Consider the following 57,282-nt stretch of genomic DNA (forward strand, 5'->3'; position numbering starts at 1 on the left):
CTGCTCACGCACGTGGCCGCGCGGATCGTGCTGGACGGGGGCGCGTACGCCTCCTCGACCCCGGCCGTGGTCGGCAACGCGGCCTCGCTGGGCATGGGCCCGTATGTCTGCGACACGGCCGCCATCGAAGTCCTCGGCCTCTACACCAACAATCCGCCCTGCGGGGCGATGCGCGGCTTCGGCGCGGTGCAGGCCTGTTTCGCGTACGAGTCGCAGATGGACAAGGTGGCGGCCGGACTGGGCCTGGATCCGGTGGAGTTCCGGCAGCGCAACGCGATGGAGCAGGGCGCGGTGATGCCCACCGGACAGGTCGTGGACTCCCCCGCGCCAGTGGCCGAACTGCTGCGCAGGGTCCGGGAGTTGCCGCTTCCTCCGGTGGAGCCGTGGACCGCGGCGGGCGCCACGGCCGATCTGCGGGAGCTGCCCGGCGGCCTGTCCAACACCACGCACGGCGAAGGGGTCGTGCGGGGCGTGGGCTATGCGGTCGGTATCAAGAATGTCGGGTTCTCCGAGGGCTTCGACGACTACTCGACCGCACGCGTCCGGCTTGAAGTGATCGCAGGGCAGCCGGTGGCGACCGTGCACACCGCGATGGCCGAGGTGGGCCAGGGCGGGGTGACGGTGCACGCGCAGATCGTCCGTACAGAGCTGGGCGTCTCGCAGGTGACGCTGCGGCCGGCCGACACCTCGGCGGGCAACGCGGGGTCCACCTCGGCCTCGCGGCAGACGTATGTCACCGGGGGCGCGATCAAGCACACCTGTGAGGCGGTACGGGAGGCCGTACTCGCCCTGGGGCGGCGGAAGTTCGGCTGGCGCAAGGACGGGCTGCAACTCGTGGGCGGCAAGGTGGCCGGGCCCGACGGGACCGTGCTCGCCGACCTCGTGGACGTACTGGGAGAGGAAGCCGTCGACCTGGAGCGGGAGTGGCGGCACCGGCCCACCCAGCCCTTCGATCCACATACGGGGCAGGGTGACGGGCACGTCCAGTACGCGTTCGCGGCGCATCGCGCCGTGGTCGAGGTGGACGTGGAGCTCGGCCTGGTGAAGGTGGTGGAGCTGGCCTGCGCGCAGGACGTGGGCATGGCGCTCAACCCGCTGTCGGTGGTGGGGCAGATCCACGGCGGCTCGACGCAAGGGCTCGGGCTCGCGGTGATGGAGGAGATCGTGGTCGACCCGGCGACCTCCCTGGTCCGCAACCCGTCCTTCACGGACTATCTGATCCCGACGATCCTCGACACCCCGCCCATGCCGGCCGAGATCCTCGAACTCGCCGACGAGCACGCCCCGTACGGCCTGCGCGGAGCGGGCGAGGCACCGACGCTCTCCTCGACCCCGGCGATCGTCGCGGCGATCCGCCAGGCGACGGGACGTCCCTTGACGCGGGTGCCGGTCCGCCCGGAACACATCACGGGGACGTGAGCTCCCGCGTCCCGGCCCGCGCGGGGCGGGGCAGCAGCAAGGGCGTGGCGAGCAGCAGCACCCCCGCCACGGCGAGCGCCGCGCGCGGTCCGACCAGTGCGGCCAGCAGTCCCCATACGGCGACCAGCACGGCGGTGGTCCCCTTGGCGGCCACCGACCAGGCGGACAGCACGCGGGTGACGTGATCGGCGGGCAGCGCGGTGAGGCGGCGGGTGGCGAGCACCGGACTGTAGACCGCCGCGCAGGTGATGAGGGCGAACTCGACGGCCATGACGAGCGCGAGACCGCTCGCGCCGGAGTGCACGAAGGCAAGACCGAGCGGCCAGCAGGCACGGAGCACCCCGGCCGTCCGGAGCACCTTGTCCTCGCCGTACCGCGGGACGAGCCGGCGCGCGAGCCGCGAGCCGAGCAGACCACCGAGGCAGGGCACGGCGAAGGCGAGGCCGTACTGCCAGGGTGCGAAGCCGAGCGGACCGAGCATGAGGACGGCGAGCAGCGGGGCGCCGGTCATGATCAGCGCGTTCACGAGCACCGTGTTGAGGAACAGCGGGCGCAGGGCCGGATGGGCCCACAGGAACCGGAACCCGTCCCCGAGCCGCGCCCGGCCCTTGGCCGCCGCGTGCGCGGGCGGCTCCTCGTCGCCGCCGATCGCGCGGATCCCCAGCGCGGACAGCAGAAAGCTCACCGCGTTGACCGCCACGGTGAGCACCGGCCCGAAGATCCCGACGACGGCCCCGCCCACCGGCGGTCCGACCAGGGTCGCGGTCCACATGGTCGACTCGAACCGGCCGTTGGCGGCGAGCAGCTGATCGCGGGGCACGAGCGCTTTGAGGGTGGCGCCACTGGCCGCCGTGAAGGCGATGTCCGCCGCGCCGACCACCACGGAGACGACCAGGAGCTGGGCGAGCGTGAGCACATCGAGCACGTACGCGAGCGGAACGGTGAGCAGCGAGGCGCACCTCACCGCATCCATCCCGATCATCACGGGCCGCTTGCGCCGGAACTCCATCCACGGCCCGAGCGGCACCGCCACCACAGCCGCCACGGCGGGTCCGACGGCGGCGAGCGCGGAGACCCCGGCGGGCCCCGTGTGCAGCACGAGCACGGCGATCAGCGCGAAGGCGTCGAAGGCGAGCCAGGTCCCGAAGATGCTGACGGCGTAGGCACCCCAGAGCCGGCGGAACGCCGGGCCGAGCGCCTGGCCGTTGACGCCCTGCTTCGCGTGCTTCACACCCTTCTGCGCGTGCGTCACGACCTTCCGCCCGCCCTTCAGGCCCATACGCACTTGACCACTGCGTGCCCGGAGACTGCTGCCCGGGCGTAGAACGCCGTCAGGTTTCTGTGCTGCGCGAGGAGGAAATTCCTGGCCGGCTCGGCTCCCCCGAAGCCACTGCCCAGCTCGGCACGGGCGGCCGTCCACAGCGCATCGAAGGAGACCTGACCGAGGAAGTCCGCCGCCTGCGACACCCCCGGTGGCTCCAGCAGCATCAGAGGCGGATCGGAAGGGTCGGCCCCGGGCCTGTGCGGCACCGGGCGACCGCCGTAGACGGGCAACGCCCACGGCTGCCCGCCCTCGGCGTGGGCACCCGGACGTGCGGCCGCGGCGTACAGCCGGTCGACGAACTCCCAGACCTTCTCGACCGAGGTGGCGATACCCGCCTCAACCTCAGCGGCGTGAGCGCCCCACGCCCGGCCCATGAACTCCGCCAACCACCCGTGATCGTCCCGGACCTCCGACTTCGCGACCGCACGAAAGTGCAGATGAATGCTCACCCCGACAGCGCTCCCGCATCGGCAGCCCGCCGATCGGGCCGAACGCACAGAACCTAGACGACGGCACTGACAACCGGCCGGCCGGCCGGTCACCATCCCCTGGTCCCCTGATCCCCAGGCCGCCCTGGCCTCCAGTCCCCCGGTCCCAGGTCCCCGACGCACAGCCCGAGGCACTGAACGGGCGCGGCCCGCGGGCACGGCCGTAAGCTGGCGACCGTGCCCGACCATGTGACGCCCGACCAGCTGACGCCCGCCCGCCGGACGCCCGACCATGTGACGCCCGCCGACGTGACGACCCCGTCCACGGACCGCGAGATCGAGACGCTCGCAGAGTTCGACGCGGTGCTCGCCCGCGGTTCCCTCGCCCACCACCGCATCCAGGGCGTGGACCTCACGGAGCGCACCTTCGCGCTGCTCGGCACGGACACCGAAGGCGCCGTCTTCCTCGGCTGCGCGATGGAGCCGGACGCGGCGGCCAAGGTGCGCGCGGGCGGCGCCCTCGTGTTCCCGCCGGTGCCCGGCCTGCCCTTCGACCCGTACCGCGGTCATCTGTACACGCCGGACGAGCTGTTCCAGGGCCTGTCCACCTCGTACGAGGCGACGCCCGACGCCCGCGCGTACCGCTGGTTCCAGGAGACGAAGACCGACGGGGACGTGTTCGCGTCGATGCTGCGCGCGGTGCACGACGACTCGATCTCGGACGCCCTGGACGAACTCCTCGTCGGCGCACGCGTGGTGGGCGTGATGGGCGGGCACGCGATGGCCCGCGGCACCGAGGAGTACGCGGGGGCGGCCCGGCTCGGCCGCACCCTGACCCGGCACGGGTTCACGGTCGCGACCGGCGGCGGACCCGGGGCGATGGAGGCGGCGAACCTCGGCGCGTACGCGAGCGTGCACGAGGACGCCATGCTGGACGAGGCCCTCGAACTCCTCGCGAAGGCACCCTCGTTCACCCCGTCCGTCACGGACTGGGCCCAGGCCGCCTTCGCCGTACGGGAGCGCCGACCGGGCGGGGGCGCGTCGGTCGGCATCCCCACGTGGTTCTACGGCCACGAACCGCCGAACGCGTTCGCGGCCCACATCGGCAAGTACTTCGCCAACGCGACCCGCGAGGACGGCCTGCTCGCCCGCTCGAACGCGGGCGTGATCTTCCTGCCCGGCGCGGCCGGCACAGTGCAGGAGATCTTCGACAACGCCACCCCCAACTACTACTCCTCCCGCGGCGAACCGACCCCGATGGTCTTGGTCGGCCGCGCCCACTGGACCGAGAAGCTCCCCGCCTGGCCGCTCCTCCAGGCCCTCGCGAAGGACCGCGCGATGGAGCCGCGGATCGCCCTGGTGGACTCGGTGGACGAGGCGGCGGAGACGTTGCAGCGGCTGTGACGCATGGCCGGCCGGTCCGGTAATGACCCGCTTGCGCACCGCAGTTGGGGACCGACGGTCAAGCCGGGGTCAAGACTGCACCCCGGCTCTCCTCAGTGCATTGACGCTGCGTCATCGGCGCTTGTAAACGTGTGGGGACCGTGAGGGTGCTGAGGCCGGAGCTGCGCGCTCCCCCCTCTCGCGCTCTCTCTCCTGTTCTGACCCCACGAAGGACGACCGTGTCCGTATCCCCCCGTATATCCGCACGCGCCGCGCGCCTGGCCGGTGTCGCGGCCGCCGCCACGGCCCTCACGCTGGGCGCGGCCGGCTCCGCGCTGGCGTGTGACATCAGCGAGTTCAGCGCCGCCGCCACCTGCACCGGCGAGCAGGGCGTCATCACCGTCACCGACAAGGACCCGTCGGGCGTTCCGGCGACCGTCACCGTCTTCCGGCAGACCGGCGACGGCGCCGAGAAGCTGATCGGCAGCCAGGAGGTGAAGGGCAGCCGCGAGGGCACCACCATCACGTTCGCGGAGGACTGGCAGCCGAAGGCCACCTACCGCGTGCACGTGAAGGCCGGCGACCAGGTGGACGCGGACATCGAGCCGCACCTCACCACCCCCGACAAGGGCTGCAAGGCGGACAAGCCGAGCGAGCCCGCGACGCCGAGCCCGTCGACCCCGGCCCCGTCTACACCGGCCGAGACGGCCACACCGACGCCGTCGGCGCCCGCGCAGCCGGAGGAGCCCACCTCGGAGCCGTCCCCGGCGGGTGACTCCAACCTCGCCGAGACCGGCTCCAACAGCAGCACCGGCCTGATCGCCGGACTCGCCGCGGCGTTTGTCGCGGCCGGCGCGGGCGTGATGTTCGCCCTGCGCAAGCGGGGCTCGAGCAGGGGCTGAGGTTCCGGTCCGGACCGGCACACCGGTCGTACGGGGAGGGCCGTGCCCGCCGCGTACGACCGGTTCTGCTTCCCCCGCCCGCCGCGTACGACCGGTTCCGCTTCCCAAGCCCGCCGCGTACGACCGGTTCCGCTTCCCAAGCCCGCCGCGTACGACCGGTTCCGCTTCCCAAGCCCGCCGCGTACGACCGGTTCCGCTTCCCAAGCCCGCCGCGTACGACTGGCTTCAGGCCTCGCCCCGCGCCCTCGGTCCCGGGCCGCCCGCCCCGAGCACCACGATCTCCCCGGCGTCGAACGCCACCCCCACCTCGCTCCCGGGTTCGGGCGCGTCCCGCAGCGCGCACGCCGCCTCCAGGCGGGGCGCGTCCGAGGGGTGCAGGTGGAGGGCGACGTGGGTGCCGCGGAAGGTGCGGGCCGTGACCGTGCAGGTCAACTGGGCTTCGGCGGCGGGCACTACGCGTACGCCGGCCGGCCTGATCAGGAGCTCGCACGGGCCCGACGGCGTGCCCGCGGGCACCGGGACCTTGCCCCAGACCGTGTCGGCCGCCTCGCCGGTGACCGTCGCCTCGACCACGTTGTCGAAGCCGAGGAAGCGCGCCACGAAGGCGTCGGCCGGGCGCTGCCACACGTCGAGCGGCGCCCCGACCTGGGCGATCCTGCCGTCGCGCATCACCACGACCCGGTCGGCGAGCGCGAAGGCCTCGCCCTGGTCGTGGGTGACGGCGAGGACGGTGGTGCCCAACTCGGCGAAGAGCTCCCGCAGTTCGACAACGAGGCGCTCCCTGAGCGAGCGGTCCAGCTGGCCGAGGGGTTCGTCCAGCATCAGGAGCCGGGGCCGGGGCGCGAGGGCACGGGCGAGCGCCACGCGCTGCTGCTCGCCGCCGGAGAGCGAGCCCACGGCCCGCCGCCCGGCGCCGGGCAGGCCGACGAGCTCCAGCAACTCGGCCACGCGCGCGGCCTGTTCGGCCTTGGCGGCCCCGTGCATCCGGAGCCCGAACGCCACGTTCCCGCCCACGTCCCGCTGCGGGAACAGCTGATGGTCCTGGAACATCAGGCCCACGCCCCGCCGGTGCGCGGGCACCCCGCGCTGGTCGCGCCCGTCCAGCAGGACACGTCCGGCGTCGAGGTCCTGGAGGCCCGCGACGACCCGGAGCAGCGTGGACTTGCCGGACCCGCTGGGCCCGAGCACACAGACGATCTCGTGCTCGGCCACCTCCAGGTCCACGGTGTCCAGAGCCGTATGGCCCTTGAAGCGGACCTCGGCTCCTTGCAGGGCGAGCAGGCTGTCCGCGCCCCGCTCGGCGCGCCGCTTGCCGGTGTCGACGGTCATCAGAACTCCCCGGTCCGGTCGGTACGGATCCGCTCGAGCAGCAGCAGCGCCACCGCGCACACCAGCATCAGCAGGGTCGAAAGGGCCATCGCCTGGCCGTAGTTGAGCTCACCGGCCCGGCCGAGCAGCGTGGCCACGGCGACGGGCAGGGTGGGGTTGTCGGGCCGCGCGATGAACACCGTGGCCCCGAACTCGCCGAGCGAGACGGCGAAGGCGAACCCGGCCGCGATCAGCAGGGCGCGGCGCACCAGCGGCAGGTCGACCTCGCGCCACACCCGCCAGGGCGAGGCCCCGAGCACCGCCGCGGCCTCGCGCAGGCGTCCGTCCACCGCGCGCAGCACGGGCAGCATGGTGCGTACGACGAAAGGCACCCCGACCAGGGCCTGGGCCAGCGGCACCAGGATCCACGAGGCCCGCAGGTCGAGCGGCGGCTCGTCCAGCGTGATCAGGAAGCCGAAGCCGACGGTCACGGCGGAGACGCCGAGCGGCAGCATCAGGAGCGCGTCGAAGCCCCGTACGAAACGGCCCGCGCGGCGCGTGAGCGCGATGGCCGCGAGCCCGCCGATCAGCACGGCGATGGCCGTCGCGACCACCGCGTACTCCAGCGAATTCCATACGGCGTCGATCGGCGGCACGAGGAAGGCCCCGCCCTCCGCCGAGGTGAGCGCACGGAAGTAGCCGAGCCCGAAGCCGTCGGCCGTGGCGAAGGAGCGCTGCACGAGCACACCCAGCGGCAGCACGATCAGGAGCGCCACGGTCAGCAACACCCCGCCCAGCAGCGCCCATTGGCCCGCGCCCTCGGGCTGGCGGGAGGTGCGCGCCGGGTCGACCAGCTTCAGCGTGGCCTCGCGGCGCCGCACGGTCCAGGCGTGCACGGCGAGGATCCCGCACACCGCCACGAACTGGATCATCGTCAGGACGGCGGCGGTGTCCAGGGCGAGGAGCTGGGCGGTCTGCCGGTAGATCTCGACCTCGAGGGTCGCGAACGCGGGCCCGCCGAGAATCAGCACGACCCCGAACGAGCTGAAGGTGAACAGGAACACCATCAGCGCGGCCGCCGCCACCGCGGGCCCGAGCGCGGGCAGCGTCACCTTGCGCCAGGCGGCGAACCGCGAGGCGCCGAGCATCCGCGCGGCTTCCTCCTGCCGGGGGTCGAGCTGCGCCCACAGGCCGCCCACCGTCCGTACGACGACGGCGTAGTTGAAGAAGACATGCGCGAGCAGGATCGCCCACACCGTGGTGTCCAGGCGTACGCCCCAGGTCTCGTCGAGCAGCCCGCCGCGCCCGAGCAGCGCGAGGAAGGCGGACCCGACGACGACGGTGGGCAGCACGAACGGCACGGTGACCACGGCCCGGAGCAGCTGCTTGCCGGGGAAGTCGAAACGCGCGAACACATACGCACCCGGCAGCGCGACCAGCAGCGTCAGCGCGGTCGAGGCCAGCGCCTGCCAGGTGGTGAACCAGAGCACCTGCCCGATCGCCGGATCGGTGAGCACCTCACCGAAGCGGCCGAGCTGCCAGCCCGCGTCCGTCTTCAGCCCGCGGCCGACGATCGCGGCGACCGGGTAGGCGAAGAACAGCGCGAAGAACGCGACCGGCACGGCCATCAGACCGCACCGGATCGCGCTCCCGCGCAGGTCCCGTACCCGGGGCCCTACTTCACGACCAGCGACTGCCACGTCTTGACCCAGTCCTCACGGTTGTCCGCGATCTTCTTGGGGTCCATGGTCTGCGGGTCGTCGACCTTCGCGCCGAACTCGGTGAACAGGCTCGGCAGCTTCGCGTCCTCGATCACCGGATTCACGAACATCTGCAGCGGCATGTCCTCCTGGAACTTCTTCGAGATCAGGAAGTCGATCAGCGCCTTGCCGCCGGCCGCGTACTTCGCGCCCTTGAGCAGTCCCGCGAACTCGGTCTGCTGGAAGCAGGTCCCGGTGGAGACGCCGGTGGGCGCCTCCTTGGGCTTGTTCTCGGAGTAGAGCACCTCGACCGGCGGGCTGGAGGCGTACGAGACCACGAGCGGCCGGTCGGCCTTGGCCTTCTTGCCGCCGGCCGAGCCGGAGAACTCCTCGTTGTACGCCTGCTCCCAGCTGTCGACGACCTTGACGCCGTTGTCCTTCAGCTTGGACCAGTAGTCCTGCCACCCGTCGTCGCCGTACTGGGCGGCGGTCCCGAGCAGGAAGCCGAGCCCGGGTGAAGAGGTCGCCGCGTTCTCCGTCACCAGCAGATCCTTGTACGCGGGCTTGACCAGATCATCAAACGACTGCGGCGGCGCGAGCTTCTCCTTCTCGAAGTACGCCTTGTCGTAGTTGACGCAGATGTCGCCGGTGTCGACCGGCGTCACGCGGTGCTCGCCCTGGTCGAGCTGGAGCGCGGCGGGGACCTTGTCCAGGCCCTTGGCCTCGTAGGACTCGAAGATCCCGTTGTCGAGGGCGCGCGAGAGCAGGGTGTTGTCCACGCCGAAGAAGACATCGCCCTGCGGGTTGCCCTTGGACAGGACGGCCTTGTTGACGGCCGACCCCGCGTCCCCGCTCTTGAGGACCTGGACCTTGTAGCCGCTCTCCTTCTCGAACGCGGCGAGCACGTCCTTCGAGGCGTTGAAGGAGTCATGGCTGACGAGGGTGACGGTCTTGGAACCGCCACCGGAGCCCGTGTCCGAGCCGGACGAGGACGAACCGGAGTCGCTGCCGCACGCGGCGAGCGCGACCATGCCGAGGCCGGTGGCCACGGCGGTGATCACATACTTGTTGCTCTTACGGGTGGTGCTCACTGATTCCTCCTGGAAGTGACCAGGAAGAGACGCGGCCCTGCCCCGAAGCCGATGATCGACTTCAGGGCAGGGCGCAACAGCTCGAGTGGTGACCGAACTTCCTACCCAGAATGACCTGGGCGAGGTTCAGAGGGTCTGCGGCGGCCCGGGCTCGTGCCCTGCGGCGTCCGCACTCTCAGCGCTGTGGCGCTCCCCTGTCGGAATATGCAGTTGGTTTTCAGCCAGGCTACCTGCTGGCAACCGGACGTCCGTACGAGTCTCAGCGCTCGGACGCGGCCAGCTGACCGCAGGCCCCGTCGATCTCCTGACCCCGGGTGTCCCGAATCGTCACCGGCACACCATGGGCGGCGATCGCCTCGACGAAGGCCTTCTCGTCCTCGGGCCGCGAGGCGGTCCACTTGGAGCCCGGCGTCGGGTTCAGCGGAATGAGGTTCACATGGACCCGCTTGCCCTTGAGCAGCCGCCCGAGCCGGTCACCGCGCCACGCCTGGTCGTTGATGTCCCGGATGAGCGCGTACTCGATGGAGATCCGCCGCCCGGACTTCTCCGCGTACTCCCACGCGGCGTCGAGCACCTCGCGCACCTTCCACCGCGTATTGACCGGTACGAGGGTGTCGCGCAGCTCGTCGTCCGGGGCGTGCAGCGACACCGCGAGCCGGCACTTGAACCCCTCGTCGGCGAACCGCAGCATCGCGGGCACGAGCCCGACCGTCGACACGGTGATCCCGCGCTGGCTCAGCCCGAGCCCGTCCGGCTCGGGATCGGTCAAACGCCGAATCGCCCCGACCACCCGGTTGTAATTGGCGAGAGGCTCCCCCATGCCCATGAACACGATGTTGGAAAGCCGCGCCGGACCACCGGGCACCTCACCGTCGCGCAGCGCGCGCATGCCGTCCACGATCTGGTGCACGATCTCGGCGGTCGACAGATTCCGGTCGAGCCCGGCCTGCCCGGTCGCACAGAACGGACAGTTCATCCCGCACCCGGCCTGCGACGAGATGCACATGGTGACCCGATCCGGGTACCGCATGAGCACGGACTCGACGAGCGTCCCGTCGTGCAGCTTCCACAGAGTCTTGCGGGTGGTGTCCTGGTCGGTCGACAGATGCCGCACGACCGTCATCAGCTCGGGAAGCAGCGCCTCCTGGAGCTTGCCGCGCGCGGCGGCCGGGATGTCGGTCCACTCGGCGGGGTCATGGGCGTACCGCGCGAAGTAGTGCTGCGACAGCTGCTTCGCACGAAACGGCTTCTCCCCGACCGCGGCAACCGCCTCCTTGCGCTCGGCAGGCGTGAGATCGGCAAGGTGCCGCGGCGGCTTCTTGGCTCCGCGGGGGGCTACGAAAGTGAGTTCTCCGGGCTTAGGCATGGCTGTACCAGTGTCGCAGATCATCTCCGGGAGCCCAGGCCAGAGCGGGGTGTGGGTGGTCACCCGTGGGTGCCGACTGTCAGCGCTGGTCGGCCTCGGACGGCCCAGGGACGGCCCGGGGCTCAGTCAGCCCCCGACCGGCCGTGCCCAGGTAGCTGCGCCACCGACCGTCACTGCAGCTTCACGGGAGCGACCGGGAGCTGTTCCTTGTAATGCCATGTGAAGGTGCGGTCAGGTTCGAGGTGGGCGTCCCCCCAGTGGATGGCGTGGATGCCGCTTTCGGCGTCGGCTGTGAGGAACACGCAGACCAGCGTGGTGGAAGCTCCCAGTTCCTCGAACCCTTCGCGCAACCCCAGGTACTCCTCGGTCGCCAGGTCCTCGTCGACGTCGAACAAGCCTTCCGGAGGCTGCGGCCCGTGCGCCCGGAAAAGCCGGTGCCGAGTGGGCGACGTGTTGGCCGGCAACCGGGCTCGATCCAGAGGCCTCTGCCTGTCCGCGTACCGGAACGGAAACAGTGCGTGATCGTTGATCACCGCATACTCGTATCCGCGCACGTCTCGCACGGCTTCTCCCAGCTCACGCGCCGTCTCCGCCAGGTTCTCGCGGACCAGCCCTGCAAGGGCGACGCCATAGGGACTCCGCTTCTTCAGCCCCACAGCAAGGTGCGCGGCATGAGCCTTCCCATGTGCCTTGGCCAGCTGCTCAGGGACCGCAGCTGCAAGCGCGCCAGCGTGCCGCCCAAACCGCTCGACGGCCCAGGCCGACGGCCCTGCCGGATAGCCACCCAACACCGACATGCAGTGCTCCCCTCCCCCAGGTCCCGCCTCTGAACTGTGTGACACGGAAACGAAGGGGCGCACAAGGGAGCGATCTGGCCAGGGCACGACCGCAAACGCTCGCTTCACAGGACAGCCACAACTGATCAACGGCGGCCGCGACCTGCGGCCGTTTTGTCGGTCGAGGTCCTGATCTGCTGTCGAACTGTCGGCACCTGTCGACGTTGGTCACCATTGAGCGTCCTTCCACGGCCCGGGAGGGCGCTCGCGCGTTGGGGAGACAGCCGCCTTGTAAGTTCACTGTCGTCCCGGTGCCGTCACGTCCAGCACGACCACGGGTGGTCGTACATGACTGTCGGTTAGTGCAGCCATTCGGGGTCGTTGACATCAGCGTTGGATGCCAGCGGGGACTGTGGCGCCTTAGCACATCGTGGCCAGGTTCGGCTGCATCGTCTGCTCGATGTCAGTGCCTTCTGCCATGCTCGGCAGTGTCATATCAAGACCCGTAACCCAGGGGGGGGCTGTGGCGAAGAAGACGCGGCCGGAAACGCGGAAAAAGAAGCAGCGAGAAGGCGTAGCGATCTATCATGACATGAAGGTATACGAAAACTTCGAACGCTGCGCCATTCGGATTTTCGAGTGCATTAAGCAAGCAGAAAAGAGTTCACCCGGCGCCCCGCGTTCTCTCTACATCGACATCCAGGGGCACAGGAATGAGGCTGGCGGGTTTGATCATGACGCGTTTGAATTGATCAAGGACTTTGCACTCGGATTCCTCGGGGATTACCTAACGGAGATTCACACTCCGCTCTACCATGTCCGGAATCCGGGTAAGCAACGCAATGACATCCCGGAGGTCTTGCAGATCAACCATCCGGATGATGGCAGCAAGTACGGGTACGACGCTGGATCCTTAGGCATCCAGCCTCGCGAGAAGAAACCGGTCACCCGGAAGACGGCACCAACGGTTCGGGCGATTGCTGACTACCTAGGCCTAGAGGAAGCCGCCTGCTTGGTGTGCTGGCGCAAGCCTGTGGAGCGGGCACACGTAGTACCCAGCTCATTGGGAGGCTCCATGGATGTCAGGAACTTCGCACTACTATGCTCCGAGCATCACGCCGAGGCCCCAGATGTGGCAGATGCGGAGAGCTTCTGGGCCTGGATTGACTACGCCGAACTCAGAGACAGTCCCGACAAGTGGGCAAACGCCTCTGACGAAGTAAAAGACTTCCTCCGAAAGCATAATATCCAGATAGGGAAGGAGACTCGCGAGTCTCTGCCTTTTTTCTCCGCCGTGAAGGGCGAACTGAAGTCACTCTACGGATGGACGGATAACGATCTAAAGAAGGCCGATTGGCTGGAGCTCATGGATGAGTTCCATCGCGTCCTGGACACTGCGACGGGACGACACTTCTCAATCGACAAAAAGGCCTCCACGTACGCCTGGGCCTACGACATCGCTCTGCGGAGAATTAGGGGAACCAGCAGCTCCGTCATACGTGAGAGCCCATGACGAAGGTCGGCGGAGCGGCTTTGGGCTGGAGCTGCTTTGGGGCGAGTGATCTTGGCCCCGTAAGCCTCCGGCGAGTCGGGCAGCCTGTTGACCTGCCCGTTAAAGCACGACGCTGGGGCCAAGATCTTAGAGGCTCGCGCCAAAGTGGCTGCCTAAAGTCGCGAAGCCGACCGCCTCAGCCACAGCGGGTGTCCCCACCTCATACCCACACACGCAAGCGCGCCGCCGTGCGCGGGCTCTTGATGAAATTGAAGACCGCGCCCGGTTGGAACAGACGCGGCCCGAACGATTCGAAGGAATCGAAGCCATGTCGAATCGATCTGCCTCAATCCTGACAGGAGACCGGGCACCCGCGAACGAGCGTCTGCGGGCGTCCACGGCCGCTCGCCCCGGAGAACACAATGGCCTCCCTGGAGCTGGCGGCTGACCGCGGGGCGGACTGGGTCGAGACCGATGTGCAGATCACCAAGGACGGCGTGCCGGTGCTCATGCACGACGACACGGTGGACCGTACGACCAACGGCACCGGGCGCGTGGACGAACTCACCGCCGCGCAGATCGCCGAGCTCACCGTGGACGGCGGCGGCCGCGTCCCCACGCTGGCCGAGCTGCTGGCTTCCCTGAAGACGAGGACCCCCCGGCTCCTGCTGGAGGTGAAGGGGCCCCAGACGTCGGCGGCGGTCGACAAGGTGCTCGAACTCGTCGCCAACGCGGGGATGAGCGAACGCACGATGCTTCAGTCCTTCGACGAGAACATCGTGCGGGCCGCGGCCACCTCCCCCTGGCAGACCAAGGTCGCGCTGCTCCGCTCCACACTCGACGCGGATCCCGTCGCGACGGCCCGCGCGCTCGACGTGGACGCCTACGCGGCGAAGGCCGGCGCGCTCGCGACCCGGCCCTCGGCCGTGGCGGACCTCAAGAAGGCCGGCTTCGAGGTGTTCACCTGGACCGTCAACAGCGAGAGCGAATGGCAGAACGTGGCCTCGTGGGGCGTGAGCGGCGTCATCACCGACCGCTTCGACCAGTTCCTTCAGTGGCGGTCGGCGCACTGCATCGAGATGTGACGCTCAGGGCCGCGGCAGGCAGGGCCGTGCGCCGTGAGATCCCGCTCTACCGCCGCACGCTGCGCGCCAGCCAAGGGGACAGCGCCACCACGATCAGCTCCTTGTACGTCTCGTCCCCCGGCAGCGGCACCACGAGCCACTCCCCGGGCGGGAAGAAGCGTCCCTTCACGTACGCGAGGCCGCCGTACACGGACCGCAGGAAGGCCGGCACCGCATCCCGGGGGACGTCGTGGAACTCCACGCCGTCGATGACGATCTTCGCGTCGTCCTCGGGGTAGAGGCGGATGTCGACCACTGGGGAGCCGCCCAGCTCCACGTAGGCCTCGTGCGGCAGCGAGCCGTCCGGGTCGAGGACCACGAACGCCCCGGCCGACGTCCGCCGCGAGGTCTGGTCCGCGCCGATGTCGTCGGTGACGGATATCTCCCGGTTCTCCTGCTCGGCAATCTCACGGATCGCGGCGACGGCGGACTCGGTGGTCGGGAGGTGCGGGTGCGGCATGCCTGTGATCGTACGGAGAGGGGCCAGAGGGCTCCGGTCCGCTTGCCCATACGGAGAGGGGCTCGCCCTTTCACCAGGGCGAGCCCCTCTCCGTAAAGCTGGGGACGGCGGGGAAGCGCAGGTCAGCCCGACCCCACAAACACCACGAACAGCAGCCAGACCACCGGAGCCGTCGGCAGCAGCGAGTCCAGGCGGTCCATGATGCCGCCGTGACCGGGCAGTAGCGTGCCCATGTCCTTGATGCCGAGGTCGCGCTTGATCATCGACTCGCCGAGGTCGCCGAGCGTCGCGCTCGCCGCCACCGCGAGGCCGAGCAGCAGACCCTGCCACCAGGTGCCGTCGTCGATCAGGAACTGCATGCACAGCGCACCCGCGACCATCGCGAACGAGACCGCGCCGAGCAGTCCTTCGCGGGTCTTGCCGGGGCTGATGCGCGGGGCGAGCTTGGTCTTGCCGAAGCGCCAGCCGACCGCGTACGCGCCCGTGTCGCTGACGACCGTGAGGAGCAGGAAGGTCAGGACGCGCTGCGGTCCGTCGTCCGCCGTGAGCATCAGGGCGACGAAGGTCGCGAGGAACGGTACGTAGAACGCGGCGAAGACGCCCGCCGTGACGTCCTTCAGATAGCCCTCGGGCGGCTCGGTCATCCGCCAGACAAGGACGGCGAGCGCGGTCAGGGCCATCGCGACCCACGCGCCCTCGGCCCCGCGCACGTATCCGGCGACGACCATGGCCGCACCGCCGACGGCGAGCGGCACCAGCGGCGCCTTGATCTGCTTGCGCTCCTGCAGGCGCGCGGTGAGCTCCCACAGGCCGACCACGACGGCGACCGCTATGACGCCGACGAAGACCGCCTTGACGATGAAGAGCGACGCGATGATCACCGCGCCGAGTCCGACCCCGACTCCTATGGCCGCCCGCAGATCCCGCCCGGCCCGCTTCTTCTGCGGGGCGGTGGGAGGGACGGAGGCAGATGCGGCAGGAACAGCAGGAGCCGGAGCATCGACCGGCTCCTGCGGAAGGCCGTGCTGCTGAGCCCCGTTCTGCGGAAGGCCGTGTTGCGGAGCCCCGTTCTGCGGGAGCCCGTTCTGCGGCACACCCTGCGCCCCCGCCTGCGGCGCCGCATGGCGCGGCGGCTCGTAAGGCTCGCCCGAGGGCGAGGGGGCGGCGCTGGGCATGGGCTCCTGTGGCATCTCGTCGCGGAACAGGGGGCCGCTCAGGCGAGTGGCCCCCGTCCCGTACTGGTCCTGGTCCGCGCCGGCCGCCGTGTGCATCGCTGCGTCATCGGCTTCCGATACGACAGGCATGGGCCGGGTCTGCTGGACTTCCGGCTCATCGTAGGCAGGACCCGCCTCGGGGCGCCCCTGGACAGGGCCCATCTCGGGCGGTCCCCAATAGCCGGCCTGCGGCGGAGCCCCCCAGGAAGAGTCGTTCATCAGACCTCGAGCAGCTCGGCTTCCTTGTGCTTGAGCAGCTCGTCCACCTGAGCGACGTACTTGGAGGTGGTGTCGTCGAGCTCCTTCTCGGCGCGACGGCCCTCGTCCTCGCCGACCTCGCCGTCCTTGACGGCCTTGTGGATGGCGTCGTTGGCCTTGCGGCGCACCGAGCGGATCGAGACCTTCGAGTCCTCGGCCTTGCCCTTGGCGACCTTGATGTACTCGCGGCGGCGCTCCTCGGTGAGCTCGGGGAAGACCACCCGGATGATGTTGCCGTCGTTGCTCGGGTTGACGCCCAGGTCCGAGTCGCGGATCGCCTGCTCGATGTTGCGCAGGGCGCTCTTGTCGAACGGGGTCACCACGGCCATACGCGGCTCGGGCACCGAGAACGACGCCAGCTGGTTGATCGGCGTCAGGGCACCGTAGTAGTCGGCCACGATCTTGTTGAACATCGCCGGGTGCGCACGCCCGGTGCGGATCGCGGCGAAGTCCTCCTTGGCGACCAGGACGGCCTTCTCCATCTTCTCCTCGGCTTCGAGGAGGGTCTCTTCGATCACCACTTGCTCCTGCGTGTCTTGAGTGGCCCGGCATGCACGCGGCGGCCGGCTAGGTCCGTCTCTTTCCTGCACGGTGTCCGACCGGCAGGGCTTTGTCCATCCCCGTACCGTCGGCTCCGGACGGCACGGCTCCCGTACCCGTGGGAAACCGGGCGGGTGCGGACGCCGCACCGGAGCGTACGGGATGGCTCCCGGTCAGCTCCGAGTGCCCTGGTCGCTCACGAGCGTGCCGATCTTCTCACCCTTGACGGCGCGGGCGATATTGCCCGCCGTCAGAAGCTCGAAGACGAGGATCGGCAGCTTGTTGTCCCGGCACAGGGTGATCGCGGTCATGTCGGCGACCTTGAGGTCACGCGTGATGACCTCGCCGTACTCCAGGGCGTCGAACTTGACCGCGTCGGGGTTCTTGTTGGGGTCGGAGTCGTAGACCCCGTCGACACCGTTTTTGCCCATCAGCATGGCCTCGGCGTCGATCTCGAGGGCGCGCTGGGCGGCGGTGGTGTCGGTGGAGAAGTACGGCATGCCCATACCGGCGCCGAAGATGACCACACGGCCCTTCTCCAGGTGGCGCACGGCGCGCAGCGGGATGTACGGCTCCGCGACCTGGCCCATGGTGATGGCGGTCTGGACGCGGGAGTCGATGCCTTCCTTCTCCAGGAAGTCCTGCAGGGCGAGGCAGTTCATGACCGTGCCGAGCATGCCCATGTAGTCCGAGCGGGCCCGGTCCATGCCGCGCTGCTGGAGCTCGGCGCCGCGGAAGAAGTTGCCGCCGCCGATGACGACGGCGATCTCGAAGCCGTCGCGCACGACCGCGGCGATCTCGCGGGCGATGGCGTGCACCACGTCGGGGTCGACGCCGAGGCCGCCGCCGCCGGCGAAGGCCTCGCCGGAGAGCTTCAGCAGAAAGCGGCCGGGCTTCTTGCCGTCACCGCTGTGGTCGGCATGGGACATGGAGTTCTCCCTTGGAGCAGTGGTGCACATACGAGAAGGCCATTGCCGGGGATGGGATGTCCCTGCGCGGCAATGGCCTCCTCGTCAGTTCTGCGGTCGTGCCGCCCGCCACGAGGCGCGGGCGGATGACTGCCGTCGACCCTATCGGGGTCTACCGTCGGTCGCGGTACGGACTCAGATGCCGACCTTGATGCGCGAGAAGCGCTTCAGGGTGACACCGGCCTCGGCCAGGACCTTCTCGACGGTCTTCTTGTTGTCCAGGGCGTACGGCTGGCCCAGGAGGGTGGCCTCCTTGAAGAAGCCGTTGACGCGACCCTCGACGATCTTCGGGAGCGCGGCCTCCGGCTTGCCCTCGGCGCGCGTGGTCTCCTCGGCGATACGACGCTCGGACTCGACGACCTCGGCCGGCACGTCCTCCTTGGTGAGGTACTTCGGCGCGAAGGCGGCGATGTGCTGCGCGATGCCCTTGGCGGTGTCGGCGTCGGCCTTGTCCAGCTCGACCAGAACACCGATCTGCGGGGGCAGGTCGGGCATGGTGCGGTGCATGTACGCGTAGACGAAACCGTCGTTGTACTGCGCGAAGCGGTCCAGGACGATCTTCTCGCCGAGGTTGGCGTTGGCCTCGTCCACGAACGCCTGGACGGTCTTGCCGGCCTCGATCTCGGAGGCAAGCAGGGCCTCGAGGTCCGCCGGGGAGGTCTTGGCGACGTGCTCGGCGATCTGGTTGGCGACGGCCTGGAACTTCTCGCCCTTGGCGACGAAGTCCGTCTCGCACTTCAGCTCGACCAGGACACCGGAGGTGTTGTCGTCGGCGATGAGGGAGACCACGGCACCGTTCTCGGCGGAGCGGCCCTCGCGCTTGGCGACGCCCTTCTGGCCCTTGATACGGAGCGCCTCGACGGCCTTGTCGACGTTGCCCTCGGCCTCGTCGAGCGCCTTCTTGCAGTCCATCATGCCGGCGCCGGTGAGCTCGCGGAGCTTCTTGACGTCGGCGGCGGTGTAGTTCGCCATGATTCAGTGAATCTTTCTCGAAGTCTTTGGACGGGGTCCGCGCCGGCGTGCGCGCGGCGGGCGGATCCCCGAAGGGCTACGGGTGAACGGCGGGGGCCGGGCAGCCCCCGCCGTCACTTACCGAACCTGGGACCCGGGAAGGGTCAGGCCTGCTCGGCCTCGGCGGCCGGAGCCTCGGCCGCGGGGGCCTCGGCGGCGGGCGCCTCAGCGGCGGCGGGGGCCTCGTCGGCCTTCTTCTCGCCCTCGAGGAGGTCGCGCTCCCAGGCGGCCAGCGGCTCGCCCTCGGCCTTGTCACCCTTGCCGGCAGCGCCGGAGCGGGCGATGAGGCCCTCGGCGACGGCGTCGGCGATGACGCGGGTCAGCAGCGTGACGGAGCGGATCGCGTCGTCGTTGCCGGGGATCTTGTAGTCGACCTCGTCGGGGTCGCAGTTGGTGTCGAGGATCGCGACGACCGGGATGTTCAGCTTGCGAGCCTCACCGACGGCGATGTGCTCCTTCTTGGTGTCCACGATCCAGACGGCGCTGGGCACCTTCTGCATCTCGCGGATACCACCGAGGGTCTTCTCGAGCTTGGCCTTCTCGCGCGAGAGGACCAGGAGCTCCTTCTTGGTCAGACCCGAGGCGGCGACGTCGTCGAAGTCGATCTGCTCGAGCTCCTTGAGGCGCTGCAGACGCTTGTAGACGGTCGAGAAGTTGGTGAGCATGCCGCCCAGCCAGCGCTGGTTGACGTAGGGCATGCCGACGCGGGTGGCCTGCTCGGCGATGGCCTCCTGCGCCTGCTTCTTCGTGCCGACGAACATGACCGTGCCGCCGTGGGCGACGGTCTCCTTGACGAACTCGTAGGCGCGGTCGATGTACGACAGCGACTGGAGCAGGTCGATGATGTAGATGCCGTTGCGCTCGGTGAAGATGAAGCGCTTCATCTTCGGGTTCCAACGGCGGGTCTGGTGACCGAAGTGGACGCCGCTCTCCAGCAGCTCCCGCATCGTGACGACGGCCATGGCCGTACTCCTTGTGTTTTCTCGGTTATGTGCCTGACGCCCGCGCGCGCCCATGCCGCGTACCTGTGGAGTACGGGGACCGATGGGACGCTGACTCCGACGGCTCACTGGGAGCACGGTGTCGGGGCGTGCGAAGTCGACCCGGTGACCCGGATCGCCACAAGAAGTGTACGGGACCCGGAAGGCACCGGGTGACGCCGCTGTCCACAACCGGCCGGTTATCCACAGTTCACGGCCAAGATCCGCTTGATTTCGCGGGTTCTGGGACGGTGCCGCCCATGGACGAGAACCGAATCCGGCGCCCGGCCCGGGGGCCGCGAAGGCCCGGCGGACGGCGTGCGCTCCGCCTGGCCGCGGTGCGGGTGGTACTGGCGGTGGCGGTGCCGGCGGTGGCGGTGCCGGCGGTGGCGGTGGTGCTCGCGGTCCTTGCGGCGGTGCTGCCGCTCGCGGGGACGGCGACGGCGACGGCCCGAGCGGCGCCGCAATCAGCCCCGCCCCAGCTCCGGGCCCCGGCACTGCCCCAAGTCCCGGCACTGGTCCGAGCCCGGGTCCCGGACCCGATCCCGGCCGCGGACCCCGGCCCGGCCGCGGAAGGCGATCGCGCCTGGCCCGTCGGCGACCGCCCGGCGGTCCTGCGCGCCTGGGATCCGCCCGCGACCCGCTATGGGGCCGGGCACCGAGGAGTCGACCTCGCCGCCGCCCCCGGCACCGAGGTCCGCGCTGCGGCCGCCGGGACGGTCTCCTTCGCCGGCCGCGTCGCGGGCCGGGGTGTGGTGTCCGTCGAACTGAGCGGCACGGGCTCGCCTCCCCTGCGTACGACCTTCGAGCCGGTACGGGCACTCGTGGACGAAGGCGACGAGGTGACGGCGGGCCAGGTGGTCGGCGTCCTGGAATCCGGCCCGTTCCACTGCACCGCCGCCTGCCTTCACTGGGGCCTGCTGCGCGGGGAGACCTACCTCGACCCGCTCGGCCTGCTGCCCCCGTGGATGCTGAGGCGAGGGCCGTCCCGCCTGCTCCCGGTCATCGGCATCCCGGAGCCCGAGTCGGCAGCCACCCCGCCACCGCCCGCCGGCCTCACGACGGCCGGCTCAGCGGAGGCAGTGCAGGGCGCGGTGCTGGCGCTTGTCGCCGGACTCGCTCATCGTCGGCTGATGCAGCCCAATTCAGCCCTGCGGCGTTTGAGCAGATCCGACCGAAGGTCGGATGCAGGGGACCGGGGGCGAAGCCCCCGGTCCCGGGAAGGGGCGGGGCGGGGAGAAAGCCCGCCGCAGGCGCCCACGCCCTCAGCCGCAAACCCCCCGCAAAGCCATCCCCACCGCAGCCTCCGTGATCGCCGACGGATCCTCGGGCGCCCCCAGCTCGATCCGCCGCACCGCCGCATCCACCACACCCTGGAGCAGCATCGCCGCCATCCGGGGCTGCTCGTGCCCGAGCGCGTCGAGCGCCTCGACGATCATCGCGACGAGCCCGCCGTGCGCGGCCCGGATCTTCTCCCGGGCGCCCGCGTCCAGCTCGCTGCTGGAAATCGCCACCACGGCCCGGTGCCGCTGGTCCCCGACCAGCGCGAGCTGGGAGCGCACATACGCCTCGACCTTGCCCTCGGGCGTGGGCGCGGCTTCCATCGCGGACTCGACCTCGGCCGCCCACACCGGGAAGTCGACCTCGCACAGCTCCTCGACCACGGCTGCACGGGAGCGGAAGTACTCGTAGACCGACGACCTGGCGAGGCCCGTCCGCTCCGCGAGCGCGGGGAAGGTCAGGGCCTCCGTCCCGCCCTCGGACAGCAGAGAACGCGCGGCGTCGAGAAGAGCGCCGCGCTGCATCGTCCGGTGCTCGGCCACGGAGGCCGCTCGAATCCTTGGCACGGCTCCACTTTACGGAGCCGGACCGCCGTCTGGGGAGCGCACACGTCCCCCGCACGCCCTCACCGCACCCGTGAGCGCCACACGCTCCGAGCACGGAACGGCGGCGGCCGGCCACCACCGCACGCCCGAGCACGATCGACCGGCCACCGCGGCGCAGTGCGGCCGCAGACCGGCCGGAAACCACCCCGGACCTGGCGCAGACCCACCAAGCAGCACCCCGGATCCGGCGAAGACCGGCCGCGCAGCACCCGCGCCGCCCGGCGCAGACCAACCACGCGCCACCCGACCCCGACCGGCCAGGCAGGACCGATTCAGCGTCCGAAGCTCGCCAGCTTCGCGCGTAGCTGGAGCACCGACTTCGTGTGGATCTGGCTGACCCGGCTCTCCGTCACACCGAGCACATTGCCGATCTCCGCCAGCGTCAGCCCTTCGTAGTAGTAGAGCGTCACGACGGTCTTCTCACGGTCGGGCAGGGTGTTGATCGCCCGGGCGAGCAGCCGCCTCAGCTCGCGGTCCTCGGCGACCTCCACCGGATTGTCGGCCGCGGTGTCCTCGAGGGTGTCCATCAGGCTCAAGCGGTCGCCCTCGCCGCCGACGTGGAGCAATTCCTCCAGCGCGACAACGTTCGCGAGCGACAACTGGCTGAACACCGCGTGCAGTTCCTCCACGGCGATGCCCATCTCGGCCGCCACCTCGGCCTCCGATGGCGTGCGCCGCAGCTGCGCCTCCAGCGTGGCGTAGGCGCGCTCGACGTTGCGCGCCTTCTGCCGCACCGAGCGCGGAATCCAGTCCAGGGCGCGCAGTTCGTCGATCATCGCGCCACGGATCCGCGTGATCGCGTACGTCTCGAACTTGATCTCGCGCTCGATGTCGAACTTTTCGATCGCGTCGATCAGACCGAACACTCCGGAGGACACGAAGTCCGCCTGCTCCACATTGGGCGGCAGCCCGACACTCACCCGGCCCGCCACGTACTTGACCAACGGCGAGTAATGCAGGATCAGCTGCTCGCGCAGCCTTTCGTCACCCGTTGTCTTGTACGACCGCCACAGCTCGTCGAGCGACGCGGGTGCGGGTGGCCGCACCTTGCCCTCGTCGAGCGACGAGGGGGCGGCAGACCGCGCGCCGCCGCGGGCGGCTGGGGGAACTGCCGCGCGGTCGGACCCGGAGGTGTGCTGGGGCATTCGTCGCCTTGTGCCGTTCTGTGGAACCGTGAAATGAAGCCGAGTTGGCCTTGTCGGAGTCGGAAGCCTTGTGAGCGTAGCGTGACTGGAGTGTCGCAGTGTGCGAAGGGCAGGGGATCACCCTTGCTCGTATGGGCTCGAATACGCGTCGCCCGCTGACGGCCCGACCACCGCGGACGAGCGCACCAGGGCCCCGGATCCCGGAAACCGCAAAGGTCACGGCCGGTCCACCGGACGGCTCAACCGATCGATCCGGACCCCCTTTCCCGCCGTACGGAAGAATCCGGCGCCTGGCGTGTCAACTGCCAGCCGTCGCCGTGTCGTTCGACGAACCCCAGTGACTGCAGCTCGTACAGCCTGCCGACCGCCTCGTCGGCGCCCGTCTGCGCCTCGCGGGCGATGCTCCGCGCCGTGGCGGCGCCGCGCGCGGGCAGCGCCTCCAGGATTCGGGCGGCGGGCGGCGCCAACAGGTCCCTGGGGACGACCGGACCACGCCGCTCCGGCGCGAGCTCACCCATCTCCCCGACGAGTTCGACCACGTCGGCGGCGTCCGTGACCAGGTCGCCCTCGCCACGCAGCAGTTGATGCACCCCCGCCGAGAGCCCGCTGGTCGCCGCGCCCGGCACCCCCATCACATGCCGACCGAGCCGCTGGGCGCGCCGCACCGTCACCAGAGCCCCGCTGCGCAGTGCTGCCTCGACGGCGACCGTGCCTCTGGTCAACGCGGCGATGACGCGGTTGCGCTGGATGAACCGGTAGCGCGTGGGATGCGCACCTGGCGGCAACTCGCTCACCAGGAGCCCCTGTTCGGCGATCCGCGCGAACAGCCGCTTGTGGCCCGAGGGATACACGTGGTCCACCCCGCTGGCGAGCACCGCGACCGTGGCCCCGCCCGCGCAGAGTGCCCCGCGGTGGGCGGCGCCGTCGATGCCGTACGCGCCGCCGGACACCACGACCCAGCCCCGCTCGGCCAGCCCCGCGCCGAGTGTCTGGGCCATGTGCGCCCCGTAGGCCGTGCAGGCGCGCGAGCCGACGATCGCCACGGACCGCAGGGCCCATATCCGCAAGGAAGGCTGCCCCTTCACCCACAGACCGATGGGCCGCGCGTCCCCCAAGTCGTCCAGCTGGAGCGGCCATTCGGCATCGCCGGGGATCACGAACCGCGCCCCGAAGGCCGCCGCAGCCTCCAGATCCCGCTCCGGCCGCGCTGCCCGTATCCGCTCCCCGAGGCCGACGAGCCGCCCCGGCTTCACGCCGCCGAGCGTCTCGTCCCCGGCTGCGATCCGCTCGACGGTCTCGCGCACCCCGTACGTCCGCAGCCACCGGCCGGCGCTCTCGTCCCCGGGCTCGAACGTCCGGGCCAGCAGCATCCGGTCAAGCCGCTCGCCGCTGGCGACCGCCCCGCCGGGCCCGGGCTGCTCAAGGCCGAGATCCGCGCCGCCCGTGCCATCCGCATGGTCCGCGCCCTCCACGCCGTCCGCACCAGTCATACGCCCGCCCCGATCACCATCGGCACCCCGCGCGAGATCCCGGTCCGCAGTTGCAGCGCCAGGTCGACGTCGGTGTGGTCGGGCCGCGCGTGGCCGGCCAGGTCGGCGATCGTCCAGGCGACGCGCAGCACGCGGTCGAGGCCGCGTGCGGTGAGCAGGCCGTGTTCGAGGTCGCGCTCCGCGCCGTCCAGCGCCCCGGGTGCCGCGCGCCAGCGGGTGCGCAACTCGTGCCCGGGCACCTCCGCGTTGGTGCGCCAGGGCGTCCCCTCGAGCCGGGCCAGAGTCCGCTCGCGCGCGGCCCGCACGCGGTCCGCGACCACCGCTGTGGACTCCCCTCCCCCGCGCTGCCCGACGAGCTCCGTGCGGGTCACACGGTCCACCTCGACCTTGATGTCCACGCGGTCGAGCAGCGGCCCGGACAGACGCGCCTGATACCGGCGGACCATGGCGGGCAGGCAGTCGCACCCGTCCCCCAGGAGCGTGAACTGGCCGCACGGACAAGGGTTCGCGGCCAGCACCATCTGGAACCGCGCCGGCAGCCGCACCACCCCCGCCGCCCTGGCCACGATCACATGCCCGGATTCCAGAGGCTGCCGCAGCGAGTCCAGCGCCCTCGGGCTGAACTCCGGCGCCTCGTCCATGAACAGCACGCCACGATGGGCCAGCGAGACGGCCCCCGGCCTGGGCAGCCCGTTGCCACCGCCGATCAGGGACTGCATCGTCGCCGAGTGGTGGGGTGCGCAGTACGGCGGCATGTCGACCAGCCCCCGTCCTGGAGGCAGCATGCCCGCCACCGAGTGCACAGCCGTCACCTCCAAGGCGTCCGCCCTGGTCAGCGGCGGCATGATCGCCGGCAGGCGCTCGGCCAGCATGGTTTTGCCCGCTCCGGGCGGCCCGGACAGGAAGAGGTGGTGTCCGCCTGCCGCCGCCACTTCGATCGCCGTACGCGCAGACAACTGGCCCACCACGTCCGCCAGATCGAGCGGCCGCTCGTGCTCCCCGACGCCCGAGAGCCCGGTGCCCACTCCCGCGCCCGGCACATGCAGTCCCGCGAGCGAGGCGTCGGGACGGCCGGTGTCGTCGGGCTCCTCGTGCGGCACCGGCTCGTCGTTGAGCACCGCGATGACCTGCGCGAGCGTCCGTACGCCGAGCACCGAGATGCCGGGCACCAGCTTCGCCTCCGCTGCCGTGACCTCGGGCACCACCACCTTCTTGAACCCGGCGTCCGCGGCGGCGAGGACGGCGGGCAGGACACCCGGCACGGGTCGCACCCGCCCGTCGAGCCCCAGCTCGCCGATCATCACGACATCGGCGAGCTCACGCGGATCGATCCGCTCTGCCGCGCCCAGTACCGCACAGGCGACGGCCAGATCGAATCCGCTGCCCGCCTTGGGCACAGCGGCAGGGCTGAGGCCCACGGTCAGTTTCTTCTGCGGCCAGTCCGCCCCCGAGTTGACCACGGCGGACCGGACCCGGTCCCGGCTCTCGGTGAGGCTCTTGTCGGGCAGGCCCACCAGCGTGAAGGCCGCGACCCCGGGCTCCAGGTCGGCCTGCACCTCCACGACGACGCCTTCGACGCCGACGAGGGTCACCGCACACGTCCGCGCAAAGGCCATCACGCCACCCCCCGCACGTGCTCGACCACAGGAGCGCCGCGCGGCGGCAGCACCACGCCCACCAGGTCGATCCGCACACCGCCCGGCGGAGGTCCGCCGTGCAGCCGCGTCCAGCGCTCGGCCAGGGCGCGCAGCCGCTCCACCTTGGCCGGTGTGATCGCCTCCATGGGGTGCTGGAAGGGCCCGGGTCCGCCCGGTGGCCCCGCTCTTCGGGTCTTGACCTCGCAGACGACCAGCGCGTCACGGTCCATGGCGACGATGTCGATCTCGCCGCCGCGTCCCGCCCGCCAGTTGCGCGCCAGAATGTTCAGACCGGCGTCGGTCAGCCGGCGGGCCGCCAGGTTCTCCCCGTACTTGCCCAGTGCACTGCGTGCGCTCATGGCACATCACCTCCGGCCTCGAAGGTGACGCAGTCCCGCCCAAGTTGTTGATCTTGGTGGATAACCGGCGGGTTGTGGAAAACCCCCTCACCCGTACCGGTGAGGGGGTCGCGCTCACCGTACCGGTGAGGTGCTAGAGCGGATCAGCTGCTCGGCAGCTCCAGATCGCTCTTGTTGAGCTCCTCGATGTTCACGTCCTTGAACGTGAGCACGCGCACCTGCTTGACGAACCGGGCCGGCCGGTACATGTCCCAGACCCAGGCGTCCGCCATGGAGACCTCGAAGAAGACCTCGCCCTGGACCGAGTGCACCTGCATCTCGTAGTCGTTGGTGAGGTAGAAGCGCCGCTCGGTCTCGATCACGTATTTGAACAGACCGACGACATCGCGGTACTCCCGGTAGAGCTTCAGCTCCATCTCGGTCTCGTACTTCTCGAGGTCCTCGGCGCTCATGGCATGTTCCCCTTCAGCCGTGCGTCCCCCTATTGTGCGCCAGCCCCGCCCACCTCTAGACGATTTCCGTGTCGAGGACCACAGGAGCGCTCGGAGGACCCTCGTCGAGCAGCGCACTGAGCAGCCCGGCGAGCTTGGTCGGATACACCGTCTCATGCGTGGAGGAGAGTTCCCCGCACGTCCACCACCGCAATCCCGCGACACTGCGCCGTTCCAGCTCGGTCAGGCCCGGCATCGCGGCCCCTGCCTCGACCTCGGCGGCGGTCTGCGCCGTCGTGCGGGCGAGGAAGTACCACTCGTCCTGGTCCCAGCGCCGTCCGGCGAACGGGAACGAGCACACGCGCTTCCAGAGCACCGGGCCGAGGTCGACGTCGGTGATCCCGGTCTCCTCCGCGAGCTCCCGCAGCGCGGCCTGCTCCCGGGTCTCCGCGCCCTCGAGCCCGCCGCCCGGCGTGAACCACCAGTCGTCGTCCGGAGCCCCCGGCTCGTGCCCGTGCAGCAGCAGGACGCGGTCCTGCGGATCGAGAAGCACGACCCGCGCGACCCGCCTCAGCCCTGCGGGCTCCTCGGCGGACCCCGGACTGGCGGACGCCGCACCGGCCGTCAGATCCGCGGACGCCTCACCGGGCCCCAGCCCCGCAGGCTCCTCACCGGACACCAGCCGGTTCCTTCCGCGCCGCCGGGCGCCGTCCGCGCTTTCCGGTCCGCTTCGCGATCGGCCCGTACGCCGCCCCGCCCAGGACGAGCACGGCGCCGGCCGCCACCATCCAGAGGATCAGCCGCAGCGGCCCCGGCTCGGAGATCCCGCCGGGCAGGTCCTTGAAGCCGCTCGGCTCCGCGAGCAGGCCGTCCATGGGCCAGGCGACCGCCTCGACGCGGGCGTCGACTCCGGACAGAGGCACCGCGCCGTTACCCGCGTCCTCGAGGTGCGCGCTGGAGTCGAGGGAGATGCTGCGGTCGTCGCCGAGCAGGAAGATCCGGCCCTCCGGCACGGTGGTCGGCGGGAAGTTGGTGCCCGTGTCCCGGGCGTTCTTCGGCAGATACGGTTCTTCGACCGGCTTGCCGTTGACGGTCATCCGGCCCTTGGCATCACAGCAGGCGATCTTGTCGCCGCCGACCGCGACCACCCGCTTGACCATCGGCAGGTCGCCCCAGTCCTTCTCCTTGAAGACCACGACGTCACCGCGCCTGACCTCGTCGCCGTCGATCCGCTGCGCGAGCACCCGCTCGCCGGCCTCGATGGTGGGCGACATGGAGTTGGTGGGCACGGTGTACGGCTGGTACACCAGGGCGCCCCAGATGAAGCCGCCGAGGAAGAGGACGCAGCCGAGCGCCACGGCTATGCCGGACAGGGCGCTGCCCGCGCCCCCGCCCTGTTCCGTACGGCGTGCAGCTTTGCTCATCCCGGCCCGTCCCACCTCGGAGAATCCGCTTCGCGGGCGTCCGCTGCCACCGTCGTACGCGGATCCCACCGCCGTACGCCGAACGGACGCCGCGAAGATCGGCGATCTGGGACGGCACCCTACCCGGCGGTACCGTTCCCAGAAACCCTCGCCCCGGACCCCGGAACGAACCCTCTACAGAACCTTCTACAGATCGGACCCGTGACGTCCGCCGAACCGCGGCCCGCCCACCCGATCGTTCAGGCCCGCGCCCTGCGCCGCCGCCACACCACGAACGGCACGGCACCGGCGAGACCCAGCGCTCCCGGGGCCGCCGACATCGCGGCGGCCAGGCCCGGCTGGTCGAAGGTGTCGGGCACCGGCAGCGTGGCCCAGCGGGTGGGCGGCCAGGCGATGACGAAGGCGCGGCCCACGACATTGTCGACCGGGACGAAGCCGCCGCCCGGGTCGTCCTGGTGGTAGCGGGAGTCCATCGAGTTCTGCCGGTGGTCGCCCATCACCCAGAGCTTGCCCTCGGGCACCTTGACCTTGAACTGGCCGCCCTCGGTGTCGTCCGTGCAGGCGGTGTTGCCCGGGAAGACATACGGCTCATTGAGCGCCTGCCCGTTGACGAGCAGCGGGCCCGTGCCCTTGCACTCCACGGTGTCCCCGCCGACGCCGACGACCCGCTTGATCAGGTCCTTCTCCTCGGCGGACGGCATCAGGCCGATGAAACTGAGCGCCTTCTGGAACGCGTTGGGGTTCGGCGTGGGCTCGCCCGCCAGCCAGTTGCCCGGGTCGTGGAAGACGACCACCTCGCCGCGCTCGGGCTCGGAGCCGAACCACGGCGTGAGCTTGTCGACCAGGACCCGGTCGCCCTGCTGGAGCGTGTTCTGCATCGAGTCCGAGGGGATCGAGAACGCCTGCACCAGGAAGGTCTTGATCAGGAGCGCGAGCAGCAGCGCGATACCGATGAGGAGCGGCAGCTCCTTCCAGAAGGAGCGCTGCTTCTTCTGCCCGGAACCGCCGGCCTCGTCACCGGACTGGTCATCGCCTTCACCGGCCGCCGCGTCACGGGACCCGGAGTCGTGGGCGTCATCGGAACCGGCCGGACCACCGCCGCTGATCACTTCGCGTTCATCCTCGGGTTCGTCGTGTCCGGATCGTGCGCCGACGGCCAAATCCCCCACATCCACTCCTCGTTCCGTACCGCTGCCGTCGCCACGTCAGACGAAGGCCTACCACTCCCATAACGAGCGGGAGTTCCGCAGGGGTCGGCGGCAGAGCTGCCACAGCGAAATTGTCTCGGGCCACCCTATGCGACGGTGCTGTGGCCGCGGTCGACCCGCCACGCGCGCTCGCCGCATCGGGTACGGACGCATAGGTGCTGCGCTCTTCCAGGCCCCGCCAGTTGCCTACCGGCCACGCGATCACCACGGCGCGGCCCACGACGCCGTCCTCGGAGATCGTGCCGCCCTGGCCCTGGTCGATGTGGGAGCGGGAGTCCGCCGAGTCGGAGCGGTGGTCGCCGAGGACGAAGAGCCGGCCTTCGGGGACCCGTACGTCGAAGGGCGTCTTGGACGGCTTGTCGCCGGGGTTGAGATACGGCTCGTCGATCGCCACACCGTTGACCGTGACGCGGCCGTCCTTGTCGCAGCACTTGACCCGGTCGCCGCCGACGCCGACGACGCGCTTGATCAGGTCCTGCTCGTCCTCGGAGGGCAACAGGCCTATGAAGGTCAGCCCCTGCTTGACCTGCTTGATGACGACGGGGTCGTCCTCGGTCACGGTCGGCTGCTCCTGCTGCAGCCAGCCGCCCGGGTCCTTGAACACCACGACGTCGCCGCGCTGCGGCTTCGAGCCGAACCACGGCGTGAGCTTGTCGACGAGCACCCGGTCGCCGACCTTGATCGTCTGCTCCATGGAACCGGACGGGATCACGAAGGCCTGCACCAGGAAGGTCTTGAGGACAAGCGCGATCAGCACGGCCACCCCGATCAGGAGCGGGACCTCCTTGATCGCCGAACGCCGGCGCCTGCGCTTCACCTTCTTGGCGAGTTTGCGCCGGTCGGCCCGGCCCGGGAGCACCGGGCCGCTGGTCGGGCGCGAACCGGTGGGCAGCCGGGTGTCGGCCCGGTGGTGGGCGCGCGGGCGGCCGCGGCTACCCATGGGGCGCCGATCGTACGGGCACGTCGGCGAGCGCGGCCGCGGAGTCGATGTCCGCCCACCGCCCGACCGGCCAGCCGATCCACTCCACGCGCCCGATGACCTGCTCGACGGGCAGGAAGCCGCCGCCGGGCGAGCCGAGGCGGTCGCGTGAGTCGCTGGAGTCGCTGCGGTGGTCGCCGAGCAGGAAGAGAGTGCCGTCGGGCACGACGACGTCGAAGGGCACGCTCGAGGGGGCGTCGCCCCGGTGCAGATACGTCTCCTCGACCGGCTCGCCGTTCACCTCGATCCTCCCGTCCTCGTCGCAGCAGACGATGTGGTCACCCCCCACTCCCCCTACGCGTTTGACGTAGTCGGAGTTCCCGAAGTAGCCGCTGCCGTCGAAGACCACGACGTCCCCGCGTCCCGGCTCGCCCCCGAAACGGTACGCGAGCTTGTTGACCAGGACCCGGTCGCCGTCACGCAGCGTGGGCTCCATGGAACCGCTGGGGATCAGGAACGGCTGCATCACGAAGCGGCTGACCAGGAGCAGCACCACGGCGATCACCACGAGGCCGGCGAGGAGCCTGCGCATCCCGGAGTCCAGGACCTGCGACATACGCGCGAAGAGCCGGGCGGGGAGCTGTGAAGAGGGCCGCAAACGCGCGGAGCGCGACCCCTCCTCCTGTTCCCCTGAAGGGGCGGAGGAGCGGTCGCGCTCCGTGCGGTCTGCTTCGGTGTCCATCGGGGCCAGAGCCTATCCGGCCGCCTTCGGACGCTGGATCCGAGGATCCGTACGGGCCCCGGAAGGCCCGTACGCACGAGCCCGCGGGCCCGTGACGCGAGATCAGTTCTCGCGCTTCTCCTTGATCTTGGCAGCCTTGCCGCGCAGCTCACGCAGGTAGTAGAGCTTGGCGCGACGGACGTCACCACGGGTGACCAGCTCGATCTTCTCGAAGATCGGCGAGTGCACCGGGAAGGTGCGCTCGACGCCGACGGAGAACGAGACCTTGCGGACCGTGAAGGTCTCGCTGATGCCCGAGCCCTGGCGGCGGATGACAACACCCTTGAACTGCTGGATACGGGAGCGGTTGCCCTCGATCACGCGCACGTGGACGTTGATCGTGTCACCGGGACGGAAGTCCGGCACGTCGCTGCGCAGGGAAGCGGCGTTCACGGAGTCGAGCAGGTTGGACATGATGTCTGCTTTCTTCGCCGATGCCACAGGTCATCGACGGGCAAGGTAGATGGTTCTTCGGAGCTGCTTCGTCGGACGGGCGTCATGTCCCCCTGTGGCAGGGGCGCACGCTGGACGTACAGCAGCGACCTATTCTTCCACGGCCTCGGGCCTGCGCCAAAATCGGCCGCCGGGCTCCGGGGCCCACCCCAGGATCGAGAGCATCTCCCGGTCCTTCTTGTCGAAGAGCGCGGGGTCGCAACGCTCGATCAGATCGGGCCTGTTGGCGGTCGTACGTCGCAGCGCCTCGTCCCGGCGCCAGCGCGCGATCTTGCCGTGGTGGCCGCTGAGCAGCACGTCCGGGATGCCGCGTCCGCGCCACTGCGGGGGCTTGGTGTAGACGGGTCCTTCGAGCAGGTTGGCCATGGCGCCGGGTGCGAAGGAGTCGTCGCGGTGGGATTCGGCGTTGCCGAGGACGCCGGGCAGCAGCCGGGCCACGGCCTCGGTGATGACGAGTACCGCGGCTTCGCCGCCCGCGAGGACGTAGTCGCCGATGGACACTTCGTATACGGGCATCCGCGTCGCGTACTCGTCGATCACGCGACGGTCGATGCCCTCGTAGCGGGCCGGTGTGAAGACCAGCCACGGCCGCTCGGAGAGCTCGACCGCGAGCTCCTGCGTGAAGGGCCGGCCGCTGGGCGTGGGCACGACGAGCGCCGGGGAGCCGACGCCTGCCTCGTATCCGTCGGCGAGGAGTTCGTCGAGGCAGTCGCCCCAGGGCTCGGTCTTCATGACCATGCCGGGGCCGCCGCCGTACGGGGTGTCGTCGACCGTGTTGTGCCGGTCGTAGGTCCAGTTCCGCAGGTCGTGGACGTGGACGTCCAGCTGTCCGCGGGCGCGGGCCTTGCCGACGAGCGAGACGTTCAGGGGTTCGAGGTACTCGGGGAAGATCGTGACGACGTCGAGCCGCATTACTCCGCGGCTCCCTCTTCGGCCTCGCGCGAGGAGGCGATCTCGGCGCGGTCGTCGATGAGCCCCGGCGGCGGGTTGATCACCGCGCGCTGCTCTTCGAGGTCGATCTCGGTGACGATCTCCTCGACGAACGGGATCATGACCTCGGTGCCGTCGGGCCGCTCCACGATGAACAGGTCCTGCGAGGCGAGGTGCGAGATCTCGGTGATCCGGCCGACCTCGGTGCCGTCGGCGAGCACCACGTCCAGGTCCATGAGCTGGTGGTCGTAGTACTCGTCCTCGCCCTCGGGCAGTTCCTCGGGGTCCACGTCCGCGATGAGCAGGGTGTTGCGCAGGGCCTCGGCACCGTTGCGGTCGCCGACGCCCTCGAAGCGCAGCAGCAGCCGGCCGCTGTGCACCCGTCCTGCCGCGATGGTGAGCGGGCCCGCCGAGGCCGGGTCGGTGGTCAGTACGGCGCCGGGGGCGAGCCTGAGTTCCGGCTCGTCCGTGCGCACCTCTACGGTGACCTCGCCCTTGATGCCGTGGGCGCGGCCGATCCGTCCGACTACGAGCTGCACTGCTGTCTCCTGGTCTGTGCCATGCCTTGCGCCATGCCTTGCGTACGTCGTGTACGGCCCTGTGTACGACGCGTACGACTGTGCCGCATCCGGGCGGCGCGTGTGACTGTGCCCTGTCCGTACCGCGTGTGCGACTGCGCCGGACACGACGACGGGCCGGGGTGGGCCAAGAAGCCCTCCCCGGCCCGTGCCGGTACTGCTGCGTGGTTCAGCGAACCTGGTCCACGTCGACGAGGTCGACGCGGACGCCTCGGCCGCCGATCGCGCCGACGACGGTCCGCAGGGCGCGTGCGGTGCGGCCGTTACGGCCGATCACCTTGCCGAGGTCGTCGGGGTGCACCCGGACCTCGAGAACGCGACCACGGCGCAGGTTGCGCGAGGCGACCTGCACGTCGTCGGGGTTGTCGACGATGCCCTTCACGAGGTGCTCGAGAGCCTCCTCGAGCATGCTCAGGCCTCGGTCGACTCGGCGGCGGCCTCAGCCTCGTCCGCCTTCTTGTCGGCCTTCTTCGCCTTGGGCGTGATGGCCTCGCCCTTGGCGTCGTCGCCCTCGAGGGTCTTCGCGAACGCGTCGAAGGAGGCGCGCTTGTCTTCCTTCGTCTCCGGCTGGAGCAGCGGCGCCGGGGCGGGCTCGCCCTTGTACTTCTGCCAGTCGCCGGTGAGCTTCAGGATGGCCATGACCGGCTCGGTCGGCTGGGCGCCGACGGACAGCCAGTACTGCGCACGCTCCGAGTCGACCTCGATGCGCGACGGGTTGTACGTCGGGTGGTACAGACCGATCTCCTCGATGGCCCGGCCGTCACGGCGGGTACGGGAGTCGGCGACGACGATGCGGTAGTGGGGCTGGCGAATCTTGCCGAGACGCTTCAGCTTGATCTTGACTGCCACGGGAGTGGTGTCTCCTGGTCTTGACGTGGTTGGGCACAACGAGATGCCACGTGGGGTTGCGGTACTCGGGTGCCCGATGGACGCGTCAGCCGGAGGCGAGAGGGTTCCTGTGCGGCTGTCGAGTACAGCTAGCCATTGTGCCATACGTGTGGGGGGCGCCGTCCCCCGCCCGGTGCCCTTCGCCGAGGACAGGCTGCTGCGCCGCTCCGCGGCGCCGAAAGGTTCACGGGGACTGACGTCCCCACGCCCCGAAGCGGGGGCTCCGCCCCCTGCACCCCCCGGTGCTGTTCGGTTCGACAGCACCAGGAGATCGCGCGGCCGGCGCTCCCACTCCCCGGTGACGACGGCTCAGCGCGCCGCCGCCACCGCCTCCGGGATGCGGAACGGCTTGCCGCAGCCGCCGCAGACGATCGGGGCCTGGGCCAGGACGGACGGGACCACCCGTACGTTGCGACCGCAGTCGCAGACCGCCTTGACGCGGACACCGCCGCCCGACGAGCCGTGGCGGGCGGCCGGGCCGCGGAAGCTGCGGGCCGTGTCCGCCGAGGTCGCGGCCGAGTGTGCCTTCAGGGCGCGCTGAAGACGGTCGATCGTCGGCCGGTAGCGCTTCCTCGCCTCCGTGTTCAGCGTGACCAGCGAGAAACCGCTGCTCGCGTGCGGCTCCGCCGGGTGGTCGAGCCCGAGCTCCTCGGCGATCGCGAGGAAGCGGCGGTTGTGGTAGCGACCCGCGCGCGAGGTGTCACGGATACCGCGCGCCGCGGCGATCCCGTGCACGGCCTCGTGCAGCAGACGCTCGAAGGAGAGCTCGGCGCCACAGGCGGACGAGGACTCTCCGATCAGGGATTCGGGCGCGGCAAGGTCCGGCAGCTCGGGGTGGAACCGTTGAATGTCGGCCCACGCCTGCGCCAGCTCTGCGGCGAGAACAGGTGGTGTCGTGCTCACGTCGTGACAACGAGCCAGGGTGCCTCGGTGTTCCTATTCCGGGGCATCCCAAATAATTTGCCCGTACCAGTCAGTTGCCGCTCATACGCCGGGACGAGGGCGGGTGCGCTGATCTGCGGAGATGCCGCATACCTCGTACTAAGTGTGTACGTAGCGGCGCGTACGCCCCGGCGCGTATGCCAAGTACACGCGCCGGAGCGGCAGTTGTCACGTGATGCGCAAGAGGCTTTTCCGCCTCTTTGACAGACGGGCCCGAGGGCCCGGGAGCGGAAGCCCTCGCCTCAGTAGGAGCGCGCGACGAGCGCGACGGTTCCCGGGGCGTCGTCCGACTGCGGCACCGAACCGTCCTCCGCGACCAGACACCGTACGGTCACCGACTGCTCCGCGAGCCGCGCCTCGCCCTCCGGGCCGAGCTCCGACCAGGGGATCCGGGCCCAGCCGCCGGCCGCGGCGACCTCGGCCGCCTCGGCGATGCTCGCGACATCCGAGGTGCGCGAGGCGCGGCGCTCGCGCGACTCCTCCAGGAGCCGGTCCTGGTCCTCCTCCAGGACACGGGGCACGAGCGAGGCCAGGGCGTCCATGGACACCGGCTCCTTGCCGCCCGGGATCCGGCGGGCCAGCATCGCCGTGCCGCTCTCCAGGTCGCGCGGCCCGACCTCGATCCGTACCGGGACGCCCTTGAGCTCCCAGTCCACCGCCCGCCGCCCGAACGGGGTGTCCGTACGGTCGTCGACCTGGACCCGGACCCCCGCGGCCGTCAGCCGGTCGCCGATCTCGCGGACCTTGGCCAGAACCGCCTCGTCGCCCTTGATCGCCAGCACCACGGCCTGGACGGGGGCGAGGCGGGGCGGGACACGGAGGCCGTGGTCGTCGCCGTGCATCATCACGAGGGCGCCGACCATGCGGGTGGTCGAACCCCACGAGGTCTGCCAGACGTATTCCTGCGTGCCCTCCTTCGAGAGGTAGCGCGTGCCGAACGCCTTGGCGAAGTTCTGGCCCAGTTCGTGGCTCGTGCCCATCTGAAGGGCCTTGCCGTCGCCCATCATCCCTTCGAGGGTGAGGGTGTTGATCGCGCCGGCGAACCGCTCCTTGGGTGTCTTGCGGCCGCGGACGAGGTCCATGGCGAGCACCGTCTCCATGAACTCCCCGTACACGTGCTCGTGGATGTGCGCGGCGAAGTCCCGTGCGTCCTCGTACGTGGCGTGCGCGGTGTGGCCCTCCTGCCACAGGAACTCGCTCGTGCGCAGGAAGAGCCGCGGACGCAGCTCCCAGCGCACCACGTTCGCCCACTGGTTGATCAGCAGCGGCAGGTCGCGGTGGCTCTGCACCCACTTCGCGAACGAGGCGTTGACGACCGTCTCGGACGTGGGCCGCACGACCGCGGGCTCCTCCAGCTCCTTGCCGCCGCCGTGCGTGACGACCGCGAGCTCGGGCGCGAAGCCCTCGACGTGCTCGGCCTCCTTCGTCAGATAGGACTGCGGGATGAGGAGCGGGAAGTAGGCGTTCTGTGCGCCCGCCGCCTTGATCCGGCCGTCGAGCTCCTGCTGCATCCGCTCCCACAGGCCGTAGCCGTACGGTCGGATGACCATGGTGCCGCGCACCGGCCCGTTGTCGGCCAGCTCGGCCTTGCTGATCAGGTCCTGGTACCAGCGCGGGAAGTCGTCCGCACGGGGAGTGAGTACGGGAGCTTTTGCCATGGCCGGATGCTAGGCCCGACCCGGTGGCGCAAAGCAACTCATTTCCCTCCCGCGCGAGCCCGGGCGGGGCGCAGGCAGGGACGCACCCAAGCTTTGCCTTCGCCCTCTGGACGCGGACGCGGATGGGGAGTTGTCTGGCATACGGGGGGAGTGCGGGCGCACCGCACGGGGGCGGGCAGTCCGGCACAACACGTACACACCGGCATGTCAGACCGACCGCGGCCACGGCCGGCACCTCCGGCGGCGGCCGTCACTCGCGGCTCTCTCGGCGATTGGGGCGCTCTTCATGACACCTACGCTCGCGCAACGGCACCTCCCTCCCCCGGGCGCCGCCACCTCCCGGGCGACGGATGCCCACGTACGCGCGCGGGACTGGGCGGAGATCCAGGAGCGGATGCTCGTTCCGCTGTACGAAGCGGTGTACGAGCGGCTCGAAGTGGGCGCCGGCACGCGCCTGCTGGGCATCGGCTGCGGCTCCGGGCTCGCGCTCCTCATGGCGTCCTCGCGCGGCGCGACGGTCACCGGTGTCGAGAGCGTGCGGCCGGAACGGCTCCGGCTGGCGCGCGAACGCCTGCTGCCCGAGGGCGGGTGGGACGACCGTGCGGGCGAGGCGCGGCTGGTCGAGGGCGGGCCCGATGCCGCCGAGGACGTGGTGCACCCTCCGTACAACCTGATCACGGCCTTCCAGCCGATCGGCTGTGTGGCGGGCGACTCCGAGGGGCTCGCGCCCGTCCTGGAGGAGGCCGCGCCGCTGGCCGAGCGCGGGACGCCCGTGGTGCTCGCCGGCTGGGGCCCGCCCGAGCGGTGCACCACGTCGTCGGTGCTCCGGGTGGCGACGCGGCTCGCGGATCCTCTGCGCTCGACGGGGAGTTGGCGCCCTTCGGAGCGGGACGACCTGGAGGACGTGGCCCAGCGCGCGGGCCTGAAGCCGGACGGATCGGGCCGGGTCGCCTGCCCGTTCGGCTACGCGGACGTGGACAGCGCGGTCCGCGGCCTGCTGTCCACGGGCCTCTTCGACGCGGCGGTCGGCGCGACGGACCCGGCCCAGGTCCGCAAGGAACTCACCGAAGCCCTGCACCCGCACATCCGCCGGGACGGGACCGTGTGGATGGCGAATGTGTTCCGGTATTTGGTGGCGCGGACGGGGTGAGGGGGCTCGCGGCGCGGACGGGGTGAGGGGCGGGGCTCACTCCCCCTTGGTCAACCGTGTGATCCCCGCCGCCCGGTACGCGTCCGCCTCGTCCAGGGTCTCGTTGGCGAGCAGGGCCTCCGAGAGGGCGTCCAACTTGTCGCGGTGTTCGCGCAGTTGGCGGCAGGCGGACTCGTAGCACTCGTCGACGATGCGGCGCATCTCGTTGTCGATGGCGTCGAGGGTGGCGGGCGCGGCGGTCAGGCCGTACGGGCTCTGGCCGTCGTTGGGGACCGCGGAGAAGCGGCCGACGCGCTCGCTCATGCCCCAGCGGGCGACCATGCCGCGGGCGATGTTGGTGACCTGCTCCAGGTCGCTCTCGGCGCCCGTGGTGATCACGCCGAAGACCACGTGCTCGGCCGCCATGCCGCCGAGCGCGCCGATGATCCGGCCGCGCAGATACTCCTCGGTGTACGCGTACTTGTCCGCGTCGGGAGTCGACAGAGTGACACCCAGCGCGCGGCCGCGCGGCACGATCGTGATCTTGCGGACCGGGTCGGCTCCCGGCTGGAGCATGCCGAGCAGCGCGTGTCCGCTCTCGTGGTACGCGGTACGGCGGCGCTCCTCGTCCGGCATCACCAGGGGCCGTTCGGCGCCGAGTTGGACCTTCTCCAGGGCGTCGGACAGGTCGGTCTGGCGCACCTCGGTCTGGCCGCGCTTGACCGCGAGCAGGGCCGCCTCGTTGGCGAGGTTGGCGAGTTCGGCGCCGGTCATGCCCGGGGTCGTACGGGCCACCTGGGCGAGGTCCACGCCCGCCGCGAGCGGGATCGCGCGGGTGTGGATCTTCAGGATGGCCTCGCGCCCCTTGCGGTCGGGCGGGCTGACCATGACCGTGCGGTCGAAACGGCCGGGGCGGGTGAGGGCCGGGTCGAGGATGTCGGCGCGGTTGGTGGCCGCGAGGACCACGACGCCCTCCGAGCCGGAGAAGCCGTCCATCTCGGTGAGGATCTGGTTGAGGGTCTGCTCGCGCTCGTCGTGACCGCCCATGCCGGAGCCGCCGCCGCGGGCCCGGCCGATGGTGTCGATCTCGTCGATGAAGATGATGGCCGGGGCCACTTTCCTTGCCTCGGCGAAGAGTTCGCGTACGCGCGAGGCGCCCACGCCGACGATCATCTCGATGAACTCGGAGGCCGAGGCCGAGAAGAAGGGGACGCCGGCCTCGCCAGCGACCGCCCGCGCGAGCAGGGTCTTGCCGGTGCCGGGCGGGCCGGCGAGCAGCACGCCGCCGGGCATCTTGGCGCCCATCTTCCGGTACGCGTCGGGGTTCTTGAGGAAGTCGACCACGTCGTTGAGCTCGCCCTCGACCTCGTCGATGCCCGCCACGTCCTCGAGCGTGGTGCGCTTGCCGCCCTCCAACTCCACCGGTTTCGGCGGCTGTTTGCGGCCCAGCATGCCGCCGGCGCCGCCGCCCATGCCCGCGGCCATCCGCCGGGCCATGAACATCCACAGGCCGACGAGCAGGAGGATGGGCAGGAGGGAGAGGAGCAGGTTCGTGAGGAGGCTGGGCTCCTTGTAGACCGGCTCGGCGGTGACCTCGACCTTCTGCTTGGTCAGCTCGCCCCAGATGTCGTCGTCCGCCCAGCTCGGGCGCTGGGTGATGAACTCCTGGTAGGTCCCCTTGCCGCCGTCGGGCGCGTCCACGGACTTCTTCAGATCGCCCTGGATCTGGTCGCCCTTGGCGTAGATCTTCTCGACGTTGCCGCTGTTCAGCTGGCTGCTGAACTCGGTGTACGAGACGGTCCGCGGCTTCTCGTCGCCGAAGAAGCCGAGCGCCAGGTTCGTCAGGAGATAGACGAGCAGCGCCGTCCACAGCAGGCTGCGCCAGGACAGCTTCTTCTTGGGCGGGGGCGGCGGCGGCGCACCCTCGGAGCGCCACGGCTGGTCGGTGCGGTCGCGCGGGGGCACGGGGCTGGGGGCTGTCACGCTCGCCATTATTCGAGAGACGGGCTTTTCCGGCATTCCGGGCACATCTCCGCATCCGCCGCACATGCGGTCACTCTCCGCGTACAAGTTGCCACCGAAGCAGTCTTGTGCAGTATCCAGGATCCTGGTTACTGTCGGCTCTGTGAACGGCATCGATGAGCGCTTCCTGACGCGCAACGGACTGACCGCCCGCCAGCTGGCGGTGCTGCTCCTCGGCCACGAGCCCGACACCCGGCTCCCCCGGGTCCGCGACCTCGCCGAGGAGCTGAAGGTCGGCAACGGCACGGTCCAGGCCGCCCTCTCCCTGCTGGAGGACTCCGGCGCCATCACCACCCAGGCCCGCGGCCATCTCGGCACCTTCCTGGTCCGCTCCGACCGCGCCATACTCTGGCGGCTCTCCGGCCTCGGCACGCTGCTGGCCGCGATGCCCCTGCCGTACTCGCGGCGCTACGAAGGCCTCGCGACCGGGCTGCGGACCGCGTTCGAGCAGGCCGGCGCCCCGTTCGCGATCACGTTCATGCGCGGTGCGACCGACCGGGTCACGGCGCTGGTCGAGCGCAAGGTCGACCTGGTCGTCCTGTCGCGCTTCGCCGCGGACCGGCTGATCGAGGAGGGCGAGCCGGTCGAGCTGGTCGCCGACCTCGGCCCGGCCACGTACGTCGGCGCCCACGGGCTCCTCGTACGGCAGGGCGTCCAGCCCACGCGGCCGGGGCTGCGGGTCGCGATCGACCGCTCCTCGCAGGACCAGTCGATGCTCGTCGAGCGCGCCTTCGCCGGCCGCTCCGACATCGAGTGGATCGAGGCCTCGTACATGCAGCTCCCCGATCTGTTCCGGCAGGCACGCGTGGACGCCACGGTCTGGAACATCGACGAGTTGGACCGGCTCGGCGGCGATGTCGTGGACTTCCTGCCGCTCGGCGACGAGATCAATCGTGAGCTCGCCCTGCGCAACTCCTCGGCTGCCATCGTCGGCCGCTCCGAGGGCGCCCACGCACTGGAAGCCGTACGGGACGGGCTCGATCTCTCGCTCGTGACCTCGCTTCAACAGGAGGTCCTGCGAGGCGAGCGGATCCCCTCGTACTGACGGCTCCGCAGCGGCGGGGCGGGCCACAACGGCCGGACCGCCACCACCAGCGGGACGAAGCCCGCACGAAGACCCGATGAGGACAGGACCTAGGCCTCTCAAGAGAATCCAAAATCCTGGTTACTGTCCGAATCAAGCAGAGCCGAATCAAGCAGAGAAGGAAAGAAGGTCGGCAGGACATGGACGATCAACTCGCGCTCCGCATCCAGCTGTTCCGTGAGAGCGGTCAGGTCCGTCCTGAGGTCGCCGACTTCGTGACCGCCGAGCTGACCGCACTCTCCGCCGAGGGCCGCACGGTCACCGAGGAGACCGCGGGCATGCTCACCAGCCACCTGATGATGGCGCTCACCCGCCTCGTGGCCGGTGAGCCGATCGAGCAGTTCCTCACCGACGAGCAGGTACGGGCCGAGCTCGACGGCCACCCCGAGGCCGTCACCCGGGCCCGCGAGATCTCCGAGCGCGCCCACCACGCGCTCGGCGCCCGGCTCCCCGACTCCGAGGTCAACTTCCTCGCGATGCACCTCGCGGTGCTCGACCGGCACGGCAGCAGCAGTACCAGCACCAACAGCCCCAGCACCTCCTGAACCCAGCCCCGCACAAACCCGTACGAACAGAAGGGCCATCACCATGACGAAGATCCTCACCGGCGGCGTGGGCAAGGTCGAGGTCGCCGACGCGGTCAAGCAGCTCGGTCTCGACGGCGTCGAGGTCACCGTGTCCAGCGACATGGACGCCGCGATGAAGCTCCGCGTCAACCAGGCCGACTTCTACCTCGGCACCTGCCACACCGGCGCCGGCGCCTCGCTCGGCGTCCTGGTCGGCCTCATGGGCCAGGCCGCCTGCCACACCTTCGGCCGCACCGTCCCCACCGAGGACGAGGTCACCGCCCTGATCGCGAGCGGCAAGAAGGTCTTCGGCTTCGCCATGGACCAGATCGGCGACGTCGCCCCGGTCATCGCCCGCGCCATAGCCGCACGCGGCTGACGACCGCACCCCGCACCTCTGGGCACAAAGGAGTGACCCCGTGAACCCCGCCGCATCCGCCGCCCTCGTACAGAGCGACCCGCACAGCCTCCAACTCGCCGCCACCAACCTGGACTTCACGCTGCCCCAGCAGCTGATGGTCATCGCCCTGTGCGCCCTGACGGCCTTCATCTCGCACATGGCGCTGGCCGTCTTCAACGACGGTGTGCGGCCGTTCATGCTCGACTTCATCCAGAAGCGCACCACGCGCAGCGCCACCACCGCGGTGTCGTTCGGCCTCTCGGCGGGGTTCATCTTCGGTCTGGGCGCCCCGATGGCCCTGGTGTCCGGGGTGCTCAACCCCTGGCTGCTGTTCCTGCCCACCGACATCCTCGGCATCCTGTCGCCGAAGAAGTGGCTGGCGCCGCTGCTCGGCGCGGGCTGGGGCGCGGTCGTGGTCTACGGGCTCGGCGGCGCGAACGACCTGGCGAAGAAGCTGCCCGTCGACTTCCTGACGGCCATGCAGCAGATGTCCACGCCGATCCTCTTCCTGTTCACGCTGTTCCCGGTGCTCGCGGTCACCAAGCAGTTCGGCCGGCTGCGCGGCGCGATCGTCGGTGTGGTCGAACTGGCCCTCGTCGTCCTGACGATGAAGATCTGGCCCAACATGTTCGCGGGCGCGCTCGCCATGGCCGTCGGCGTCCTCGCCCTCATCGGCTTCGCCATCGACAAGGACCTCAAGCAGCGCCGCGCCGACAAGGCCGCCGGCATCTCGTACGAGCTCCCCGAGGGCACCGAGGACCCGATGGCCTCGCTGTTCAGCGCGAGCGCGGCCCGGCTCCGCAAGTACCTGCCGCTGTTCATGGTGCTCGGCGCGGGTGTCTGTGTGCTCGCCCAGATGAAGATCTTCGGCGGCGGCGAGGCCACCAGCTTCCTGATCGCCAAGGGCCAGTACGCGGAGGCCGCGCAGGTCGACTTCTACCGGGTGTTCGGCTTCATCCCGCTGATCGCGACGACCGCGCTCGCCTCGGGCGCGTACGGCATCGCCGGTTTCACCCTCGCGTACCCCATCGGCTACCTGATGCCGAACCCGTTCCTCGCCGCACTCGCCGGCGCCGCGGTCTTCGCCCTCGAAGTGCTCGCCCTCTCCTCCATCGGCAAGGCCCTCGGCAAGCTGCCCAGCGTCCGCGATTCCTCGGAGCACCTGCGCAGCGCGATCAGCGAGGCGCTCGGCCTCGCGATCCTGTTCGGTTCGCTGATGGCGGCCAACGCGATGGGCGGCGGCCTCGGCATCCTCATCGTCGGCGGTCTGTACCTGCTGAACGAGGCCATGGGCCGCCCGGTGGTGCGGATGGCCGCCGCGCCGGTCGCGGTGATCATCGGCGGTGTGCTGCTCAACCTCCTGTACTGGATGGACCTGTTCACGCCGATCAAGGGCTGAGCGGCGTCGCAGCTTCCCCCACGGCACGCGCATCCGGCACAGCAGCAGTTAGGCGTACGACATGAACCATCCCCAGTACGAGACCCCCCGGCAGCCCCGGCACGAAAACCGCCTGCAGACCGTTCTCGGTCCCCTCTCCCCCGCCGACGTCCGCGGTCCCGCGCTCGCCCACGAGCACTTGGTGCTCGATCTGGACCGGTCCGGTGACCGGGCGGCCGTACTCGACCCGTCCGTGCACGGCCGGCAGGTCGTCGAGGAACTCACCGCCCTGCGCGAGGAGTTCGGCCTCGCCCTCGTCGTCGAGCTGACCTGCCGCGGCATGGGCCGCGATGCCGAGGCCCTGGCCCGTATGGCGAAGGAGTCCGGTGTCGCGGTGGTCGCGGCCACCGGCTGGTACTACGAGCCCTTCCACCCCGAGGAGATCGGCGACGCGAGCGCCGAGCGGCTCGCGGGCACCCTGATCCGCGAGATCAACGGCGGGATCGGCACCACGGGAATACGGCCGGGCGTCATCGGCGAGGTCGGCAGCCACGGCGACGTACCGAGCGAGCCGGAGACACGCTCGCTGCTGGCCGCCGCCAAGGCCGCCGTGGCCACCGGCCTCTCCGTGGCCACGCACGCCCAGCTCGGCCGCGGCGGCCTCGCCCAGCTGGACCTCCTGACCGGCGCGGGCCTCGCCCCGCACCGGATCTGCATCGGCCACCAGGACCTGCTCGACGATCCGGCCGTCCACAAGTCGCTTGCGGCGAGCGGGGCTTACGTCGCCTTCGACACCGTCGGCAAGGAGAGCTACCAGCCAGACGCGACCCGGCTGCGGCTCCTCCTCCAGCTGCTCGACGCCGGCCACGCCGACCGGGTGCTGCTCAGCTGCGACATCTCGCGCCACGGCTATCTGGAGTCCGAGGGCGGTACGGGATACGGCCACTTGTTCCGTACGTTCCTGGGCCGGGCCCGGGCCGCCGGGGTGGACGAGGACCTGATCGACCTGATGACGCGCCGCAACCCGGTGCGCTTCCTGACGGGCGGCGCCGCCCACGAGGACGTGTGAGATGAACCCGCAAGCGAACCTCCCCCACGAAGCGAAGCTCCCCGAGACCGCGAAGCTCCCCGGCACCGTGCAGCTCCCCGAGACCTTCCCGCTCGCGACCGTCCCCCTCCAGGACGCGATCGCCAAGCAGTTCCGGCTGATGGAGTGCACGGCCGCGCACTTCGAGGGCGAGCAGCTGTTCAGTGCCGACGCCGGTGTGGTGCCCGGGCTCGGCCGGCCGCGGACCACCGCACGCGTCGAGGCCGTGCTCGCCGACTTCTTCGGCGCCGAGGACGCCGCGCTCGTGCAGGGCGCGGGCACCGGGGCGATCCGGGCCGCGCTCGCCACCGCGCACGGCCCGCTGCTCCTCCACAAGGCGCCCGTCTACCGCAGCACCGAAGTGACCCTGCGCGGGCTCGGCCTGAAGACGGTCGAGGTGGACTTCAACGACGCGGGCGCGCTGCGGGCGGCGCTGGAGTCCGGCCCGTACACCTGGGCCTATGTGCAGCACACCCGGCAGCGGCTCGGTGACTCGTACGACCCGGGCGAGGTGCTCGCCGCCTGTCGCGCGGCCGGGGTGCGCACCATCGTCGACGACAACTACGCGGTGCTGCGCACGCCCGCGGCCGGGGTGGAGCTCGGCGCCGACGCCTCCTGTTTCTCGCTGTTCAAGCTGCACGGGCCCGAGGGCGTGGGCGTCGTGGTCGGCGCCCGTGACGTGGTGGCGCGGGTGCGGGCCGACAACTACTCGGGCGGCGGCCAGGTGCAGGGCCACCAGGCCCTTGACGCCCTGCGGGCCCTGACCCACGTACCGGTGATGTGGGCGGTGCAGTCGCAGGTCGGCACGGAGGTCGCCGAGCGGCTCGCGGCCGGCGAGGTCGAGGGGGTCGCGGAGGTGCGGATCGCGAACGCCCAGGACCGCTGCCTTCTCGTACGGCTCGACCGTCCAGTGGCCCGCGAACTGCCCGCGGTGGCCGCGAAGTTCGGCGCCGCCCCCTACCCCGTGGGCTCCAACTCGCGTTACGAGATCGCCCCGCTGTTCTACCGGATGTCGAGCTCGTCCCTGGACGACGCCCCCGAGCTCGCGGACTGGACCGTGCGGATCAACCCGATGCGGGCGGGCGCCGACCTGGTGATCGACATCCTGCGCCGCGCTCTCCGGGAGCTGGCGCACGCGCCCCGCAGCACCGAGCCCTTCGCGCCCGACCGCACGGAGCCCTTCGCGCCCCACCGCACCGAGCCCTTCGCGCCCCACAGCAAGGACTGAACGACCGTGTTCCTCAACACCCTCCTCGCCCGCAACCCCGGCCTCGCAGAGGCCGCGGCCGACCTGCACCGCACGGGTGCGATCCCGCCGGACACGTACGTGATGGACCTCGACGCGGTCGAGGCCAACGCCGCGCTGCTGGCCGCCGAGGCCGAACGGCTCGGCATCACGCTGTGGTTCGTGGTGAAGCAGTTCGGGCGCAACCCCGCGCTGATCAAGGCGATCGCCCGGCACATCCCGAAGTTCGCGGCGATCGACCCGCCCGAGGCCCGCGTCCTGCACCGGGCGGGCGCCGCGGCCGGCAACCTCGGCCACCTCGTGCAGATCCCGCACCGCCAGCTGCCCGGACTGCTCGCCTGGCGCCCGGAGACGGTCACGGTCTTCGACCTGGCCAACGCCCGCGCCGTCTCCGCAGCCGCCCGCGAACTCGGCCTGGTCCAGGACGTGTTGATCCGCCTGGAAGGGGCACCCGGCACCGTCTACCCCGGCCAGGAAGGCGGCGTCCCGCTCGACGCGCTCGACTCCTTCGCGGCCGAGGTCGAGCGGTTGGAGGGCGTACGGATCGCGGGCGTGACCGCCTTCCCCTGCGTCCTCTGCGACCCCGAGGACGGCACTCCGCGCCCGACACCGAACTTCGACATCGCCCTGAAGGCACGGGAGTTGCTGACGGCACGCGGCCACAGCGGCCTCAAGCTCAGCGCCCCCAGCGCCACGTCGATGGCCTCGCTCCCGCTGCTCGCCTCGCTCGGCGCCACGCACGGCGAGCCCGGTCACGCCCTCACCGGCACGACCCCGCTGCACGCCACGGATCCGGACCAGCCCGAGACACCCGCGTACGTCTACGTCACGGAGGTCGCACACACCCTCGCGGACGGGCGGCCCGCGGTGTACGGCGGCGGCTTCTACCCGCGGGCCGGCATCAAGGAGGCCCTGCTCCCGCGCACCGACACCCGGCTCACCGTCCTCGACTCCCCCGCCGAGAACATCGACTACTACCGGCTGCTCGAAGCCCCGGACGCCCCCGGCGTACGGGCCGGGGACACGGCTCTGCTCGCCTTCCGCACGCAGATCTTCGTCACCCGCAGCAACGTGGCGGTCGTCGCCGGGATCTCGGCCGGCCGGCCCCGCCTGGTCGGCCTGTACGACGCGCTGGGCCGTGCGCACGAGGAGGCCGCCGTATGAGCGCGAGCGATGTGCGCGCGAGCCGTACCGTCATCGTCGTCGTCGACGGCTTCGGTATCGGCGCGATGCCCGACGCGGGCGCCCTGCGGCCCGGCGACCTGCGGGCCGACACCTGCGGCCACGTCCTCGACCACGGCGCCCGCGGGCTCGGCCGCCCCCTCCGCCTGCCGGCCCTCGGCAAGCTGGGCCTCGGCCTGGTGCACCCGCACCCCGGCCTGGCCCGCAGCACCCCGCTGCCCGTGGCGGCCGGCCGTGCGGCGCTCGGCTACCCCGGCGCCGACACCTTCGCCGGGCACCAGACGATGATGGGCGCGGACTTCAGCAAGGTCACGGTGGCGCGGCTCGCGGAACACCTGGATGAGGTGGGCGCGGCATTGCGCGCGGCCGGCCACCGCGTCGAACTCCTCGACGGCAGGCCCCTGTTGGTGGTGGACGGCGCGGTCCTGGTACACGACAACCTCGAAGCGGACCCGGGCATCAACTGGAACACCTCGGGCCGCCTGGAGGACTTCGCCTTCCCGTCGATCCTCTCCATCGCGCGTACGGTGCGCTCGGTCGCCCCGGTCGCACGCGTGATCGCGGTCGGCGGCCACGCGTCCGGTCCGCTCTCCTCGTACGTGCGCGACGGGGACGCGGAGACCATCGGCCTGGACACCCCGGCCAGCGGTTTCTACCGCAACGGCGGGCTCGAAGTGCAGCATCTGGGCGCGGAGCTGGACCACACCCGCCAGCTGCCCTCGCTCGCCGCCGCGGCCGGGATCCCGGTCACGCTGGTGGGCAAGGCGGCGGACATCCTGGAGTGCGAGGCGGCGGTACGGCGGCCCGCGGTGCCCACGGCGGAGGTCCTGTCCCACACGCTGGAGGCCGCCCGGCACCCGGGCCTGGTGGTGGCCAACGTGCAGGAGACGGACCTGGCCGGCCACCAGCAGGACGTACGCCGCTACGGCGAGGTCCTGGAGCAGGTGGACGCCGGACTCCTGGAGCTGCTGTCCCTGCTCGACTCCCCGGGCGACCGCCTCATCGTCACGGGCGACCACGGCAACGATCCGACGATCGGGCACGCGTACCACACGCGCGAGTACGTCCCGGTCCTGATCCACCGCCCGGAGGCGCCGGGCGTGGAACTGCTGCCGGACGCAGGGTCGTTGGCGGATGTGGGGGCTACGGCGGCGGTTGCGCTGGGGCTGGATGCGGCTGGTCTGGCGAACGGGTCGGCGCTGCACGTCGCTTCCGTCGGCGCCTGAAGCCGCTCCCCTGGGGCTCGACGCGTACGGGCCCGGGTCACCGTGAAGGCGACCCGGGCCCGTACCCGTACTCGTACAACCAAAGGCACTCAGCCCATGAACTTCTTGAACTCATCCGGGAGTTCGAAGTCCTTGCCGCCCTGCTGACCGCCGGGCAGACCGAACGCGCCGCCGGCCGCACCGCCGCCCTGCGCCGCCTGCTCGCGCCGCTCGCGGGCGGCCTGCTCCTCGGCCTTGCGCTTCATCGGGTTGCCCGACTTCCGCTTGCCCTTGGCCTGCTTCTGCTGCTTCTTCTGCCGGCCGGGGCCGCCGCCCATGCCCGGGATGCCGGGCATCCCCGGCATGCCGCCGCCCTGCGCCATGCGCGACATCATCTTGCGGGCCTCGAAGAACCGCTCGACGAGGTTCTTCACGGCGCTGACCTCGACACCGGAGCCCTTGGCGATACGGGCGCGGCGCGAGCCGTTGATGATGGTGGGCTCGGCGCGCTCCTTCGGCGTCATCGACTTGATGATGGCCGCGGTGCGGTCGACGTCGCGCTCGTCGATGTTGTTGATCTGGTCCTTGATCTGCCCCATGCCGGGCAGCATGCCGAGCAGCTTGGAGATGGAGCCCATCTTCCTGACCTGCTCCATCTGGGCCAGGAAGTCGTCGAGCGTGAAGTCCTTGCCGCCCTTGGCGCTCTGCAGCTTGGCGGCCATCTTCTCGGCCTCGGCCTGCGAGAAGGTCTGCTCGGCCTTCTCGATCAGGCTGAGCATGTCGCCCATGCCGAGGATGCGGGAGGCCATGCGGTCCGGGTGGAACGCGTCGAAGTCGTCCAGCTTCTCGCCGTTGGAGGCGAACATGATCTGGCGGCCGGTGACGTGCGCGATCGACAGGGCCGCACCACCGCGGGCGTCACCGTCGAGCTTGGAGAGCACCACGCCGTCGAAGCCGACGCCGTCGCGGAAGGCCTCGGCGGTGTTGACCGCGTCCTGACCGATCATCGCGTCGACGACGAAGAGGACCTCGTCGGGCTTGACCGCGTCGCGGATGTCCGCGGCCTGCTGCATCAGCTCCTGGTCGATACCGAGGCGGCCCGCGGTGTCGACGATGACCACGTCGTACTGCTTGGTCTTCGCGTACTCGATCGAGTCCTGCGCGACCTTGACCGGGTCGCCCACACCGTTGCCCGGCTCGGGCGCGTAGATGCCGACGCCGGCGCGCTCGGCGACGACGCTGAGCTGGTTCACGGCGTTGGGGCGCTGGAGGTCACAGGCGACGAGCAGCGGCGCGTGGCCCTGGCCCTTCAGCCAGCGGCCGAGCTTTCCGGCGAGCGTGGTCTTACCGGCACCCTGGAGACCCGCGAGCATGATCACGGTCGGGCCGGACTTGGCGAACCGCAGGCGGCGGGTCTCGCCGCCGAGGATGCCGACGAGCTCCTCGTTGACGATCTTGATGACCTGCTGCGCCGGGTTCAGCGCCTGCGAGACCTCGGCGCCGGTGGCGCGCTCCTTGACCTGCTTGATGAAGGCGCGGACGACGGGCAGGGCGACGTCGGCCTCGAGCAGCGCGATACGGATGTCCCGTGCCGTGGCGTCGATGTCCGCCTCGCTGAGGCGACCCTTGCCGCGGAGGTTCTTGAATGTCGCTGCGAGGCGGTCGGAGAGAGTATCGAACACGGCGGTCGCGAATCCTCGGGTCGGTGGCGGGCGGGGGTGTGCGCCTTCCAGGGTATCCGGCGCCGTGAGCGGTCGAGCCTCCCCTTCAGCCCCTGCGGCGTTTGAGCAGATCCGACCGAAGGTCGGATGCGGGGGTCCGGGGGCGGAGCCCCCGGTTTCGGGAAGGGGCGGGTAGGGGAAACCGCCCGCCGCAGGCGCCCACCGCAACCACAACGCGCCCGCACCCGATCCCCTACCGCAACGCCCCCTCCACCGACCGCACCACCTCCGCCGCATCCGAAGCCACCAGCGGCGCACCCTCCGGCCCGGTGACGTAGAACGCGTCCACCGCGTTGGAGCCCAGCGTGCTCACATGCGCCGAGCGCACCATCACGCCCGCGTCCTCGAGGGCCCGCCCGATCCGGTGCAGCAGCCCGGGTGCGTCCTGCGCCCGTACCTCGATCACCGTCGCCAGCTGCGAGCCGGCCGGGGCCACCGAGACCCGGGCCGGGGGCGCGACCGCGCCGCGCCGCCGCGGGTACGCCGCGTCCCGCTCGGCAAGGCGGCCCGCGATGTCGAGCGACCCGTCCAGGGCCCGTACGAGATCGGCGCGCAGCCGTGCCGCCTCCGGCAGCGAGCCGTACTCCGCCGCCACGCGCCACTGGAGCAGCAGCACCGAGCCCGCGGACTCCACATCCTCGGGCAGCGCGATCGCCCGCAGATCGGCCGTGCGCACGGTGAGCCGGTGCATCGCCAGGACCCCCGCCACCGCGGGCAGCACACCCGGCTGGTCCGGCACGGCCACGAGCAGCTCGACCCCGACGGGTTCGTCCGCTCCGGCCCCCTCCGTCTGCGCCCGCAAGGAGAGCACCGGCCCCCCGGTCCGGTACGCCTCCCAGGCCAGCCGTTCCTGCTCGACGGTGTTCGGCAGGGCGGCCGGATCCGGTACGGGATCCCCGGCAAGGAGCGCCCCCACCCGCTTGACCAGGTCCGCCACCAGCGACCCGCGCCACGTGGACCACGCGGCAGGTCCGGTCGCCAGCGCGTCCGCCTCGGTCAGGGCGTGCAGCAGTTCCAGCGTGGACGCCGATCCGACCGCCTCCGCCACGGACCTGATGGTGGCCGGATCGTCCAGATCCCGCCGGGTCGCCGTGTCGATGAGCAGCAGGTGATGGCGTACGAGGGTGGAGAGCACCTCGACGTCGGCGCGCTCGAAGCCGATGCGCGCCGCCACGTCCCGCGCGATGACCTCGCCGGCCTCGGAGTGGTCCCCGGGCCAGCCCTTGCCGATGTCGTGCAGGAGCGCGGCCACGAGCAGCAGGTCGGGACGGTGCACCCGGCGGGTCAACTCGCTTGCCTGGACGGCGGCTTCGACCAGGTGCCGGTCGACGGTCCAGGTGTGCACGGCGTTGCGCTGCGGCCGGCAGCGCACCCGCTCCCAGTCGGGCAGGAGCCGCGTGATCAGGCCTTCCGCCTCCAGCGCCTCCCATACGGCGACGGTGGGCCGCCCGGCGCCGAGCAGCGTCACGAACTGCTCGCGGGCCTCGGCCGGCCAGGGCGTGGGCAGCGGCTGGGTGGTGCTCGCGAGGGCCCGTACGGCGTGCAGCGAGAGCGGCAGGCCCGCCTGCGCGGCCGCGGCGGCGGCGCGCAGCGGCAGCACCGGGTCGCGGCCGGGCCGCGCCGCGCGCGCGAGCACGACCTCGCCGTCCTGCTCGACGACTCCTTCGGCGAGTGGGGTGCGTTCGGGGACCGGCTTGCCGCCCCCGAGCATCGCGCGCAGCCGGGGCCGCGTCTTGCGCGAGCGCAGTACGCGGCCCACTTCGCGCCAGGTCACATCGCTGGCGTACGCGATGGTCCGGGCCGCTTCGTATACCTGGCGGAGCAGCGCGTCGGCGTCCAACAGGCCGAGGGACGAGGCGACTTGGTCCTGTTCCTGGAGGGCGAGCCGGTCGGTGGCGCGTCCGGTGACCAGGTGCAGGGCGTCGCGCACGTCGAGCAGCCGGCGCCGCGCCTCGTCGAGTCCGGCGCGCGGGGCGTCCGCGAGCCAGGACGCGGCGACGGCGCGCAGGGCGGTGGCGTCGCGCAGTCCGCCGCGCGCCTCCTTCAGGTCCGGTTCGAGCAGGAACTGCAACTCGCCCTGCCGCTCGGCCCGTTCGGCGCACAGCTCCTGGAGCTCGGTGAGCCGGCGCGGTGCCTGGTTGCGCCAGTCGGCGAGCACGGCGGTGCGCAGCCCGGCGGTCAGGCCGAGGTCGCCGGCGACGTGCCGGGCGTCGAGCAGTCCGAGCTGGACCTTCAGGTCCTCGCCGGCCGTCCGGCGCGCCTCCCCCGGGGTGCGGACGGAGTGGTCGAGGGCGAGGCCCAAATCCCAGACCGGGTACCAGATCCGGTCGGCGAGCGAGGCGACCGCGCCCGGGTCGGCGCTGCCGTCGTGCAGCAGGAGCAGGTCGAGGTCGCTGCGCGGGGACAGTTCCCCTCGCCCGTATCCGCCGACCGCGACCAGCGCGGTCCCCTTCAGGGGCTGCGCGCCGAACAGCCCGGCCAGCCAGTCGTCCGTGAGCCGGGCCAGGGCCGCACGGCGCGGCGGCCCGGACTGCTCCTCCCCCTGAAGGAGGCGCAGCCGGGCCGCCGCATAGCCGCTGGGTCCTGAATCCCCCTGAGATTCCATCACGGTGTCCGTAGTCGTCACCCAGCAGCTCCTTGCCTTTTCAGTTGCCCACTCAGAGCGCGTCGGGTCCGCGCTCGCCGGTGCGGACGCGTACCGCCGTCTCCACCGGAATCGACCAGACCTTGCCGTCGCCGATCTTCCCGGTGCGGGCGGCCTTCACGACCACGTCGATCAGCTGCTCGGCGTCGTCGTCCTCGACCAGGACCTCGATCCGGATCTTCGGCACGAGGTCCACGGTGTACTCGGCGCCCCGGTAGACCTCGGTGTGCCCGCGCTGGCGGCCGTAGCCGCTGGCCTCGGTGACGGTCAGGCCGTGCACCCCGAAGGCCTGGAGGGCCTCCTTGATCTCGTCGAGCCGGTGCGGCTTCACGACCGCGGTGATGAGCTTCATGCGTCAACCTTCTTTGCGGGAGCCTCGGGTGCCGGAGTCGCGGGCGGTGCGGGGACCGCGGCCGTACGAGGCGCCGTGCCGCCGCCCGCGCCGCTGAAGTCGTAGGCGGACTCGGCGTGTTCGACCGTGTCGACGCCCGCGACCTCGTCGTCCTCGGAGACCCGCATCCCGATCGTCTTGTCGATGACGAAGGCGAGGATGGCAGAGACGACCAGGGAGTAGGCGAGGGTTCCGAAGACACCCGCGGCCTGGTAGCCGAGCTGACTGGCGTCGCCGCCGTAGAAGAGGCCCTTGGCGTCGTTCTGCACGCCGCCGGTGGCGAAGAAGCCGACGAGCAGGGAGCCGACGACACCGCCGACGAGGTGCACGCCGACGACGTCGAGCGAGTCGTCGTAGCCGAACTTGTACTTGAGGCCCACGGCCATGGCGCACAGGACACCCGCGATGGCACCGATGGCGATCGCGCCGAGCGGCGAGCAGGAGCCGCCGGACGGGGTGATGGCGACCAGACCGGCCACCGCTCCGGAGGCGGCGCCGAGCGTGGTGAACGCGCCGTGGCGGATCTTCTCGTACGCGAGCCAGGCCAGCATCGCCGCGGCGGTGGCCACCTGCGTGTTGACGAACATGACCGCGCCCACGCCGTCGTCGTTGCCCAGCCAGGAACCGGCGTTGAAGCCGAACCAGCCGAACCACAGCAGGCCGGCGCCGAGCATCACGAGCGGCAGCGAGTGCGGACGCATCGGGTCCTTCTTGAAGCCGACGCGCTTGCCGATCACGAGGATCACACCGAGGGCCGCGGCACCGGCGTTGATGTGCACGGCGGTACCGCCGGCGAAGTCGATGACGCCGAGCTCGAAGGCCCAGCCGCCCGCGCCCCAGACCCAGTGCGCGACCGGGAAGTACACGAGCGTGGCCCACAGCGCCACGAACAGCGCCCACGCGGTGAACTTCACGCGGTCCGCGAGCGCACCGCTGATCAGGGCGGGGGTGAGGACCGCGAACATCAGCTGGAAGACGGCGAAGACGTAGACCGGAATCGTGTAGCCGGGCCACAGCTCGGTGAGCCCGAGCCCGCTGAGGCCGAGGAAGTCGCCCTCCCAGCCGATGAGGCCGCCCTTGTCGGTGCCGAAGGCGACGCTGAAGCCGTACAGGACCCACAGGATCGTGACGATCCCGAGGCTGATGAAGCTCATCATCAGCATGTTCAGGGTGCTCTTGACGCGGACCATGCCTCCGTAGAAGAAGGCGAGTCCGGGCGTCATCAGCATCACCAGGGCGGAGCAGATGAGCATGAACCCGGTGTTGGCAGAGGAGAGCGTGGGCTCCTCTGCGGCGAGCAGGATGCCTGGGGGCATCGGCGTCTCCTCGTCGTCGTGTGCGGCCCGTGCGGGCGGAGCTGCGGTGCATGAGGGGTGGGCCGGCGGGTGGGCCGTACCGCGGACCGTGGGACGGTCCCGGCGGTCGTCCGGTTATGCGCCAGAGATTCCCGCAGCGCGGTTTCGAGGGATGCCGCCCGTTGTTTCGCGGCGGTGACGAAGAGGTCGTGCGTGTTACGCGTACATGAACTGCCCCGGTCGGGCGGCTTGTCCGCTTCTATCCTGTGCAGCACGCAAAAAGCCGGCCGCGGGGCCATCCGGGTTGACCTGGCGGTGGGGGAGCCGAGTCGGGTGGTCCGGGATGGCCGGCCGCGGCCGGGGTCTGTGGGTGGTGCGCTCAGGTGCTGAGTGCGGCAGGGGTCAGACGGCCTCGGCCGCCTCGGGCAGCTGGCGGGCCAGCCGGTCGGTCAGATCGATGAGCTTGTTGTCCTCGCCGAAGTCGCGGACCACGGAGTCGAGGGTCTTGCGCAGGCGGGTGTTGACCCGCTCGGAGCGCACCTTCTTCGCCACGTCCAGCGCCTTCTCGGCGAGCACGACGCTCTGCTCGGGCTCCTTCTGGAGCAGGTGCACGGTCGCCATGCCGATCAGGTTCAGCGCGTACGAGCGCTGGTGTTCGGCGTCCTTGGCGAACAGCTCCACTGCGCGGGCCATGATGGGCTGGGCGAGCGAGGCGTACGTAGGGCTGCGTCCGGCCACGTAGGCGAGGTCGCGGTACGAGTGCGCATTCTCCCCGTTGAGCTCCGCCTCGGAGAAGAAACGGATCCAGTCGGGCTCCGGCTCGTTCGCCTCCAGGGCGTCGGCGAAGGTGTCCTCCGCCATCCGTACGGCCCGCTTGGTCTTGCTGGGCTGGCCCATGTTGGCGTACGCGCGGGCCTCCATCGCATACAGCATGGCCTGGGTGCGCGGGGTGGCGCAGTCCCGACTGCCGTACTGGGCAAGGTGGATGAGCTCCAGGGCGTCGTCGGGGCGGCCGAGGTGGATCATCTGGCGGCTCATCCCGGACAGGATGTACGAGCCGAGCGGCTTGTCGCCGCCTTCCTTGGCGGCGTGCAGCGCGAGCACGAAGTACTTCTGGGCGGTGGGCTGGAGGCCCACGTCGTAGCTCATCCACCCGGCCAGCTCGGCGAGTTCGGCCGCGATCTTGAACAGGCGCCGCTGGGTCTCGGCCGGCTGCGGCTCCTGGAGGAGGTCCGTCACCTCGTGCAGCTGGCCGACGACCGCCTTGCGCCGCAGGCCGCCGCCGCACTGCGCGTCCCACTGCCGGAACATCACGGTGGTGGACTCGAGCAGGTCGAGCTCGGGTCCCGACAGCCGGCTGCCGCGCCGGATCGGGGTGGGCGGCTCGGCTGCGGCGGGCGCGGCCGGGGTGGGCACCAGCCAGCGCTGCATGGGCTCGATGAGGGCGGGGCCCGCGGCGAGGGCGAGGGAGCTGCCGAGGAAGCCGCGGCGGGCGAGCATCAGGTCGCTGCGCGAGAACTCGCTGATCATGTCGACGGTGTGCTCGCCGGTCCACGGCAGGTCGACACCGGACACGGAGGGCGCCTGGTGCGCGGTGCGCAGCCCGAGGTCCTCGACGGCGACCACGGCGCCGAAGCGCTCGGAGAACAGCTCCGACATGATCCGCGGGATCGGCTCGCGCGGCTGCTCGCCGTCGAGCCAGCGGCGTACGCGCGAGGTGTCGGTGGAGATGTGGTTGGCGCCCATCTGGCGGGCACGGCGGTTGACCTGGCGCGCCAGCTCGCCCTTGGACCAGCCGCTGCGCACGAACCAGGACGTCAGCTGCTCGTTGGGGCGCTTCTCGGCCGTGCCGCCGCCTCCCGTGCCGCCCACTGGAACGCCCCCATCCCTGAAGTCGACGCCGCTTCGAGTCCTGCCCGTCCAACGGGCCGTATCCACTGCCGGCACCACTGTCCGTCCAGGCCCCGGACCCGCGTCCGTGCTCGAGACCTCTCAAGTCCTTACAGAATGCCGTGAGTTACGTCCTCCTGTCCGGCACTTGCTCACCCACCGAACACGAATCCGACTTGCCCCCGGCATACCCACGACCGCGAACAGCCCCGGGTCGATGCACCGAAAGTAATCCTACGATCACCCTCCCGGCGAGGGCGTTCCAAGAAACGCCACCTTTCGCCACCCCTTCGAATGAACTCAGTTGCGGCTACACGCGATTCACTTGACACATGACGGACCGGGGTAGGCGGAGCGATGCGCACCGGGGCGCGCGTCGGTTTCCGCACCACCCGTGACCACTCCGGGCGCCACACCTGACCGATGGGGCGCCGCGTTACGGAGAGTCAGGGCCGGACTTGCACGGAGCGTCACGAGGACACTCCGGCTCGTAACCATCGACGCGTTCGACCCGTTGGAGGGGGTATGGGCTTCACGATCGGCGGCAGCCGCGGTATCCGCGAGAACCGCACCGGTGCGCGGCGGCGCGGCCGTATGTCCGAGTGCACGGCCGTGGCCGAGTTCACCGGGCTGTGGGGCTGGTCCGTCATCCCCGGTGCCCGTGCCGCGTCCGGCAGTTGCTCCTGCGGCGATGCGCGGTGCGCGGCGCCCGGCGCCCACCCCCTGGGCTTCGCCGGCGAACTGCCCGCGGGCGCGACGCTCGACGAAGTGACCCGCGCCTGGGGCGAGTTCCCCGGCGCCGCGGCGATGCTCCCCGTGGGCCGCACCTTCGACATCCTCGAGGTCTCCGAGTCCGCAGGCCGCCGCGCCCTGATCCGCCTGGAGCGCATGGGCCTTCCCCTCGGTCCGGTGACCGCGACACCGGACCGGCGCGCCCAGTTCTTCGTCGCTCCGGGCGCTGCGGCCGAACTGCCCACGCTGCTCTACCGGATGGGCTGGGACGACGCCGATCTGGACCTGCGCGCGCTCGGCCGCGGCGAGTTCATCACCGCTCCCCCGTCGGACCGCGCGGGTCTCGGGCCCGTCCGCTGGCTACGCGCCCCGGCCCTTGACTCGGCCTCCAACCCGCCGCAGGCGCGGCTGGTCCTCGGCGCCCTGGCCTACGCGTCCCACCGCACCGGCGGCGCCCGCCGCTGACCTACGCGCCCCGTGCACGCAGAAGGGCCCGCTCCCCCTCGGGAGCGGGCCCTTCCTGTACGCCTCTGCCGGTACGCCTGAGGAGGATCGTCCGGTACGCCTGTGGAGACTCAGTCCCCGATCAGGGCGTCCACGAACGCCTCGGGCTCGAAGGGCGCGAGGTCGTCCGGACCCTCGCCGAGGCCCACGAGCTTGACCGGGACGCCGAGTTCACGCTGGACCGCGACCACGATGCCGCCCTTGGCGGTGCCGTCGAGCTTCGTCAGGACGATGCCCGTGATGTCCACGACCTCGGCGAAGACGCGGGCCTGGACCAGACCGTTCTGGCCGGTGGTCGCGTCGAGCACGAGCAGGACCTCGTCGAGCGGCGCG

52 protein-coding genes and 2 pseudogenes (2 of these 54 only partly in view) are annotated in these 57,282 nt (G+C 70.9%); 16 read left to right on the forward strand and 38 right to left on the reverse strand.

Translation table 11 applies throughout. The features are described 5' to 3' along the window. A protein-coding gene (locus BLT97_RS07035; protein ID WP_093607901.1) for a xanthine dehydrogenase family protein molybdopterin-binding subunit crosses the window boundary here: on the forward strand, positions 1-1,419 show its 3' portion. 951 nt of this gene lie to the left of the window's left edge; 1,419 of the gene's 2,370 nt are visible here — the last part of the coding sequence; its start codon lies beyond the left edge, outside the window; its stop codon occupies positions 1,417-1,419. Here BLT97_RS07035 and BLT97_RS07040 read toward each other — a convergent pair. Continuing rightward, positions 1,406-2,698, reverse strand: a complete 1,293-nt coding sequence (locus tag BLT97_RS07040) for an MFS transporter (protein WP_093607902.1) — start codon at positions 2,696-2,698, stop codon at positions 1,406-1,408. The genes BLT97_RS07035 and BLT97_RS07040 overlap by 14 nt on opposite strands. Next, positions 2,689-3,192: a DUF1877 family protein gene (locus BLT97_RS07045; protein ID WP_093607903.1), complete on the reverse strand. Its 504-nt coding sequence runs from the start codon at positions 3,190-3,192 to the stop codon at positions 2,689-2,691. The genes BLT97_RS07040 and BLT97_RS07045 overlap by 10 nt, the downstream gene beginning before the upstream one ends. A 273-nt stretch (positions 3,193-3,465) precedes the next feature. Between BLT97_RS07045 and BLT97_RS07050 the strand changes: the two genes are divergently transcribed. After that, entirely contained in the window at positions 3,466-4,575 is a 1,110-nt protein-coding gene (locus tag BLT97_RS07050; protein WP_176953706.1) for an LOG family protein, read from the forward strand. A 218-nt stretch (positions 4,576-4,793) separates the two neighbouring features. Continuing rightward, positions 4,794-5,456, forward strand: coding sequence for an LAETG motif-containing sortase-dependent surface protein (locus BLT97_RS07055; RefSeq protein ID WP_093607905.1), 663 nt, complete (start codon positions 4,794-4,796; stop codon positions 5,454-5,456). A 225-nt stretch (positions 5,457-5,681) separates the two neighbouring features. Here the strand turns inward: BLT97_RS07055 and BLT97_RS07060 are convergent, their stop codons facing one another. The 5 genes from BLT97_RS07060 to BLT97_RS07080 form a co-directional block, all read right to left on the reverse strand. Next, entirely contained in the window at positions 5,682-6,785 is a 1,104-nt protein-coding gene (locus tag BLT97_RS07060; RefSeq protein WP_093607906.1) for an ABC transporter ATP-binding protein, read from the reverse strand. Continuing rightward, positions 6,785-8,392 carry an ABC transporter permease gene (locus tag BLT97_RS07065; RefSeq protein WP_093607907.1) on the reverse strand — a complete coding sequence of 536 codons (1,608 nt, stop codon included), beginning with the start codon at positions 8,390-8,392 and terminating at the stop codon, positions 6,785-6,787. Before BLT97_RS07065 ends, BLT97_RS07060 begins: the two co-directional genes overlap by 1 nt. A gap of 47 nt (positions 8,393-8,439) precedes the next feature. Then, positions 8,440-9,555 (reverse strand): thiamine ABC transporter substrate-binding protein, encoded by a 1,116-nt coding sequence (locus BLT97_RS07070; RefSeq protein ID WP_093607908.1) that lies wholly within the window; start codon positions 9,553-9,555, stop codon positions 8,440-8,442. Positions 9,556-9,814: 259 nt separating this feature from the next. Beyond that, entirely contained in the window at positions 9,815-10,921 is a 1,107-nt protein-coding gene (rlmN, locus tag BLT97_RS07075) for a dual-specificity RNA methyltransferase RlmN (RefSeq protein WP_093607909.1), read from the reverse strand. 170 nt (positions 10,922-11,091) lie between these two features. Continuing rightward, the gene (locus tag BLT97_RS07080; RefSeq protein ID WP_093607910.1) at positions 11,092-11,718 is read right to left on the reverse strand and encodes a hypothetical protein; all 627 of its coding nucleotides are present in this window, start codon (positions 11,716-11,718) and stop codon (positions 11,092-11,094) included. 502 nt (positions 11,719-12,220) lie between these two features. Here BLT97_RS07080 and BLT97_RS38425 point away from each other — a divergent pair. Together BLT97_RS38425 and BLT97_RS07090 are read left to right on the forward strand one after the other, a co-directional pair. Beyond that, positions 12,221-13,210: an HNH endonuclease signature motif containing protein gene (locus BLT97_RS38425; RefSeq protein ID WP_245769197.1), complete on the forward strand. Its 990-nt coding sequence runs from the start codon at positions 12,221-12,223 to the stop codon at positions 13,208-13,210. A gap of 398 nt (positions 13,211-13,608) precedes the next feature. After that, positions 13,609-14,274, forward strand: a pseudogene (locus BLT97_RS07090) (glycerophosphodiester phosphodiesterase); the annotation flags it as partial. Between the two features lie 46 nt (positions 14,275-14,320). On the opposite strand, the gene BLT97_RS07095 reads toward BLT97_RS07090, so the two are convergent. From BLT97_RS07095 to rpsB, 6 genes are all read right to left on the reverse strand, one after another. Then, the gene (locus BLT97_RS07095) at positions 14,321-14,773 is read right to left on the reverse strand and encodes a hypothetical protein (protein ID WP_093607912.1); all 453 of its coding nucleotides are present in this window, start codon (positions 14,771-14,773) and stop codon (positions 14,321-14,323) included. A gap of 122 nt (positions 14,774-14,895) precedes the next feature. Next, the gene (locus tag BLT97_RS07100) at positions 14,896-16,206 is read right to left on the reverse strand and encodes a phosphatidate cytidylyltransferase (RefSeq protein ID WP_093607913.1); all 1,311 of its coding nucleotides are present in this window, start codon (positions 16,204-16,206) and stop codon (positions 14,896-14,898) included. Then, positions 16,206-16,763: a ribosome recycling factor gene (frr, locus tag BLT97_RS07105; RefSeq protein WP_093608329.1), complete on the reverse strand. Its 558-nt coding sequence runs from the start codon at positions 16,761-16,763 to the stop codon at positions 16,206-16,208. The genes BLT97_RS07100 and frr overlap by 1 nt, the downstream gene beginning before the upstream one ends. Positions 16,764-16,958: 195 nt before the next feature. After that, positions 16,959-17,714, reverse strand: a complete 756-nt coding sequence (pyrH, locus tag BLT97_RS07110; RefSeq protein WP_093607914.1) for a UMP kinase — start codon at positions 17,712-17,714, stop codon at positions 16,959-16,961. 174 nt (positions 17,715-17,888) lie between these two features. After that, entirely contained in the window at positions 17,889-18,725 is an 837-nt protein-coding gene (tsf, locus tag BLT97_RS07115; protein ID WP_093607915.1) for a translation elongation factor Ts, read from the reverse strand. A 143-nt stretch (positions 18,726-18,868) separates the two neighbouring features. Further along, positions 18,869-19,726 (reverse strand): 30S ribosomal protein S2, encoded by an 858-nt coding sequence (gene rpsB, locus BLT97_RS07120; RefSeq protein ID WP_093607916.1) that lies wholly within the window; start codon positions 19,724-19,726, stop codon positions 18,869-18,871. Positions 19,727-20,004: 278 nt separating this feature from the next. Between rpsB and BLT97_RS07125 the strand changes: the two are divergent. Next, positions 20,005-20,631, forward strand: a pseudogene (locus BLT97_RS07125) (peptidoglycan DD-metalloendopeptidase family protein); the annotation flags it as partial. 378 nt (positions 20,632-21,009) lie between these two features. On the opposite strand, the gene BLT97_RS07130 reads toward BLT97_RS07125, so the two are convergent. The 18 genes from BLT97_RS07130 to proS form a co-directional block, all read right to left on the reverse strand. Further along, entirely contained in the window at positions 21,010-21,567 is a 558-nt protein-coding gene (locus BLT97_RS07130) for a TetR/AcrR family transcriptional regulator (protein ID WP_093607917.1), read from the reverse strand. Positions 21,568-21,902: 335 nt separating this feature from the next. After that, positions 21,903-22,775 carry an RNA polymerase sigma factor WhiG gene (gene whiG, locus BLT97_RS07135; RefSeq protein WP_093607918.1) on the reverse strand — a complete coding sequence of 291 codons (873 nt, stop codon included), beginning with the start codon at positions 22,773-22,775 and terminating at the stop codon, positions 21,903-21,905. Between the two features lie 239 nt (positions 22,776-23,014). After that, complete coding sequence (gene dprA, locus BLT97_RS07140; protein WP_093607919.1) at positions 23,015-24,265, reverse strand: DNA-processing protein DprA; 1,251 nt, start codon at positions 24,263-24,265, stop codon at positions 23,015-23,017. Then, a complete protein-coding gene (locus BLT97_RS07145) occupies positions 24,262-25,881 on the reverse strand; it encodes a YifB family Mg chelatase-like AAA ATPase (RefSeq protein ID WP_093607920.1) in 1,620 nt (539 codons plus the stop codon). Before BLT97_RS07145 ends, dprA begins: the two co-directional genes overlap by 4 nt. After that, on the reverse strand, positions 25,881-26,261 hold the full coding sequence (locus tag BLT97_RS07150; protein WP_093607921.1) for a YraN family protein: 381 nt from the start codon (positions 26,259-26,261) through the stop codon (positions 25,881-25,883). Before BLT97_RS07150 ends, BLT97_RS07145 begins: the two co-directional genes overlap by 1 nt. Before the next feature lie 143 nt (positions 26,262-26,404). Then, positions 26,405-26,713: a DUF2469 domain-containing protein gene (locus BLT97_RS07155; protein WP_055510545.1), complete on the reverse strand. Its 309-nt coding sequence runs from the start codon at positions 26,711-26,713 to the stop codon at positions 26,405-26,407. Between the two features lie 55 nt (positions 26,714-26,768). Next, entirely contained in the window at positions 26,769-27,320 is a 552-nt protein-coding gene (locus BLT97_RS07160; RefSeq protein WP_093608330.1) for an NUDIX hydrolase, read from the reverse strand. A gap of 40 nt (positions 27,321-27,360) precedes the next feature. Continuing rightward, a complete protein-coding gene (gene lepB / locus BLT97_RS07165; protein WP_093607922.1) occupies positions 27,361-28,116 on the reverse strand; it encodes a signal peptidase I in 756 nt (251 codons plus the stop codon). Positions 28,117-28,355: 239 nt separating this feature from the next. After that, positions 28,356-29,276, reverse strand: coding sequence for a signal peptidase I (gene lepB, locus BLT97_RS07170; protein WP_425442672.1), 921 nt, complete (start codon positions 29,274-29,276; stop codon positions 28,356-28,358). Continuing rightward, positions 29,233-30,264: a signal peptidase I gene (gene lepB, locus BLT97_RS07175; protein ID WP_093607924.1), complete on the reverse strand. Its 1,032-nt coding sequence runs from the start codon at positions 30,262-30,264 to the stop codon at positions 29,233-29,235. The genes lepB (BLT97_RS07170) and lepB (BLT97_RS07175) overlap by 44 nt, the downstream gene beginning before the upstream one ends. Continuing rightward, positions 30,257-30,985: a signal peptidase I gene (lepB, locus tag BLT97_RS07180; RefSeq protein WP_093607925.1), complete on the reverse strand. Its 729-nt coding sequence runs from the start codon at positions 30,983-30,985 to the stop codon at positions 30,257-30,259. Before lepB (BLT97_RS07180) ends, lepB (BLT97_RS07175) begins: the two co-directional genes overlap by 8 nt. Before the next feature lie 102 nt (positions 30,986-31,087). Then, positions 31,088-31,438 carry a 50S ribosomal protein L19 gene (gene rplS, locus BLT97_RS07185; RefSeq protein ID WP_093607926.1) on the reverse strand — a complete coding sequence of 117 codons (351 nt, stop codon included), beginning with the start codon at positions 31,436-31,438 and terminating at the stop codon, positions 31,088-31,090. Between the two features lie 129 nt (positions 31,439-31,567). Then, positions 31,568-32,389, reverse strand: coding sequence for a tRNA (guanosine(37)-N1)-methyltransferase TrmD (gene trmD / locus BLT97_RS07190; RefSeq protein WP_093607927.1), 822 nt, complete (start codon positions 32,387-32,389; stop codon positions 31,568-31,570). Further along, on the reverse strand, positions 32,389-32,946 hold the full coding sequence (rimM, locus tag BLT97_RS07195; RefSeq protein WP_093607928.1) for a ribosome maturation factor RimM: 558 nt from the start codon (positions 32,944-32,946) through the stop codon (positions 32,389-32,391). The genes trmD and rimM overlap by 1 nt, the downstream gene beginning before the upstream one ends. A gap of 208 nt (positions 32,947-33,154) precedes the next feature. Further along, positions 33,155-33,394 carry an RNA-binding protein gene (locus BLT97_RS07200; RefSeq protein WP_014176063.1) on the reverse strand — a complete coding sequence of 80 codons (240 nt, stop codon included), beginning with the start codon at positions 33,392-33,394 and terminating at the stop codon, positions 33,155-33,157. A 2-nt stretch (positions 33,395-33,396) separates the two neighbouring features. After that, on the reverse strand, positions 33,397-33,834 hold the full coding sequence (rpsP, locus tag BLT97_RS07205; protein WP_093607929.1) for a 30S ribosomal protein S16: 438 nt from the start codon (positions 33,832-33,834) through the stop codon (positions 33,397-33,399). A gap of 348 nt (positions 33,835-34,182) precedes the next feature. Next, entirely contained in the window at positions 34,183-34,776 is a 594-nt protein-coding gene (locus BLT97_RS07210) for a hypothetical protein (RefSeq protein WP_093607930.1), read from the reverse strand. A gap of 281 nt (positions 34,777-35,057) precedes the next feature. After that, entirely contained in the window at positions 35,058-36,473 is a 1,416-nt protein-coding gene (proS, locus tag BLT97_RS07215; RefSeq protein ID WP_093607931.1) for a proline--tRNA ligase, read from the reverse strand. A gap of 286 nt (positions 36,474-36,759) precedes the next feature. On the opposite strand from proS, the gene BLT97_RS07220 reads away from it, so the two are divergent. After that, on the forward strand, positions 36,760-37,623 hold the full coding sequence (locus BLT97_RS07220; RefSeq protein ID WP_093607932.1) for a class I SAM-dependent methyltransferase: 864 nt from the start codon (positions 36,760-36,762) through the stop codon (positions 37,621-37,623). 36 nt (positions 37,624-37,659) lie between these two features. On the opposite strand, the gene ftsH is transcribed toward BLT97_RS07220, so the two are convergent. Next, positions 37,660-39,585: an ATP-dependent zinc metalloprotease FtsH gene (gene ftsH / locus BLT97_RS07225; RefSeq protein WP_245769198.1), complete on the reverse strand. Its 1,926-nt coding sequence runs from the start codon at positions 39,583-39,585 to the stop codon at positions 37,660-37,662. Between the two features lie 142 nt (positions 39,586-39,727). Here ftsH and yhfZ point away from each other — a divergent pair, with 142 nt between their 5' ends. From yhfZ to BLT97_RS07265, 8 genes are all read left to right on the forward strand, one after another. After that, a complete protein-coding gene (gene yhfZ / locus BLT97_RS07230) occupies positions 39,728-40,669 on the forward strand; it encodes a GntR family transcriptional regulator YhfZ (RefSeq protein WP_093607934.1) in 942 nt (313 codons plus the stop codon). Positions 40,670-40,848: 179 nt separating this feature from the next. Further along, positions 40,849-41,253, forward strand: coding sequence for a PRD domain-containing protein (locus BLT97_RS07235; RefSeq protein ID WP_093607935.1), 405 nt, complete (start codon positions 40,849-40,851; stop codon positions 41,251-41,253). Positions 41,254-41,296: 43 nt separating this feature from the next. Continuing rightward, the gene (locus BLT97_RS07240; protein WP_093607936.1) at positions 41,297-41,653 is read left to right on the forward strand and encodes a DUF2620 domain-containing protein; all 357 of its coding nucleotides are present in this window, start codon (positions 41,297-41,299) and stop codon (positions 41,651-41,653) included. Between the two features lie 136 nt (positions 41,654-41,789). Next, on the forward strand, positions 41,790-43,073 hold the full coding sequence (locus BLT97_RS07245) for a YhfT family protein (protein WP_093608331.1): 1,284 nt from the start codon (positions 41,790-41,792) through the stop codon (positions 43,071-43,073). Positions 43,074-43,134: 61 nt separating this feature from the next. Further along, positions 43,135-44,121, forward strand: a complete 987-nt coding sequence (locus BLT97_RS07250; protein WP_093607937.1) for a phosphotriesterase family protein — start codon at positions 43,135-43,137, stop codon at positions 44,119-44,121. A 1-nt stretch (position 44,122) separates the two neighbouring features. Next, positions 44,123-45,367, forward strand: coding sequence for an aminotransferase class V-fold PLP-dependent enzyme (locus BLT97_RS07255; RefSeq protein ID WP_107406996.1), 1,245 nt, complete (start codon positions 44,123-44,125; stop codon positions 45,365-45,367). A 6-nt stretch (positions 45,368-45,373) separates the two neighbouring features. Continuing rightward, a complete protein-coding gene (locus tag BLT97_RS07260) occupies positions 45,374-46,549 on the forward strand; it encodes an alanine racemase (RefSeq protein WP_093607938.1) in 1,176 nt (391 codons plus the stop codon). Further along, positions 46,546-47,793, forward strand: coding sequence for a phosphopentomutase (locus BLT97_RS07265; protein WP_093607939.1), 1,248 nt, complete (start codon positions 46,546-46,548; stop codon positions 47,791-47,793). Before BLT97_RS07260 ends, BLT97_RS07265 begins: the two co-directional genes overlap by 4 nt. Positions 47,794-47,882: 89 nt before the next feature. On the opposite strand, the gene ffh is transcribed toward BLT97_RS07265, so the two are convergent. The 5 genes from ffh to nsdA all read right to left on the reverse strand — a co-directional run bounded on the left by ffh (position 47,883) and on the right by nsdA (position 55,695). Then, a complete protein-coding gene (ffh, locus tag BLT97_RS07270; RefSeq protein WP_093607940.1) occupies positions 47,883-49,454 on the reverse strand; it encodes a signal recognition particle protein in 1,572 nt (523 codons plus the stop codon). Positions 49,455-49,686: 232 nt separating this feature from the next. Further along, positions 49,687-52,119, reverse strand: coding sequence for a [protein-PII] uridylyltransferase (locus BLT97_RS07275; RefSeq protein WP_093607941.1), 2,433 nt, complete (start codon positions 52,117-52,119; stop codon positions 49,687-49,689). Between the two features lie 31 nt (positions 52,120-52,150). Then, positions 52,151-52,489, reverse strand: coding sequence for a P-II family nitrogen regulator (locus BLT97_RS07280; protein WP_030231663.1), 339 nt, complete (start codon positions 52,487-52,489; stop codon positions 52,151-52,153). Then, the gene (locus BLT97_RS07285) at positions 52,486-53,844 is read right to left on the reverse strand and encodes an ammonium transporter (protein ID WP_093607942.1); all 1,359 of its coding nucleotides are present in this window, start codon (positions 53,842-53,844) and stop codon (positions 52,486-52,488) included. The genes BLT97_RS07280 and BLT97_RS07285 overlap by 4 nt, the downstream gene beginning before the upstream one ends. 381 nt (positions 53,845-54,225) lie before the next feature. Further along, complete coding sequence (gene nsdA, locus BLT97_RS07290; RefSeq protein WP_093607943.1) at positions 54,226-55,695, reverse strand: transcriptional repressor NsdA; 1,470 nt, start codon at positions 55,693-55,695, stop codon at positions 54,226-54,228. A gap of 543 nt (positions 55,696-56,238) precedes the next feature. On the opposite strand from nsdA, the gene BLT97_RS07295 reads away from it, so the two are divergent. Then, positions 56,239-56,910 carry a bifunctional DNA primase/polymerase gene (locus BLT97_RS07295; RefSeq protein WP_093607944.1) on the forward strand — a complete coding sequence of 224 codons (672 nt, stop codon included), beginning with the start codon at positions 56,239-56,241 and terminating at the stop codon, positions 56,908-56,910. 110 nt (positions 56,911-57,020) lie between these two features. Here BLT97_RS07295 and ftsY read toward each other — a convergent pair whose 3' ends face one another. Then, a protein-coding gene (gene ftsY / locus BLT97_RS07300) for a signal recognition particle-docking protein FtsY (protein ID WP_093607945.1) crosses the window boundary here: on the reverse strand, positions 57,021-57,282 show its 3' portion. Its footprint extends 953 nt past the window's final position; only the last 262 of its 1,215 coding nucleotides appear in the window; the start codon falls outside the window, past its right edge; the stop codon is at positions 57,021-57,023.

The organism is Streptomyces indicus (genome assembly GCF_900100315.1).
GTDB classification, from domain to species: domain Bacteria; phylum Actinomycetota; class Actinomycetes; order Streptomycetales; family Streptomycetaceae; genus Streptomyces; species Streptomyces indicus.

Coding starts and splice junctions, on each gene's coding strand:
- BLT97_RS07250 (WP_093607937.1), top strand. CDS start 43,135: ATGAACCATCCCCAGTACGAGACCCCCCGGCAGCCCCGGCACGAAAAC.
- BLT97_RS07145 (WP_093607920.1), bottom strand. CDS start 25,881: ATGGCCTTTGCGCGGACGTGTGCGGTGACCCTCGTCGGCGTCGAAGGC.
- tsf (WP_093607915.1), bottom strand. CDS start 18,725: ATGGCGAACTACACCGCCGCCGACGTCAAGAAGCTCCGCGAGCTCACC.
- BLT97_RS07095 (WP_093607912.1), bottom strand. CDS start 14,773: ATGCCGCACCCGCACCTCCCGACCACCGAGTCCGCCGTCGCCGCGATC.
- lepB (WP_093607925.1), bottom strand. CDS start 30,985: ATGGACACCGAAGCAGACCGCACGGAGCGCGACCGCTCCTCCGCCCCT.
- proS (WP_093607931.1), bottom strand. CDS start 36,473: ATGGCAAAAGCTCCCGTACTCACTCCCCGTGCGGACGACTTCCCGCGC.
- whiG (WP_093607918.1), bottom strand. CDS start 22,775: ATGCCCCAGCACACCTCCGGGTCCGACCGCGCGGCAGTTCCCCCAGCC.
- BLT97_RS07280 (WP_030231663.1), bottom strand. CDS start 52,489: ATGAAGCTCATCACCGCGGTCGTGAAGCCGCACCGGCTCGACGAGATC.
- BLT97_RS07080 (WP_093607910.1), bottom strand. CDS start 11,718: ATGTCGGTGTTGGGTGGCTATCCGGCAGGGCCGTCGGCCTGGGCCGTC.
- rlmN (WP_093607909.1), bottom strand. CDS start 10,921: ATGCCTAAGCCCGGAGAACTCACTTTCGTAGCCCCCCGCGGAGCCAAG.
- lepB (WP_093607924.1), bottom strand. CDS start 30,264: ATGGGTAGCCGCGGCCGCCCGCGCGCCCACCACCGGGCCGACACCCGG.
- lepB (WP_093607922.1), bottom strand. CDS start 28,116: ATGAGCAAAGCTGCACGCCGTACGGAACAGGGCGGGGGCGCGGGCAGC.
- BLT97_RS07235 (WP_093607935.1), top strand. CDS start 40,849: ATGGACGATCAACTCGCGCTCCGCATCCAGCTGTTCCGTGAGAGCGGT.
- BLT97_RS07220 (WP_093607932.1), top strand. CDS start 36,760: ATGACACCTACGCTCGCGCAACGGCACCTCCCTCCCCCGGGCGCCGCC.
- pyrH (WP_093607914.1), bottom strand. CDS start 17,714: ATGTCCCATGCCGACCACAGCGGTGACGGCAAGAAGCCCGGCCGCTTT.
- rpsB (WP_093607916.1), bottom strand. CDS start 19,726: ATGGCCGTCGTCACGATGCGGGAGCTGCTGGAGAGCGGCGTCCACTTC.
- BLT97_RS07100 (WP_093607913.1), bottom strand. CDS start 16,206: ATGAACGACTCTTCCTGGGGGGCTCCGCCGCAGGCCGGCTATTGGGGA.
- BLT97_RS07240 (WP_093607936.1), top strand. CDS start 41,297: ATGACGAAGATCCTCACCGGCGGCGTGGGCAAGGTCGAGGTCGCCGAC.
- BLT97_RS07245 (WP_093608331.1), top strand. CDS start 41,790: ATGGTCATCGCCCTGTGCGCCCTGACGGCCTTCATCTCGCACATGGCG.
- rplS (WP_093607926.1), bottom strand. CDS start 31,438: ATGTCCAACCTGCTCGACTCCGTGAACGCCGCTTCCCTGCGCAGCGAC.
- BLT97_RS07295 (WP_093607944.1), top strand. CDS start 56,239: ATGGGCTTCACGATCGGCGGCAGCCGCGGTATCCGCGAGAACCGCACC.
- trmD (WP_093607927.1), bottom strand. CDS start 32,389: ATGCGGCTCGACGTCGTCACGATCTTCCCCGAGTACCTCGAACCCCTG.
- BLT97_RS07155 (WP_055510545.1), bottom strand. CDS start 26,713: ATGAGCGCCGAGGACCTCGAGAAGTACGAGACCGAGATGGAGCTGAAG.
- BLT97_RS07150 (WP_093607921.1), bottom strand. CDS start 26,261: ATGAGCGCACGCAGTGCACTGGGCAAGTACGGGGAGAACCTGGCGGCC.
- BLT97_RS07265 (WP_093607939.1), top strand. CDS start 46,546: ATGAGCGCGAGCGATGTGCGCGCGAGCCGTACCGTCATCGTCGTCGTC.
- BLT97_RS07065 (WP_093607907.1), bottom strand. CDS start 8,392: ATGGCCGTGCCGGTCGCGTTCTTCGCGCTGTTCTTCGCCTACCCGGTC.
- BLT97_RS07255 (WP_107406996.1), top strand. CDS start 44,123: ATGAACCCGCAAGCGAACCTCCCCCACGAAGCGAAGCTCCCCGAGACC.
- BLT97_RS07060 (WP_093607906.1), bottom strand. CDS start 6,785: ATGACCGTCGACACCGGCAAGCGGCGCGCCGAGCGGGGCGCGGACAGC.
- BLT97_RS07040 (WP_093607902.1), bottom strand. CDS start 2,698: ATGGGCCTGAAGGGCGGGCGGAAGGTCGTGACGCACGCGCAGAAGGGT.
- BLT97_RS07285 (WP_093607942.1), bottom strand. CDS start 53,844: ATGCCCCCAGGCATCCTGCTCGCCGCAGAGGAGCCCACGCTCTCCTCT.
- dprA (WP_093607919.1), bottom strand. CDS start 24,265: ATGACTGGTGCGGACGGCGTGGAGGGCGCGGACCATGCGGATGGCACG.
- BLT97_RS07200 (WP_014176063.1), bottom strand. CDS start 33,394: ATGCTCGAGGAGGCTCTCGAGCACCTCGTGAAGGGCATCGTCGACAAC.